Origin of the sequence: Snuella sedimenti (assembly GCF_016428595.1) — a bacterium.
Taxonomy (GTDB): domain Bacteria; phylum Bacteroidota; class Bacteroidia; order Flavobacteriales; family Flavobacteriaceae; genus Snuella; species Snuella sedimenti.
In genome coordinates this window covers 57,672-115,342 of sequence record NZ_JAELVQ010000009.1, presented here as the reverse complement: position 1 = coordinate 115,342, position 57,671 = coordinate 57,672, and the positions used below count along the sequence as shown (strand labels likewise).

Annotated in this window: 54 protein-coding genes (2 of these 54 cut by a window edge); 23 read left to right on the top strand and 31 right to left on the bottom strand. The window is 36.4% G+C overall.

All coding sequences use genetic code 11. The features are described 5' to 3' along the window. Both feoB and JF259_RS09075 read left to right on the top strand, forming a co-directional pair. A protein-coding gene (gene feoB, locus JF259_RS09080; protein WP_199115000.1) for a ferrous iron transport protein B crosses the window boundary here: on the top strand, positions 1 to 1,417 show its 3' portion. The gene continues 683 nt to the left of window position 1, outside the view; 1,417 of the gene's 2,100 nt are visible here — the last part of the coding sequence; its start codon lies off the left edge, out of view; the stop codon is at positions 1,415 to 1,417. A 52-nt stretch (positions 1,418 to 1,469) separates the two neighbouring features. Beyond that, positions 1,470 to 1,607, top strand: a complete 138-nt coding sequence (locus tag JF259_RS09075) for a FeoB-associated Cys-rich membrane protein (protein WP_199114999.1) — start codon at positions 1,470 to 1,472, stop codon at positions 1,605 to 1,607. Between the two features lie 10 nt (positions 1,608 to 1,617). Here the strand turns inward: JF259_RS09075 and JF259_RS09070 are convergent, their stop codons facing one another. After that, complete coding sequence (locus JF259_RS09070) at positions 1,618 to 2,271, bottom strand: metal-dependent transcriptional regulator (protein ID WP_199115028.1); 654 nt, start codon at positions 2,269 to 2,271, stop codon at positions 1,618 to 1,620. A 104-nt stretch (positions 2,272 to 2,375) separates the two neighbouring features. Between JF259_RS09070 and JF259_RS09065 the strand changes: the two genes are divergently transcribed. The 6 genes from JF259_RS09065 (at position 2,376) to JF259_RS09040 (ending at position 9,405) form a co-directional block, all read left to right on the top strand. Continuing rightward, positions 2,376 to 4,619: a TonB-dependent receptor gene (locus JF259_RS09065; RefSeq protein ID WP_199114998.1), complete on the top strand. Its 2,244-nt coding sequence runs from the start codon at positions 2,376 to 2,378 to the stop codon at positions 4,617 to 4,619. Between the two features lie 51 nt (positions 4,620 to 4,670). Continuing rightward, a complete protein-coding gene (locus JF259_RS09060; RefSeq protein WP_199114997.1) occupies positions 4,671 to 5,579 on the top strand; it encodes a metal ABC transporter solute-binding protein, Zn/Mn family in 909 nt (302 codons plus the stop codon). A 40-nt stretch (positions 5,580 to 5,619) separates the two neighbouring features. Continuing rightward, the gene (locus JF259_RS09055) at positions 5,620 to 6,357 is read left to right on the top strand and encodes a metal ABC transporter ATP-binding protein (protein WP_199114996.1); all 738 of its coding nucleotides are present in this window, start codon (positions 5,620 to 5,622) and stop codon (positions 6,355 to 6,357) included. Between the two features lie 99 nt (positions 6,358 to 6,456). After that, positions 6,457 to 7,584: a metal ABC transporter permease gene (locus tag JF259_RS09050; RefSeq protein ID WP_199115027.1), complete on the top strand. Its 1,128-nt coding sequence runs from the start codon at positions 6,457 to 6,459 to the stop codon at positions 7,582 to 7,584. Next, entirely contained in the window at positions 7,577 to 8,737 is a 1,161-nt protein-coding gene (locus JF259_RS09045) for a metal ABC transporter permease (RefSeq protein WP_199114995.1), read from the top strand. Before JF259_RS09050 ends, JF259_RS09045 begins: the two co-directional genes overlap by 8 nt. Before the next feature lie 308 nt (positions 8,738 to 9,045). After that, positions 9,046 to 9,405: a YraN family protein gene (locus JF259_RS09040; protein ID WP_199114994.1), complete on the top strand. Its 360-nt coding sequence runs from the start codon at positions 9,046 to 9,048 to the stop codon at positions 9,403 to 9,405. Positions 9,406 to 9,436: 31 nt separating this feature from the next. Here JF259_RS09040 and JF259_RS09035 read toward each other — a convergent pair whose 3' ends face one another. After that, the gene (locus JF259_RS09035; protein WP_199114993.1) at positions 9,437 to 10,771 is read right to left on the bottom strand and encodes a TlpA family protein disulfide reductase; all 1,335 of its coding nucleotides are present in this window, start codon (positions 10,769 to 10,771) and stop codon (positions 9,437 to 9,439) included. A 30-nt stretch (positions 10,772 to 10,801) separates the two neighbouring features. Beyond that, the gene (gene mfd / locus JF259_RS09030; RefSeq protein ID WP_199114992.1) at positions 10,802 to 14,152 is read right to left on the bottom strand and encodes a transcription-repair coupling factor; all 3,351 of its coding nucleotides are present in this window, start codon (positions 14,150 to 14,152) and stop codon (positions 10,802 to 10,804) included. Between the two features lie 234 nt (positions 14,153 to 14,386). Here mfd and JF259_RS09025 point away from each other — a divergent pair, with 234 nt between their 5' ends. Next, positions 14,387 to 14,818: a tellurite resistance TerB family protein gene (locus JF259_RS09025; protein ID WP_199114991.1), complete on the top strand. Its 432-nt coding sequence runs from the start codon at positions 14,387 to 14,389 to the stop codon at positions 14,816 to 14,818. 71 nt (positions 14,819 to 14,889) lie between these two features. On the opposite strand, the gene JF259_RS09020 is transcribed toward JF259_RS09025, so the two are convergent. The 6 genes from JF259_RS09020 to metG form a co-directional block, all read right to left on the bottom strand. Then, positions 14,890 to 15,735: a hypothetical protein gene (locus JF259_RS09020; protein WP_199114990.1), complete on the bottom strand. Its 846-nt coding sequence runs from the start codon at positions 15,733 to 15,735 to the stop codon at positions 14,890 to 14,892. A gap of 56 nt (positions 15,736 to 15,791) precedes the next feature. Continuing rightward, complete coding sequence (locus tag JF259_RS09015) at positions 15,792 to 17,918, bottom strand: Tex family protein (protein ID WP_199114989.1); 2,127 nt, start codon at positions 17,916 to 17,918, stop codon at positions 15,792 to 15,794. Positions 17,919 to 18,000: 82 nt separating this feature from the next. Beyond that, positions 18,001 to 18,705: an OmpA family protein gene (locus JF259_RS09010; RefSeq protein WP_199114988.1), complete on the bottom strand. Its 705-nt coding sequence runs from the start codon at positions 18,703 to 18,705 to the stop codon at positions 18,001 to 18,003. A 20-nt stretch (positions 18,706 to 18,725) separates the two neighbouring features. Continuing rightward, positions 18,726 to 19,196, bottom strand: coding sequence for a lipocalin family protein (locus tag JF259_RS09005; protein WP_199114987.1), 471 nt, complete (start codon positions 19,194 to 19,196; stop codon positions 18,726 to 18,728). A 389-nt stretch (positions 19,197 to 19,585) separates the two neighbouring features. Then, on the bottom strand, positions 19,586 to 20,104 hold the full coding sequence (locus JF259_RS09000) for a ferritin (protein WP_199114986.1): 519 nt from the start codon (positions 20,102 to 20,104) through the stop codon (positions 19,586 to 19,588). 284 nt (positions 20,105 to 20,388) lie between these two features. Further along, positions 20,389 to 22,455, bottom strand: coding sequence for a methionine--tRNA ligase (gene metG / locus JF259_RS08995; RefSeq protein ID WP_199114985.1), 2,067 nt, complete (start codon positions 22,453 to 22,455; stop codon positions 20,389 to 20,391). A gap of 258 nt (positions 22,456 to 22,713) precedes the next feature. Here metG and JF259_RS08990 point away from each other — a divergent pair, with 258 nt between their 5' ends. Next, the gene (locus JF259_RS08990) at positions 22,714 to 23,751 is read left to right on the top strand and encodes a S66 peptidase family protein (protein ID WP_233164184.1); all 1,038 of its coding nucleotides are present in this window, start codon (positions 22,714 to 22,716) and stop codon (positions 23,749 to 23,751) included. Between the two features lie 54 nt (positions 23,752 to 23,805). Beyond that, positions 23,806 to 24,066, top strand: a complete 261-nt coding sequence (locus JF259_RS08985) for a hypothetical protein (protein ID WP_199114984.1) — start codon at positions 23,806 to 23,808, stop codon at positions 24,064 to 24,066. Between the two features lie 102 nt (positions 24,067 to 24,168). Here the strand turns inward: JF259_RS08985 and JF259_RS08980 are convergent, their stop codons facing one another. The 3 genes from JF259_RS08980 to JF259_RS08970 form a co-directional block, all read right to left on the bottom strand. Next, on the bottom strand, positions 24,169 to 25,941 hold the full coding sequence (locus JF259_RS08980; protein ID WP_199114983.1) for an energy transducer TonB: 1,773 nt from the start codon (positions 25,939 to 25,941) through the stop codon (positions 24,169 to 24,171). Between the two features lie 11 nt (positions 25,942 to 25,952). Next, the gene (locus tag JF259_RS08975) at positions 25,953 to 26,495 is read right to left on the bottom strand and encodes an RNA polymerase sigma factor (protein WP_199114982.1); all 543 of its coding nucleotides are present in this window, start codon (positions 26,493 to 26,495) and stop codon (positions 25,953 to 25,955) included. 118 nt (positions 26,496 to 26,613) lie between these two features. Beyond that, positions 26,614 to 27,378, bottom strand: a complete 765-nt coding sequence (locus tag JF259_RS08970; RefSeq protein WP_199114981.1) for a TerB family tellurite resistance protein — start codon at positions 27,376 to 27,378, stop codon at positions 26,614 to 26,616. A 231-nt stretch (positions 27,379 to 27,609) separates the two neighbouring features. On the opposite strand from JF259_RS08970, the gene JF259_RS08965 reads away from it, so the two are divergent. The 4 genes from JF259_RS08965 to JF259_RS08950 all read left to right on the top strand — a co-directional run bounded on the left by JF259_RS08965 (position 27,610) and on the right by JF259_RS08950 (position 30,799). Further along, a complete protein-coding gene (locus JF259_RS08965; protein WP_199114980.1) occupies positions 27,610 to 28,020 on the top strand; it encodes a BrxA/BrxB family bacilliredoxin in 411 nt (136 codons plus the stop codon). A 301-nt stretch (positions 28,021 to 28,321) separates the two neighbouring features. Beyond that, a complete protein-coding gene (locus JF259_RS08960; RefSeq protein WP_199114979.1) occupies positions 28,322 to 29,059 on the top strand; it encodes a lysophospholipid acyltransferase family protein in 738 nt (245 codons plus the stop codon). A gap of 11 nt (positions 29,060 to 29,070) precedes the next feature. Next, complete coding sequence (locus JF259_RS08955; protein WP_199114978.1) at positions 29,071 to 30,075, top strand: acyl-ACP desaturase; 1,005 nt, start codon at positions 29,071 to 29,073, stop codon at positions 30,073 to 30,075. A 67-nt stretch (positions 30,076 to 30,142) separates the two neighbouring features. After that, positions 30,143 to 30,799, top strand: coding sequence for an HD domain-containing protein (locus tag JF259_RS08950; protein WP_199114977.1), 657 nt, complete (start codon positions 30,143 to 30,145; stop codon positions 30,797 to 30,799). Positions 30,800 to 30,934: 135 nt separating this feature from the next. Here JF259_RS08950 and JF259_RS08945 read toward each other — a convergent pair whose 3' ends face one another. The 6 genes from JF259_RS08945 to trhO all read right to left on the bottom strand — a co-directional run bounded on the left by JF259_RS08945 (position 30,935) and on the right by trhO (position 37,700). After that, complete coding sequence (locus JF259_RS08945) at positions 30,935 to 33,280, bottom strand: penicillin-binding protein 1A (protein WP_199114976.1); 2,346 nt, start codon at positions 33,278 to 33,280, stop codon at positions 30,935 to 30,937. Between the two features lie 69 nt (positions 33,281 to 33,349). Then, positions 33,350 to 33,841: a gliding motility lipoprotein GldH gene (locus JF259_RS08940; RefSeq protein ID WP_199114975.1), complete on the bottom strand. Its 492-nt coding sequence runs from the start codon at positions 33,839 to 33,841 to the stop codon at positions 33,350 to 33,352. Beyond that, positions 33,828 to 35,024: a PSP1 domain-containing protein gene (locus tag JF259_RS08935; RefSeq protein ID WP_199114974.1), complete on the bottom strand. Its 1,197-nt coding sequence runs from the start codon at positions 35,022 to 35,024 to the stop codon at positions 33,828 to 33,830. Before JF259_RS08935 ends, JF259_RS08940 begins: the two co-directional genes overlap by 14 nt. Positions 35,025 to 35,142: 118 nt before the next feature. Beyond that, positions 35,143 to 35,373 carry a ferredoxin gene (locus tag JF259_RS08930; protein WP_199114973.1) on the bottom strand — a complete coding sequence of 77 codons (231 nt, stop codon included), beginning with the start codon at positions 35,371 to 35,373 and terminating at the stop codon, positions 35,143 to 35,145. Beyond that, the gene (locus JF259_RS08925; RefSeq protein WP_199114972.1) at positions 35,373 to 36,617 is read right to left on the bottom strand and encodes a peptidase U32 family protein; all 1,245 of its coding nucleotides are present in this window, start codon (positions 36,615 to 36,617) and stop codon (positions 35,373 to 35,375) included. The genes JF259_RS08930 and JF259_RS08925 overlap by 1 nt, the downstream gene beginning before the upstream one ends. 9 nt (positions 36,618 to 36,626) lie before the next feature. Then, the gene (trhO, locus tag JF259_RS08920) at positions 36,627 to 37,700 is read right to left on the bottom strand and encodes an oxygen-dependent tRNA uridine(34) hydroxylase TrhO (protein ID WP_199114971.1); all 1,074 of its coding nucleotides are present in this window, start codon (positions 37,698 to 37,700) and stop codon (positions 36,627 to 36,629) included. 577 nt (positions 37,701 to 38,277) lie between these two features. Between trhO and recA the strand changes: the two genes are divergently transcribed. From recA to JF259_RS08900, 4 genes are all read left to right on the top strand, one after another. Continuing rightward, positions 38,278 to 39,279 (top strand): recombinase RecA, encoded by a 1,002-nt coding sequence (gene recA / locus JF259_RS08915; RefSeq protein ID WP_199114970.1) that lies wholly within the window; start codon positions 38,278 to 38,280, stop codon positions 39,277 to 39,279. A 119-nt stretch (positions 39,280 to 39,398) separates the two neighbouring features. Beyond that, positions 39,399 to 39,809 carry a hypothetical protein gene (locus JF259_RS08910; protein ID WP_199114969.1) on the top strand — a complete coding sequence of 137 codons (411 nt, stop codon included), beginning with the start codon at positions 39,399 to 39,401 and terminating at the stop codon, positions 39,807 to 39,809. Between the two features lie 38 nt (positions 39,810 to 39,847). Further along, positions 39,848 to 40,390, top strand: coding sequence for an RNA polymerase sigma factor (locus JF259_RS08905; protein ID WP_199114968.1), 543 nt, complete (start codon positions 39,848 to 39,850; stop codon positions 40,388 to 40,390). Further along, positions 40,390 to 41,850, top strand: coding sequence for a hypothetical protein (locus tag JF259_RS08900; RefSeq protein WP_199114967.1), 1,461 nt, complete (start codon positions 40,390 to 40,392; stop codon positions 41,848 to 41,850). The genes JF259_RS08905 and JF259_RS08900 overlap by 1 nt, the downstream gene beginning before the upstream one ends. Before the next feature lie 258 nt (positions 41,851 to 42,108). Here the strand turns inward: JF259_RS08900 and JF259_RS08895 are convergent, their stop codons facing one another. After that, the gene (locus JF259_RS08895) at positions 42,109 to 42,849 is read right to left on the bottom strand and encodes a lysophospholipid acyltransferase family protein (RefSeq protein WP_199114966.1); all 741 of its coding nucleotides are present in this window, start codon (positions 42,847 to 42,849) and stop codon (positions 42,109 to 42,111) included. Between the two features lie 65 nt (positions 42,850 to 42,914). Between JF259_RS08895 and JF259_RS08890 the strand changes: the two genes are divergently transcribed. Both JF259_RS08890 and trpS read left to right on the top strand, forming a co-directional pair. Beyond that, positions 42,915 to 43,157: a GlsB/YeaQ/YmgE family stress response membrane protein gene (locus JF259_RS08890; RefSeq protein ID WP_199114965.1), complete on the top strand. Its 243-nt coding sequence runs from the start codon at positions 42,915 to 42,917 to the stop codon at positions 43,155 to 43,157. 114 nt (positions 43,158 to 43,271) lie between these two features. Beyond that, positions 43,272 to 44,240 carry a tryptophan--tRNA ligase gene (gene trpS, locus JF259_RS08885; protein WP_199114964.1) on the top strand — a complete coding sequence of 323 codons (969 nt, stop codon included), beginning with the start codon at positions 43,272 to 43,274 and terminating at the stop codon, positions 44,238 to 44,240. Positions 44,241 to 44,251: 11 nt separating this feature from the next. Here trpS and dprA read toward each other — a convergent pair whose 3' ends face one another. Beyond that, positions 44,252 to 45,355, bottom strand: coding sequence for a DNA-processing protein DprA (gene dprA, locus JF259_RS08880; protein ID WP_199114963.1), 1,104 nt, complete (start codon positions 45,353 to 45,355; stop codon positions 44,252 to 44,254). Positions 45,356 to 45,458: 103 nt separating this feature from the next. Here dprA and JF259_RS08875 point away from each other — a divergent pair, with 103 nt between their 5' ends. Beyond that, positions 45,459 to 46,397, top strand: a complete 939-nt coding sequence (locus JF259_RS08875) for an HU domain-containing protein (RefSeq protein WP_199114962.1) — start codon at positions 45,459 to 45,461, stop codon at positions 46,395 to 46,397. Positions 46,398 to 46,480: 83 nt separating this feature from the next. Next, on the top strand, positions 46,481 to 46,990 hold the full coding sequence (locus tag JF259_RS08870; protein ID WP_199115025.1) for an acyl-CoA thioesterase: 510 nt from the start codon (positions 46,481 to 46,483) through the stop codon (positions 46,988 to 46,990). A 225-nt stretch (positions 46,991 to 47,215) separates the two neighbouring features. Here JF259_RS08870 and JF259_RS08865 read toward each other — a convergent pair whose 3' ends face one another. From JF259_RS08865 to JF259_RS08815, 11 genes are all read right to left on the bottom strand, one after another. After that, positions 47,216 to 48,445 (bottom strand): murein hydrolase activator EnvC family protein, encoded by a 1,230-nt coding sequence (locus tag JF259_RS08865; RefSeq protein WP_199114961.1) that lies wholly within the window; start codon positions 48,443 to 48,445, stop codon positions 47,216 to 47,218. Further along, on the bottom strand, positions 48,442 to 49,215 hold the full coding sequence (locus JF259_RS08860) for a DUF4292 domain-containing protein (protein ID WP_199114960.1): 774 nt from the start codon (positions 49,213 to 49,215) through the stop codon (positions 48,442 to 48,444). Before JF259_RS08860 ends, JF259_RS08865 begins: the two co-directional genes overlap by 4 nt. Then, positions 49,215 to 50,576: a tetratricopeptide repeat protein gene (locus JF259_RS08855; protein WP_199114959.1), complete on the bottom strand. Its 1,362-nt coding sequence runs from the start codon at positions 50,574 to 50,576 to the stop codon at positions 49,215 to 49,217. Before JF259_RS08855 ends, JF259_RS08860 begins: the two co-directional genes overlap by 1 nt. Positions 50,577 to 50,800: 224 nt before the next feature. Next, positions 50,801 to 51,820, bottom strand: a complete 1,020-nt coding sequence (locus JF259_RS08850; RefSeq protein ID WP_199114958.1) for a sugar nucleotidyltransferase — start codon at positions 51,818 to 51,820, stop codon at positions 50,801 to 50,803. Positions 51,821 to 51,930: 110 nt separating this feature from the next. Then, positions 51,931 to 52,365 carry a dUTP diphosphatase gene (gene dut / locus JF259_RS08845; RefSeq protein ID WP_199114957.1) on the bottom strand — a complete coding sequence of 145 codons (435 nt, stop codon included), beginning with the start codon at positions 52,363 to 52,365 and terminating at the stop codon, positions 51,931 to 51,933. Positions 52,366 to 52,405: 40 nt separating this feature from the next. Next, entirely contained in the window at positions 52,406 to 53,833 is a 1,428-nt protein-coding gene (locus tag JF259_RS08840) for an oligosaccharide flippase family protein (protein WP_199114956.1), read from the bottom strand. Between the two features lie 58 nt (positions 53,834 to 53,891). Beyond that, positions 53,892 to 54,392 (bottom strand): hypothetical protein, encoded by a 501-nt coding sequence (locus JF259_RS08835; protein WP_199114955.1) that lies wholly within the window; start codon positions 54,390 to 54,392, stop codon positions 53,892 to 53,894. A gap of 117 nt (positions 54,393 to 54,509) precedes the next feature. Beyond that, entirely contained in the window at positions 54,510 to 55,370 is an 861-nt protein-coding gene (atpG, locus tag JF259_RS08830; protein ID WP_199114954.1) for an ATP synthase F1 subunit gamma, read from the bottom strand. A gap of 87 nt (positions 55,371 to 55,457) precedes the next feature. Next, a complete protein-coding gene (gene atpA / locus JF259_RS08825) occupies positions 55,458 to 57,038 on the bottom strand; it encodes a F0F1 ATP synthase subunit alpha (protein ID WP_199114953.1) in 1,581 nt (526 codons plus the stop codon). A 6-nt stretch (positions 57,039 to 57,044) separates the two neighbouring features. Next, entirely contained in the window at positions 57,045 to 57,581 is a 537-nt protein-coding gene (atpH, locus tag JF259_RS08820) for an ATP synthase F1 subunit delta (RefSeq protein WP_199114952.1), read from the bottom strand. A gap of 6 nt (positions 57,582 to 57,587) precedes the next feature. Next, positions 57,588 to 57,671, bottom strand: partial view of a F0F1 ATP synthase subunit B gene (locus JF259_RS08815; protein WP_199114951.1) — the end only. It continues 417 nt past the right edge of the window; the window shows 84 of its 501 coding nt (coding positions 418-501); the start codon falls outside the window, past its right edge; the stop codon is at positions 57,588 to 57,590.

The window sequence follows — 57,671 nt, the reverse complement described above, 5'->3', positions numbered from 1 at the left end:
AAAGTCCAAAACCGACCTAAAACGCTTGCAACAAAAAGAAACAATTAAGCGCTATCAGTTTATTAACAATGTTCTTAAACAGGGACAGACCATTGATGCTTCGCAAGCTAAAGACTTGCGCACCAAACTAGATCGCGTTTTAACCCATAAAGTATGGGGCTACCTTATTTTCTTTGTTATTTTATTAACCATTTTTCAAGCTATTTATGATTGGTCCAGCGTCCCAATGGATTTTATCGATACTGCTTTTGCATCCCTTAGCGAATGGGCTAAAAGCCAATTACCCAATGGTGCATTTACCAATTTACTGGCAGAAGGAATTATACCTGGCCTTGGCGGTATTGTTATCTTTATACCGCAAATAGCCTTTCTATTCTTATTTATATCCGTTCTTGAAGAGAGCGGCTATATGAGTCGTGTTGTTTTTTTAATGGATCGGGTCATGCGCCGTTTTGGGCTAAGTGGAAAAAGCGTCGTACCCCTTATTTCAGGAACTGCCTGTGCTATTCCAGCTATTATGGCCACACGTAATATAGAAAGTTGGAAGGAACGCCTAATTACCATTTTGGTTACTCCGTTTACAACCTGCTCTGCACGCTTACCTGTTTACCTTATTATTATTTCTTTGGTTATCCCCGATGGGCGCTTTTTTGGCCTGGGCTACCAAGCACTTACGTTAATGCTTTTATACCTTATTGGTTTTGGCGCTGCTGTGTTTTCAGCCTACCTGCTCAACAAGATTCTTAAAATTAAAAGTAGAACGTTCTTTGTTGTAGAGATGCCCAACTACAAACTACCTCTTTTAAAAAATGTTGCATTAACAGTTGTTGAAAAAACAAAATCGTTTGTATATGGCGCAGGAAAGATCATTCTTGCCATCTCAATTATACTTTGGTTTTTGGCCTCTTACGGTCCAGGAGACAACTTTAACAATGCCGAAAATATTATTAAAACAGAATACGCTTCACAAAATATAACTGATGACGAGCTACAACAAAAAATAGCATCCCACAAACTAGAACATTCTTTTATAGGCCTAACAGGGCGCAGTATAGAACCTGCCATTAGACCTTTAGGCTACGATTGGAAAATAGGTATTGCCATTGTAAGCTCTTTTGCAGCTCGTGAAGTTTTTGTAGGAACACTAGCAACCATTTATAGTGTTGGAAGTGATGACGAAGCCACCATAAAAAACAGAATGGCCGCCGAAGTTAACCCTATTTTGGGAGGCCCTCTTTTCACGTTTGCCTCCGGCATTTCACTTTTATTATTCTATGCATTCGCCATGCAATGTATGAGTACATTAGCCATAGTGAAACGCGAAACCAACAGTTGGAAATGGCCTTTGTTACAGTTAGGGATTATGAGTAGCTTTGCTTATATAATTGCACTAATTGCATTTCAAATTTTAAAATAAATAGCACCCCTCTATAATTAAGGATTTATACTTATTTGCGACAAAAAAAACGATGAACACGATCATTCAAAACATACTCGTCTTTACAGCCTTAACCTTGGCTATCGTCTTTTTGGTTAAAAAATTCTTTTGGAAAAAACCTGCTCCTAAAAAATCATGCGGTGGTAACGATGGCTGTGGTTGTCATTAATGGCCTTCAATTACTGCTCCTTAATAAATAAGTTATTGGCAACAACTTGAGAAATATTAATGGTAGTTTCTCCTATTTGTATTACCATTGAATCATCAAAGGCTTCCTTAGACAATACAGTAATTTTAGAACCTAATGCAATATTATACTTATCTAAATATTTTAAAAATGCCGACGAAGTGTCTTTTACACCAACACAAATACCCTTTGCGTTTTCATCCAAATTAAACAACAATGTTTTATCGGTCTTTTTTATATCCCCCGATTTGTCCGGAATAGGATCCCCATGAGGGTCGTGTGTTGGATAATCAAGCAATTTATCTAATTCATTAATTAGCTTTTCGGATTTTATATGCTCTAATTGCTCGGCTATATCATGGACTTCATCCCACGAAAAATTTAGTTTTTCTACTAAAAACACCTCCCAAAGCCTATGCTTCCTAACTACATCTGCCGCTATTTTTTTTCCTTTTTGGGTTAACTTAACACCTTGGTAAGGCTTGTAATTAACATAACCTTTATCAGCCAATTTCTTAATCATATCAGTAACCGATGACGCTTTTGTCTCCAAAGCATCGGCAATACTATTAGTACTCGCGTTTACCGTTCCATATTTACCTAATTGATAGATAGCCTTTATATAATTTTCTTCAGTTAATGTAATCATAGCACCAAAATAATTAAACCACAAATATACTTTAATTATTAATTTAAATAAATTTTTAGATTAATCTAAATTTATATTTATATTTGCAAAAAAATAAATACATGAAATACTTAACACTTTTTTTAACCCTGTCATTATTTCAGGTAAATGCTCAAGAAATTTCAGGAAAGGTCTTTTCTGAAGGCGAACCCTTACCCTATGTAAATGTTTACCTAAAAGGGACTACAAAGGGAACCACTACCGATGAAGATGGCTATTATAAAATAACGTCTATCGAAGCAGGACAATACACTGTTGTCGCATCTTTTACCGGTTATAAAAACCAAAGCAAAGACGTTTTAATAGCCAATAACAACACAACGCTAAACTTTAATTTATACGAATCGGAACTATTAGATGAGGTTGTTGTCACTGGTACTTTAAAAGCAGTTTCCCGGTTGGAAAGCCCTGTTCCAGTAGAGGTTTATACCCCCGCATTTTTAAAGAAAAACCCAACGCCCAATATTTTTGAAGCATTACAGAATGTTAACGGGGTTAGACCACAAATTAACTGCAATGTTTGTAATACAGGTGACATTCACATTAACGGCCTTGAAGGTCCATACACATTGGTATTAATTGACGGTATGCCTATTGTAAGTGGGTTATCGACCGTTTATGGGCTATCTGGTATTCCCAACTCACTTATCGAGCAAATAGAAATAGTTAAAGGCCCAGCCTCTTCCCTTTATGGAAGCGAAGCTGTAGGAGGGCTTATAAACATTATTACCAAACTACCTGAAAACGCGCCTTTGGTATTTGCAGATACTTATACAACTGCCTGGGGCGAATACAATGCAGACGTTGGTTTTAAAGCGCAAGTTGGAAGCAAAACCAATTTGTTGTTTGGAGTTAATTACTTTAATTATAACAATCCAATAGACAATAACAACGATAACTTTACAGATTTAACACTTCAAAATCGTGTTTCTGTTTTTCAAAAATGGGATTTTAAGCGTAAAGCTAACAGGCTATTCTCTTTAGCTGGCCGCTTTTTTTATGAAGACCGATGGGGAGGCGAAATGCAATGGGATCCTACATATAGGGGAGGCGATGAAGTGTATGGCGAAAGTATTTATACAACGCGATTTGAACTTCTTGGCAAATACCAATTACCCATATCAGAGAAAATGTTATTTCAATTTTCCTATACCGATCACGACCAAAACTCGGTATACGGGAATACACCTTATTTAGCAGAACAGCGTATCGGCTTTGGTCAATTAACATGGGACAAACCCATGAAAAACCATGATATGCTATTTGGTATAGCAACACGCTATAACTTTTATAATGACAACACGCCTGCAACTGAAAAAGCAGATGCCATTGTTATTCCTTCATTTTTTGTACAAGATGAAATTGCATTTAACAAAAAACACAAGCTTTTACTAGGCGCTCGTTATGACTACGACAAAAGACATGGTAATATTTTCACACCAAGACTAGCGTACAAATTTAAACCCACCGAAAATGACATCTTTAGGCTGAATGCCGGAACAGGATTTAGGGTCGTAAATTTATTTACAGAGGAACACGCTGCCCTTACAGGCGCCAGAGATGTTATTATAGCAGAAGCTCTTAAACCTGAGCGCTCCTACAACGTCAACCTTAACTACCTAACAAAAATTTTCACCAAAAACGGCTTTATTATTGGTTTAGATGCTTCGGCATGGTATACACATTTTACTAATTTAATATTACCCGATTACGACACCAACCCTAACCAGATTATATATGACAATCTAGACGGAAAAGCCATAAGCAAAGGTCTTAGCCTAAATTTAGACGCTATGTTTGCAAATGGCATTAAACTACTTGTTGGAGCAACCGTTCAAGACGTATCGAAAACCGAACAAAACATTACCGAACGTCAAATGTTAACAGAAAGTTTTACAGGCACCTGGGCTGCTTCGTACAAAAATTACACCTACAATTTGACCATAGACTATACCGGAAATCTATACGGCCCCATGCGCCTTCCCCTCTTAGGCGACTTAGACCCCAGACTAGCGCACTCACCTTATTGGAGCATTCAAAATATACAATTTACCTACGATGGTATAAACAATTTTGAACTCTATGCCGGTGTAAAAAACTTACTCAATTGGACTCCCAACAGAGGAAACCCATTTATAATTGCAAGAGCTCATGATCCTTTTGATGAAAATGTTCAATTTGACAATAGCGGAAATGTAGTTGCAACACAGGACAACCCATACGCCCTAACTTTCGATCCATCGTATGTTTATGGACCAAACCAAGGTAGACGCTTATTTTTGGGATTGCGCTACACGCTTAAATGATTTTAATGTGCTTACTACTTTTATTATTAACTTCGCAAAAATTTTAACCGCGTGAAAAAGCTATTCTTTTTACTTATAATACCTGTTGTGTTTGGATGTAAAAACGAAAAAAAAAGTAATCAAAAACTTAATATCGTTACAACCACTACAATGATAACCGATTTGCTGACTAACATAGGCGGTAATCTCATTAACGTACAGGGCTTAATGGGTAGTGGCGTTGACCCCCATTTATACAAAGCGAGCGAAGGCGATGTAACAAAATTAGCCAATGCAGATATTATCTTTTATGGCGGTTTGCACCTAGAAGGAAAACTTGTAGAAGTTTTTGAAAAAATGGCACATCAAAATAAAAAAACCGTCGCCCTTTCTGATGCCTTAGATTCTGACACACTTATAGGTTCGGAATCCTTTCAAGGTAATTTCGACCCTCACATTTGGTTCGATATTAGTTATTGGAAGACCATTACCTCTTATGTAGTCAAAATACTCTCTGAAGCTAAACCAGAATACAAGCAAGCTTTTGAAACCAATGGTAAAAACTACATCGAAAAACTCACTACACTAGAGTCTGAAATAAACACCATTATAGAACAGCTTCCTAAAGAAAAGCGTATTTTAGTAACGGCACATGATGCCTTCAATTATTTTGGAAAAGCATACGGTTTCAATGTTGTTGGCCTACAAGGCATCTCAACAGCTACAGAAGCAGGCGTTCAGGATGTTCAAAAACTTGCTGCTTTTATTATTGAAAACAAAGTAAAAGCTATTTTTGTAGAAAGTTCTGTTCCTAAGAGAACCATCGAAGCACTAAAAGCTGCCGTAAATTCAAAAAACCACCATGTAGAAATTGGCGGCACTTTATATTCTGATGCTTTAGGAAGTGCTGGAACAGTTGAAGGAACTTATATTGGCATGTTTAAATACAATGTAAACACTATTGTAAATGCGCTAAAATAAAAACAGTCATAACAACTAGAGGTAAATCGTATATGACAAAATGAAAAACAAAATAGCTGTCCAAGTAGACGATTTAACCGTCGCTTATAATTACAAACCTGTGCTTTGGGACATTGACTTAGAAATCCCTGAAGGTGTTCTTATGGCTATTGTTGGGCCTAATGGCGCAGGTAAATCCACACTTATCAAGTCTATTCTAGGGATTTTAAAACCCATAGCCGGAAGTGTTGCTATTTATGGAAAGCCTTACGACAAGCAACGCTCTCTAGTTGCTTACGTACCACAGAAAGGCAGTGTAGACTGGGATTTCCCAACCACCGCCCTCGATGTGGTTATGATGGGCACCTACGGTAGCCTGGGCTGGATTAAACGCCCTGGACAAAAAGAAAAAAAAGCAGCCTTAGAAGCTCTTGAAAAAGTAGGCATGCTGTCGTTTAAAAACAGACAAATAAGTCAGTTATCCGGCGGACAGCAACAGCGTATTTTTTTAGCAAGGGCACTGGTACAAAATGCCTCTATATATTTTATGGACGAACCGTTTCAAGGTGTTGACGCCACAACAGAAATAGCCATTATCAATATTTTAAAAGAGCTTCGTAAAGCAGGAAAAACAGTAATTGTTGTACACCACGACCTTCAAACAGTTCCAGAATATTTTGATTGGGTAACCTTTTTAAATGTGAAAAAGATAGCTACTGGACCGGTTAAGGATATTTTTAACGACGATAACCTAACAAAAACTTATGGTATTAACTATAAAGTAGTAGTTAGCGACTAGTTGTTTAGTTGAAAAATGAATTATGGATGAACCAGAGTTTAAATTCGAAAACCTTAAAAGTTTTAAATTATATCGATCTAACCCTAAGTATTAATTACTATAGATTTTTTAGAATACATACAACTCGTCTTTACAGACTACACGCTTAGAACCATCACGCTCGGAACGGCTATTTTAGGTGCGGTTTGTGGTATGCTAGGGAGTTTTGCCGTATTGCGAAAACAGAGTCTTTTGGGCGATGCCATTTCACATGCTGCGCTACCGGGCATTGCTATTGCCTTCTTAATTACTGGAGCCAAAGACACCAACACCCTATTACTGGGGGCTTTAATTAGTGGACTTGTTGGCACCTTTTGGATTCAGGGCATTATTAGTAAAACCCATTTAAAATCCGATACCGCCTTGGGGCTTATCCTTTCCCTGTTTTTTGGATTTGGTATGTTACTATTAACATATATTCAAAAGCAGCCTAACGCAAATCAGGCTGGATTGGACAAATATTTATTCGGACAAGCGGCAACACTTGTTGAAAGCGATGTTTGGCTCATGAGCATAGTTACAGGCATTTGTCTTTTGGTATTGTTGCTTTTCTGGAAAGAGTTCAAGATTCTTTTGTTTGATGCAGATTACACAAAAACACTAGGATTTAATACGAAGTTTATAGACATTTTAATTACAACGTTTATTGTATTGGCTATTGTTTTAGGATTGCAAACTGTTGGGGTTGTACTTATGAGTGCCATGTTATTAGCTCCTGCCGCTGCTGCTCGGCAATGGACCAACAGTCTAAGTATGATGGTATTCCTGGCCGCTATATTTGGTGCCTTTTCGGGTGTGTTTGGAACCGCTATTAGCGCTAGCCAAAATAACCTGTCCACAGGCCCAGTTATTGTTATCGTTGCTGGTATTTTTGTACTGATTTCCTTTGTGTTTTCACCAGGAAGAGGCCTGCTCTTTAAACAAATACGGTTTATTAAAAACCGTCGCGATTTAAAACTACATAAAACCTTGGCATTTATGTACCATATCGCCAAAACGCATGAAGACATTTCACACCCACACACGATAAAGATTTTAAATAACTTTCAGGGCTACACAAAGGGAACACTTCAAAAGTTAGTAGACAAACGATATGTAAAACTGGAAAGCGGTAATTGGAGCCTAACTAACGAAGGCTATAAAACAGCAGCTAATTTATACAACCAACAATCCGAAAATAATGAGTAGCGCCCAATTGGAAATACAGCTGATTGCTAGTTTGGTTGCCATAGCCTGTGCCATTCCCGGAACCTTTTTGGTACTTCGTAAAATGGCCATGATAAGTGACGCTATTAGCCACTCCATCTTACCCGGTATTGTTATTGGCTTTTTCATTACGCAAGATCTAAATTCGCCCGTACTTATTCTTTTAGCTGCACTTACTGGAATTATTACAGTAGTGCTTGTAGAATACATACAAAAAACGGGGTTAGTAAAAGAAGACACCGCTATAGGTTTAGTATTCCCTGCACTATTTAGTATTGGCGTGATATTAATTGCAAAGAACGCCAACGATATTCATCTAGACGTCGATGCGGTTTTACTTGGAGAACTTGCCTTTGCTCCTTTCGACAGGCTCCTTGTTTCAGGAGTTGACCTCGGTCCAAAATCGTTGTGGATTATTGGAACCATTCTACTTATTACAATCACACTTTTAATAGCTTTCTTTAAAGAACTTAAAGTAAGCACCTTCGATGCCGGTCTGGCATCGGCTCTGGGATTTTCCCCTATGGTAATCCATTACGGCTTGATGACGGTTTCTTCTGTTACAACGGTTGGTGCTTTTGACGCCGTAGGCGCCATATTGGTTGTAGCATTAATGATCGCTCCCGCAGCGAGTGCCTACCTAATAACCAACAATTTAAAACGCATGTTAGCTTACGCTATTTGCTTTGGTGTAATCAGTGCTGTTTCAGGATATTGGCTCGCCCATTGGCTAGACGCTTCCATTGCTGGATCTATCACATCTGTTTTGGGGATCCTTTTTTTAACAATCTACTTATTTGCCCCCAATAAAGGCATCATAGCTATTCTATACCGGGAAAAACAACAACGCACTGAAGTATCATTACTTACATTTTTGTTGCATTTAAAAAATCATACCGATGAAACCGAACGCCATGTTAATCATCTTAACGAGCATATTAACTGGCAAAAAGTGCGCTCAAAGACGGTTTTGGATTTAGCGCTTAAAAACAATATGATTCGTATTGAAAACAAAATTGTTTCACTTACAGAAAAGGGCAACGATTTTACTACTCAGGCAATCGACTACATTATTACCAACGAAGACTCACAAATAGAAGGCATGAAAGACGACTTCTTTTTGTTTAGGGGGTAATAACATTCAAAACGAATCGTATTTGTAGCAAAAATACCACGATTTTTATTATATTGACCTTACCAAATATTAAAACGTCATTTAACGTGAATAATGGTTACGAATCCTAACGTATCTTCGATTGAAATTCTGGAAAAATTCAGTATCGAAAAGTACTTTTAGTGGGAATTTATGTCAGTTTGAGTGCCAAATCTGTGATTTGGTGTATCGAAAACAAATAAATTCCTTATCCATTATTCACGTTCATTTAATAATAGATTCTTCAGTTAGCCTTTGGTCTACTTTGGAATGAAACACAAAAGGCTTTCATGGCACAACATAACGAACTTGGTAAAAAAGGCGAACAACTGGCGGAAGATTTCTTATTGAAAAAAGGCTATGCTATTAAGGAACGGAACTACCGATTTGACAAAGCCGAGGTCGATATCATTGCTCAAATTAACGAAATACTAGCCATTGTTGAAGTTAAAACACGATCAACTATCGATTTCGGTAATCCACAAGATTTTGTAAAACCCAAACAAATCCAACGACTTGTTAAAGCTGTGGATGCCTATGTAATTAAGAACAATTTAAACGTAGATGTTCGGTTTGACATTATTGCTATTATAAAGAACGGAAACGGTTTTACTATCGAGCATCTAGAAAATGCTTTCTACCATTTTTAACTATTATTCCTATCCAAAACAATAACAAAACCTAATCTGCTTCAAAAAATTCCTTTAAAGCTTCAAAATCTTCGGGTTTTGCTATAATGACCTTGCTATCATTTAAAATGAAATAGGTTGGAGTGGCTGTAACATTATAACTATTACCAATAGGATTTTCCCATTTACCAGAGCCATAAACATGGATAAAATCTGGATAATTTTTAATAACTGAAGCCCATTCATTAGGTTCTTCTTCCAAAGCAACCGCAATCACTTTTACAGTATCTGGTTCTCTGTTTTTTACATACGCCTCCAATTGCGGTACTTGATCCAAACAGTGCGAGCACGTACTACTCCAAAATACCAATACGTAATTTTCTGCCCCCGTTAATTCACTCAATTTTTTTGTAGTCTTTTTGTTTTTACCATCCTCCACTTCAAAAGAAAAATCGGGCGCTGTACTCCCTATCGAAATATCCTTATACAATAGTAATGCATGCAATAATTCTTGATCGTTTAATAAAACCGCCAAATCCATTAAGTAGGTTTCTGCAATATAGTTGGCAACCGATTCTTCATTCAAATCGACCATTTGCTGCCATAATTCAACCAATAAACTTCTTTTAATCTCTGGATCTGTTTGTTCTATAACTTTACAAAAAACATCTATATTGCTTATATAATTCGCTGTTTCATCAAGCCCTTCAGTCGACATTCCAAACACATAATTTAACATACGTTCTATTAAAAAACTAGAGCTTTGGAGTACCTCATTATTAAAATCTACATGATCAAAATAATGCGTCTTCAAATTATCAGTATAGGTTGCTACATCTTCATATGCGTTTGGGATATAGGGCGTATTGGCCTTTATAAAATGCCAGGCGATCATTCCTTTTGTAACTGCTTCATAGTGCCCTTGCGTTTCTCTTTGCGTTTTAAAAATAGATATTAGAGCGAGTGTGTCTTTACTTTGTTCCCTATAAAACTTACCTATACTGTGCGTAATCATGGACATACTATTGGTATAAGACGCCAATGATTTATTTTCAACAGAGGATTGGAATTTTACCCCTATTTCCGAATTAAAAGTAAGTGCAATGTTTTCCTTACCATTATAAATCACATCAAAATTGTACTCTTCCTGCGGAATGGCGTAGACCACCCTATATATGCCTTTTATAGCCGTAGAATCCATTTTAAACTCAAAACTCCCATCGGGTCCTACTTTGGCATTAGCAACATAATTAGAGACTTGTGGCGTTACCTTGTACAACAAGGCTACTTTGTATTCTTCGGCTGGAGAAAACACCCCCTTTATAGTATATTGCCCTAAAAGAATACTTGGTAGTAATAACGCTAAAATTGCAGTAGATTTTAACATACTTTATATTTATAACTATGCGGACAATAATTAAGCCACAATAGGTTTTAATGTATTTAATGCTTGTTTTACCGATTTAACACCCTCAAAAGTAAGCAATAAACGCAAACCTTTGCGAGTCTGCTTCTCTTTCATTTTACAGGCCTTTGGATTGGATTGCACAAACTGCAGCACTTTTGAGAAATTTTTACTTTGATAAAAGCTACTTTGCTGATCGTTTATAAAATATCCCACAAACTTACCGTGTTTCATTAGAATTTTTTCAAAACCTATTTTAGTTCCCAACCACTTAATGCGAACACTATCTAGCAAATCCAATACCTGAATCGGCAATTCCCCAAATCGGTCTTTAAGTTCAACTTGAAACGCTTGTAATTCGTCTTCATTTTTTAAGTTATTAAGCTGCGTATAGAGGTTTAATCGTTCAGCAATATTATTTACGTAATCGTCTGGGAACAATAATTCAAAATCCGAATCGATGGTTATGTCTTTCACATAAACCTTGTCTTCATCGGCTTCTTGATACAGATCCTTAAACTCATTTTCTTTAAGCTCGTCAATAGCTTCATTTAATATTTTTTGATACGTATCGAACCCTATTTCATTGATAAACCCGCTTTGCTCACCTCCTAACAAGTCTCCAGCTCCACGTATTTCCAAGTCCTTCATTGCGATATTAAAACCACTACCAAGCTCTGTAAATTGTTCCAAAGCAGTCATACGCTTACGGGCTTCGTCGGTCATTGCCGAATATTCTGGTGTTATAAAATAGCAAAACGCCTTTTTATTACTACGCCCTACGCGTCCGCGCATTTGATGCAGGTCACTAAGTCCGAAGTTATTGGCATTATTAATAAAAATGGTATTTGCGTTAGGAACATCAAGCCCACTCTCCACAATTGTGGTACTTACCAACACATCGAAAGCACCATCCATAAAAGCCAACATAAGCTGTTCTAATTTTTTTCCTTCCATCTGGCCATGACCAATACCAATTTTAGCATCGGGAACCAACCGCTGAATCATCCCTGCAACTTCCTTGATATTCTCAATACGGTTATGGATAAAGAATATCTGACCGCCACGCTCTATTTCGTAACTCACGGCATCGCGAATGGTTTCTTCGTTAAAACGAATAACATGACTTTCAATAGGGTATCGGTTTGGTGGTGGTGTTGTGATTACCGACAAATCTCTTGCAGCCATCAAACTAAACTGAAGTGTTCTAGGAATTGGCGTTGCCGTTAAGGTCAACACATCTACATTGTCCTTTAAGGTCTTCAACTTCTCCTTTACCGCTACTCCAAATTTCTGCTCTTCGTCTACAATAAGCAGTCCTAAATCTTTAAACTTAACATTCTTATTAACAAGTTGATGGGTGCCAATAATGATATCTACATTACCCTTTTCCAAATTTTCTAACGTTTCCCGTTTTTCTTTGGCCGTTCTAAAACGATTAACATATTCTACTGTAACAGGAAAATCCTTTAAACGTGCAGAAAATGTCCTATAATGTTGGTAAGCTAAAATTGTGGTTGGCACTAACACTGCCACTTGCTTTCCATTATCAACAGCTTTAAAGGCCGCACGAATAGCGACCTCAGTTTTACCAAACCCTACATCACCACATACCAAGCGATCCATAGGGCGTTCGCTTTCCATATCGACTTTAATATCTGCTGTAGCAGTACTTTGATCGGGTGTATCTTCATAAATAAACGACGATTCCAACTCCAATTGCATGTAACTATCGGGGTTGTACTGGTATCCTTTTTGGGTCTTTCGCTTAGCGTATAATTTTATGAGATTAAAAGCGACATGTTTTACGCGTGCCTTTGTTTTTTGCTTTAATGTTTTCCAAGCATTGCTTCCTAGCTTATATACTTTTGGCGGCTTACCATCCTTACCGTTAAACTTGGTTATTTTATGTAGTGAATGTATGCTTAAATACAATACATCACGCTCTCCGTATACTAACTTTATAGCCTCTTGCTTTTTGCCTTCGACATCTATTTTTTGAAGACCTCCAAACCTGCCGATGCCATGATCGATATGCGTTACATAATCGCCAATATCTAAGTTTGTAAGCTCTTTTAATGTAATGGCCTGTTTTTTGGCATAGCCATTCTTAATATGAAATTTATGATACCTTTCAAAAATTTCATGATCCGTATAACAAACTATCTTGGCATCGTTATCGACAAACCCTTGGTGTAATGACAATACAAGGGTTTTGTAATGCACGTCTTCTTCTACATCTTCAAAAATATCGTGAAACCTTTTGGCTTGTTGTTCACTAACACAGGCTATATAGTTATCATACCCAGCATTAAACTTTGTATTTAAATCTTCAATTAATAAATTGAATTGTTTATTAAAGGCTGGTTGTGGTGTTGTGTTGAATGCAATGTCATAAGATGCCTCACCTACGGACGACATGACAGCGGAGCTACCAAACTCCATAATCGAAAAATCCAGCAATTGCTTTTTAAGCAACTCCGAATTACAGAACAATTCGTTAGGCTCGGCATGCTTAATATCGGGCGACAAGGTTTTAAAAGTCGCTTCGGCTTTAGCATAAAAATCATCTATCCTTGAAAAAAGCAACTCAGCGTTTTTAAGACATATTACTGTTTTAGCAGCGATATAATCTAAAAAACTTTGTCGGCGCTCTTCTAAAAGTTTGTTCGCAACATTGGGAATGATGTTAATCTTTTTTATCTGCTCTACAGACAACTGTGTCTCAACATCAAAAGTTCTAATACTATCCACCTCATCTCCAAAAAACTCAATTCGGTAAGGTTCATCGTTCGAAAAGGAAAACACATCTACAATACCACCGCGGACAGAGAAATCACCCGGTTCTGTCACAAAATCGACCCGTTTGAATTTATACTCAAATAATACTTCGTTAACAAAATCAATAGACAAGTTATCCCCAACACCAACTTTTAATGTGTTTCGCTCCAATTCTTTTCTAGTAACTACTTGCTCAAAAAGCGCATCGGGGTACGTGACAATAATAGCCGGCTTTTTACGTGAATTAATACGGTTTAAAACCTCGGCCCGTAACAAAACATTGGCATTATCTGTTTCCTCTATTTGATAGGGTCTCCGGTAACTACCTGGATAAAACAAAACATCCTTATCGTTACACAATCGCTCCAAATCGTTGAGATAAAAAGCCGCTTCTTCTTTATCATTAAAAACAATTAAAAAGGGTGTATTGGACGTTTTGAAAACATTTGAAATAACAAAAGAAAAAGACGACCCAACGAGGCCTTTAACATGTACTTTACTTCTAGAATTGGCAATAGCTGCCTCCAGTTTTTGCGTTTGCAAAAGCTGTGCATAAGTCTGGGAGAGAATGGTTTTACTCAACTATTTAAATTTGTAAGTCCTTGGCTTTTACACCTCATATATTTACGTGCAAATATAACCAAGAATTATAAATTATAGCCGTTTGAATTTATTGCATTTATCATGCAATGCTATTTGATTTTTTAGTATCTTTTAGTGCTAAATCAAAAGCAAAAAAGAAGGTCTAATTTATCCTACTTTCATTTTATTTTGTACAAAAAAAAATGTAGGTTTGCAGCATTAAAACAACAATATATGTCGATTTCAGATTTATTTGACAGTGGATTTAAAAAGCGTAACGAAGACCATTTTGCTGCTATCGTTCGTGTCGCCATGGATGATGGTGTAATCTCTGAAGAGGAAAAAGCCTTTTTAGACAGGTTAGCTCACAATTTAAATATTAGTGAGGGGGATTATAAACAAATTCTAAAAGATTACAAATCCCACCCAATTAATCCACCACATTCATACGATGTGCGTTTAGAGCGTCTTTATGATCTAGCTCGTATGGTATACGTAGACCACATTAAAGGTGATCATGAAGAAATTTTACTTACAAAAATAGCTGTAGGACTTGGTTTTACAACATCCAATGTAAAATATGTTATAGATAAGGCATTGACCTTGGTGAGTGAGGGCGCTACGCTCGATACCTTTACTGAAGAAATAAAAAACATGAATAGATAAGTCCAGATATTTCTGTGTATCGAAAGGGAGAACCAAATAGTTCTCCCTTTTTTATAAAATGTTCTGACAACTCATTTCTTATAAAATGGTGTCCGTTTGGCTAAATACTTTAATGTGATTTTATAGGCATCCTGTGTGTTCCAAAATGCTGTATGATCCTGACTAAAAATATTACTACCTCTATCATTATAAATATTCATTATCATAGACGTTGAGTAATTTTGAACCGTTGTTGAACTGGAACTACTTGAAGTCTTAATCTTATTATCATTAAAAATATTACCTATTAAATTTCCTTTTTTATCTACATGTGCTTTCTTATCACGCTTTGAGGTAATCGTGGCATTTGAACTACTAAAAGTATTCTGCTGTGTTTTTTCGACCGAAACCGTTCCCTGAATAACATATTCCACACCTAGTACATGACATATCTCTCCCATAGTAAAACCATCAATATTATTATTGGTTACACCTGCTTTTATCAACAATGCATTGGTTGTTCTTGGGTATTGGTATTTCAGTTCAACATTATGTTTGTTAAATACTGAAAAAGCCTCCTGCTGAATTCTATTAGATAATACTTCAGAGCCTTTACTTTCATCCTTTATATAAGCAAAAGGAAGAATTGCAACCCTATTGTGATGGTCCTCAATATTTACATCTTGTCCTTTCAAAGAACTTGTCTTATTAAAAAACTCAATCCTTCCAGAAGCAAATGTGATTTTTACAATATCGCTTTTTTTAACATTGTAATTTACGGATTCATTCTTATAAACAAACTTAACAGCGTCGTCATTAATTTCCTTAACGGTCCCTTCCATCTCTTCACCATTAGTCTTCAATATAATATCGCTATTTTGGGCAACCATCGAAAACGTCCCTAATACAATAAGAACAAAAAACAAAAAAGACCTCATCTTTTATAATTTAGAGTTTCACAAAACACCACAATTTACAAATATTTGATTACAAATCACTTATACAACTTTAACTGAATTCGTTTTCTTGGAATGTCTATATCTAAAACCTTCACAATTACTTGTTGGTGCAAACTCACGTGTTCGTTTACATCTTTTACAAAACTATCCGATAAATTAGACACATGGATTAGTCCGCTTTCCTTAATACCAACATCCACAAAACAACCAAAATTGGTTATATTATTCACAATCCCAGGTAGCAACTGCCCTTCCCGCAAATCGTTAATGGTCTTTATATTTTGATTGAAAGTAAACACTTTGGCCTGTTCACGAATATCCAATCCTGGCTTTTCGAGCTCTTTAATGATATCCTTAAGTGTTGGTAGGCCAATTGTATCTGTACAGTATTTTTCCAAATCTATCTTTTGAAGTTCTTTTGAGTTTCCAATAAGCTCCTGAATGTTTTTCCCCAAATCCTTAGCCATTTTAACAACAATTGAATAACTTTCAGGATGTACAGCCGAATCGTCTAGCGGATTTTCAGCATCCTTTATTCTTAAAAATGCAGCGCCTTGCTCAAATGCTTTCCCGCCTAGACGCGGTACCTTTTTAATATCTTTCCTAGAAGTAAACTTACCCTGCTCTTCACGGTAGTTCACTATATTTTCAGCAAGTTTAACACCGATACCAGACACATAACTTAACAAGGGTTTACTTGCCGTATTAATATTAACACCAACAGCATTTACACAACTTTCAACTACGGTATCCAGTTCCTTTTTAAGCTTTGCTTGATCAACGTCATGTTGATATTGCCCAACACCAATTGACTTAGCATCTATTTTAACCAATTCTGCCAAAGGGTCTTGTAAACGTCTTCCAATAGAAACCGAACCTCGTACCGTAACATCATAATTAGGAAATTCTTCCCGAGCTATTTTTGAAGCCGAATAAATACTGGCGCCTGCTTCACTAACCACAAATACCTGTATCTCATTTTTAAAACGCACTTTTCTAATAAGTGCTTCTGTTTCACGTGAGGCGGTCCCATTTCCAATAGCTATGGCTTCAATTTTATAAGCATCAGCCAATGAGCTTATCTTTTTCATTGCTCCTACAGCATCATTCTTTGGAGGGTGGGGATAAATCGTTTCGTTATATTTTAATTGTCCTTGCGCATCTAAACACACTATTTTACACCCTGTTCGATACCCTGGATCAATACCCATAACACGCTTTTCTCCTAGCGGAGCTCCCAACAACAACTGTTTTAAATTTTTAGCAAACACCGTAATAGCCGAAGCATCGGCTTTTTCTTTTGCAATTTGCAAAGCTTCATTACTTAAGGATGGCAACATTAAACGCTTGTATGCATTTTTAATGGCTATTTGTATTTGATTTGAGCACATGTTATTAGAACGTATTACTCTACTTTCTATACGTTCAAGTACACGTTCATCATCAATCTCGATCTTAACACGAATAACCCCTTCTTTTTCGGCTCTTAGAACGGCTAGTAATCGATGGGATGGCATACGGGTCAAGCTTTCGGACCAATCAAAATAATCCTTAAACTTTTGTGCTTGCTCATCATCAACTTTCGTTTTGATTACTTTAGTAGAAAGCATGGCAAAACGCTCTAACTGGTTACGAATATAATTTCTAATATCGGTACGTTCATTGATCCATTCAGAAATTATATGGCGAGCACCTTCTAAAGCCTCTTCCATTGTGCCTAGATCTCCTTTAACGTGCCTACTGGCAACACTTTCAAGATCGTTGGCATTTTGTGCCATAATAATTTTAGCCAAAGGCTCCAACCCCAAAGCCTTAGCCTTATCGGCTTTTGTTTTACGGCTTTTTTTATACGGCAGGTATAAGTCTTCCAAAATCGTTAGGTCTTCAGCACGCTTTACTTTTTGTTCCAGATCAGGAGTCAAAACGGCTTGTTCCTCTAAAACCTTTAAAATAGTCAACTTTCGTTTTTCTAGAGTTTCAAATTGTTCTTTAAACTTAACTATTTCACCAATTTGAACCTCGTCCAAATTACCGGTTCGTTCTTTTCGGTAACGCGCAATAAAAGGCACAGTACAGTCCTCATTTAACAATTCGATTGTATTTTTTACAGTATGGGTCGTTAACTGGGTTTGCGCTGTTATAAAGTGTATAATATCGGTCATTAAAATATGAAATTGTTTATAAAAAAAATCTCGTTTTCAAAATAACATTGAAAACGAGATGTACACAAATTTAATTTAGAATTTAATTGCCTGCTTCTACCTTAGCATCTTCAATCATTTTCTCATTTGGCAAGATAGCTATGTTAACACGCCTGTTCTTTGCACGTCCCTCTGCAGTAGCATTATCGTGCAAAGGTTGTGTTTCTCCAAACCAATTGGTGGTTAATCGTCCTTGGCCTATACCATTCTGTGTAAGATAATTTGTAACAGCATAAGCACGATTTTTAGAAAGCGTCATATTGTAATCTTCTGATCCAGTACTATCGGTATGTCCTACGACTAAAAGATTGGTGTCTGGATATTCCTTAAAAACACCTATAAGCTTATTTAGTGTTGCTTGCGAAGCCCCATTAATATTATACTTATTGGTATCGAAGTAGACACCGCTATTTTCATCGAAGGTTACAACAATACCATTATCAACCCGTTCAACTTGTGCTCCTGGAATTTCTTCTTCTATTTGTTGTGCCTGCTTGTCCATTTTCTTTCCAATAAGTACACCTGCGGTTCCTCCTACAACACCTCCAATAACAGCTCCCAATTCGCCATTACCGCCTTTACCAACATTATTCCCTATAATAGCACCTAAGACAGCTCCTCCTGTGGCACCTATAACACCCCCTTTTTGTGCATTGTTTGCATTCTGAATTGCTTTACAGTTAACAAAGCTCACTGCCAATAGGGTAGCAAAAAGTAATACTCCTATGTTTTTTAATAATTTTCTCATAGCATCTAATAATTATTGATTTAAATTTTTGTAAAGTTCATAGTAATTGTAAACGGTTTTCCATCAACAGATACGGTTTGTTGCCATTGCATAATTGTATCTGACAATGAGGCTAAGCGCAACCTAAAACCTTGATTGGTTTCCGACTTGTGCTTTTCATTGGTTGGCTTTAATAAGAAATCATAAAGCCCCGTTTGCGAGTCGATTTCCTGAATGGTAAAAATAAAGTTTCGGTCGCCCGTTTCACAACCTGAAGTATTGATAGTATAAATGCCTGTATTATTGTTAGGCACAAACTGCCATGTACTCCCCTCAAAGCATGCTTTAGAAACATCATTAAGTAACGTGACATTATATGTTCCTTTTTCACTATAACCAATTGAATTTAACGTCCAATTGCCTTTCATAACTTTTTTAGAATCCCTAACGGTTTTTGAGGCACCACAAGATACCAAGCACCCCACAATGAATAACATGAGTATTTGTTTCATAAATTTTATCATTTTTAGTTACAGTTAATATACGAAAAATAAGACGCTAAGGATTTTTTAACTCTTAAAAAAACAACATTTAAAACAGCTAAAAAATTATAACCAACAACTTTTATTGATTATGTAAACCTATACTAATTGGTGAAAATCTCTAAGCCACTTTTTTAAGCAAGTCGTAGCACGGGCACTTTTTACAGCGTTTGTTCTCGCCTTTTTTGAATTTCTTACAGCAACTACTCTTTACTTTCTTAGGAATTACGATTCCTTCCTTTTCAAGTTTTTTTACTGCTTTTTTTTGTTTCTTTTTGCCCAAGAGATTTTAATAAAAAAATTACTTTCGGGCAAAAATAGTTATTTTTATTAAATCTAAATAAGGTTAAGTGTTAAATTTATTCCGAACCATTTGTAGAGGCCGTATTTACTGTTAAGGTCTGGATGTCCCTGTCAAATAAGTACAAACCACCCTTGTCGTCTCCAATGAGGTTTATTTTATCTAAAATAGTACGCGCCATCGCTTCTTCTTCAATTTGTTCCGAAACGTACCACTGTAAAAAGTTATGCGTTGCATAATCCTTTTCCTGTAAGGAAACATGAACCAACTCATTAATGCTCTCCGAAACAAAGACTTCATGTTCAAAAAGCTTTTGAAACATTTCTTTAAACGATTTAAACATTACGTTAGGTGCTTTTAAAGCATAGATTTGAGCATGTCCTCCACGTTCGTTTACAAACTTAACCAACTTAAGCATATGATCACGCTCTTCATCGGATTGTTTGTACATAAAATTTGCAATGCCTTCAAGCCCTTTTATTTCAGCCCAGCACGCCATTGCAAGATATATTTGTGAAGACTCTGCTTCTATTTTTATTTGATTATTAAGTGCTGTTTCTATATTTTTTGATAACATAATATGGCTTTTTTGTAAAGTTACAGTTTTCTTTACTTTTCATACAAATCAATAGTATATTATTTATCAAAATTTCAAGAAATCGTTCGTCCTAATAAATGTAAATAAATCTAACTGTTTAGGTATTCCGTAAGACTCCAAAAGCGATTCATTCCCAACTTTTAGGATGGCATTAGTAGAAAACTCGGTAAATATTTTTTTCATGTAGCCTTAGTCTTCAAGCAATACATAACATTACAAAAAACATTATGCGTTGCTTCACCACAACCACAGAAACAAATTCACTAACTTATCTGCAAACCGTTTGCAACGGATGCATCATCTGGATTTACAAACACCAATTTGCCATCGGTGCTTTCAGTCATTAAAATCATACCTTCACTCTCTACACCACGAAGTGCTCTGGGTGCCAAGTTAACCAAAACAGTTACTTTTTTACCCACTACTTCTTCGGCTGTAAAGCTTTCGGCAATACCCGATACAATGGTACGCACATCAATTCCCGTATCGACCTTTAAAACAAGCAATTTTTTAGCCTTTGGCATTTTTTGAGCTTCCAGAATGGTTCCCACACGAATATCCAACTTTGTAAAATCGTCAAAAGTGATCGTCTCTTTTTGTGGTTCCACTATTTTATTGGCCGCTTCGTTAGCTTTTTTACTGGCTTCTAATTTATCCAATTGCTTTTGAATGGTCTCATCTTCAATTTTAGAGAACAACAATTCTGCTTTCCCTATTTGATGCCCTGAAGGCAATAATATGTCTTTAGATGAAATATCACCCCAAGTATTCTCTCCTAAACTCAAACCGATATTGAGGATATCTTTCAGCTTGTTTGATGTAAATGGTAAAAACGGCTCACTTAAAGTTGCTAGGGCAGATGCTATTTGAAGCGCCACATACATTATAGTTTGGGTACGAGTTTCGTCTATTTTTATTACTTTCCAAGGTTCTTCATCTGCAAGATACTTATTCCCAAGGCGTGCCAAGTTCATTAATTCTTGTCCAGCTTCCCTAAAGCGATAACGTTCAATAGAGCTTGAAATAACATCGGGGTAGGCTTTTACAGCCGCCAAGGTTTCTGCATCTACTTGTGACAACTCATCCGCAGCAGGCACAACACCTTTATAATATTTATTGGTCAACACCACCACACGATTGATAAAATTCCCAAAAACAGCAACCAATTCATTATTGTTTCTCGCTTGAAAGTCCTTCCATGTGAAATCATTATCCTTAGTTTCTGGAGCATTGGCCGTTAAAACGTAACGCAAAACATCTTGTTGACCCGGAAATTCTTCTAAATATTCGTGCAACCAAACCGCCCAATTTTTAGACGTAGAAAGCTTATTCCCCTCCAAATTTAAAAATTCATTGGCAGGCACATTATCAGGCAAAATATAACTCCCTTCTGCTTTTAGCATTGCTGGGAAAATAATACAATGGAATACAATATTATCTTTTCCTATAAAGTGCACCAACTTGGTATCTTTATCTTTCCAATACAGCTCCCAATCCTTACCTTCTCGGTCTGCCCATTCTTTAGTTGATGAGATATACCCAATAGGAGCATCAAACCAAACGTATAACACTTTACCTTCTCCCCCGGCAACCGGAACAGGTATCCCCCAGTCCAAATCACGCGTTACGGCGCGAGGTCGCAATCCATCATCAATCCATGATTTCACCTGACCATAAACATTAGGCTTCCAATCTTTTTTATGTCCTTTTAATATCCATTCCCTTAAAAAAGCCTCATGCTTGTCTAAAGGTAAAAACCAATGTTTGGTTTGCTTTAGGGTTGGCACATTCCCTGTTAACGCAGATTTCGGATTAATTAAATCAGTAGCGTTCAAACTTGTTCCACAGGTTTCACACTGATCGCCATAAGCCTCCTCATTGCCACACTTCGGACAAGTTCCCGTAACAAAACGATCGGCCAGAAACTGACTTGCCTGCTCGTCAAAAAGTTGCTCGGTAGTTTCTTCAATAAATTCTCCTTTATCGTATAATGTCTTAAAAAAATCGGAAGCTGTTTCATGATGAATTGGTGCCGATGTACGAGAGTAATTATCATAGGTAATCCCAAAATCTTCAAAAGATTTTTTAATAATAGCATGGTACTTATCTACTATATCCTGAGGGCTTACACCTTCCTTCTTAGCCTTAATGGTAATAGGCACTCCATGCTCGTCACTTCCTCCTATAAAAGCCACATCGTTCCCTGTTAACCTTAGGTAGCGCACATAAATATCTGCTGGCACATAAACACCTGCCAAATGACCAATATGGATAGGCCCATTGGTATAAGGCAATGCTGTAGTAATTGTATATCGTTTTGGTTTATTCATTTTTTACTTTATAATGTCAGGTCGAGCGCAGTCGAGACCTAAAAAACACCTCTCGACTGCGCTCGAGGAAACAAAATACGTCTAACTTAATTTGTTTAAAGCCGTAAAAGTACACATTTTGACAGCTAATTAGAAACGAGTATTTATAAATTTTAAACATCCCTTTTTTAACAGATGCTTTAAAAACTATCATTCGGAAACGAAGCGTTTACACACGTCTTTATTTTAATAATTATTAAATTTAAAAGTGTAAAAAAAATGTACATTTACATTATGTCTGGAAAACCACTAATAATAACCTTGATTTGTACTGTTTTTTTCTTCGGAATTAAAACCATTATAGGACAAAACACAGCATCACCAAAACACACAAACACTTTGATACAACCACCATATTTAGAAGCAGGAGATACCGTTGCCATTGTAGCGCCTTCAGGAATTTTAAAAAACCGCACTAAAGAAATTGAACAAGCCAAAAATTTACTGAAAAGTTGGGGGCTGCATCCTATTGTAGGAGAACATGTTTTTAACCAAGCTAACCATTTTGCGGGCACTGATGATGAGCGGTGTGAAGACCTACAAAAGGCCTTAGATGACCCTAACATAAGAGCTATTTGGTGTGCCAGAGGGGGTTATGGCACAGTTAGAATTTTAGATCGACTTAATTGGACAAAGTTTAAGGAAAACCCAAAATGGATTATTGGATATTCAGACATTACAGCCCTTCATAATCAAATTCACAATGAAGGCTTTGAAAGCTTACATGCTATAATGTGTACCAGTTTGCAAGATGATACCAGCACTATTAAAGAAAGCATTTCATCATTTAAAGCTGCCATTTTTGGCAAACCGTTGTCCTACACCTTAGAAGGATCAAAATATAACAGACAAGGGACAGCTTCTGCCTCCCTTGTTGGAGGCAACCTAACGATATTGCATACAATGCTGGGCTCTAACACCAGTATTGACACTTCTGGAAAAATTTTGTTTATTGAAGAAATTGGTGAATATAAATACCACATAGACCGGATGCTGCAAAGCTTAAAACGCGCCGGTTATTTCGACCAATGCAAAGGGGTGATTGTGGGCAACATGACCAAACTACGCAAGAACACAACGCTATGGGGAACAAGCATTGAACAATTAATTTTAGATGCGTTAGCCGATTACGATTTCCCTATTGCCTTCAATATGCCAGCCGGGCATGAAAAGGACAATCGTGCTTTGATTTTGGGGCGTACCGTCGATTTAACCGTAAATAACGGGCAGTCAACTATTTTTTTTAGGAATAACTAAAAAATGTATTATAATTGGGCACTAATTTAGTAATAACTATTAAAAAGTCTCCAAATGAAAAGAAAATTACAATTATTACCTTTAGCAATCGCGCTATTGCTTTCGGTTAAAGTTAGTGCTGACGATGTAACAAGAATAAACAACTTAGATTTAAACAATCCAGATGTACGTAAGTGCTTGATCGAAGCTTCTAAAAGTGAAGGTTGGGATTTAAAATCTGTTTATCTTAATTCTGAAGAAAAGCTAGTATACATCTTTTCCAAAGGAAAAAATGATAAAGTATACACTAGTGTACAAGCATTTCCTAGTAAATAATTACTTTACACCAAATAAAGTGCTATTTCATATTGTGTTTAACATGAAATAGCACTTTTATTCTTTAAACAAGCCCATTTGAATTTACAGTATCAACTTTTATCACCTGTTTAGTTTTCTCAACGCCTGTCTAAGCTCCTCAACCGTTACCTCCTTAAAATTAAAGTTTATATCTGGATTCTCTACTGTTGTTGTTTCTATAATATCCAAGAATAGCTTCCCGTTTTGTTTTTTAATAGCCACAAGGCTTACATCTTGGTTCTTAGCTACGGTTCCAAAATCAAAACTCCCATTTACCATAGACCCCGGCAAAATAGCATTTAAGGATTTGAATAACAGACTTACTTTTGCCCTGCCATTTCCATCCTTAACTTTAAACCTATAACGTATACTATTGGCACTTCCTTTAACAAACCGATCGCAGTTAATCCAACCCAATTGTGTAGTAGCCATAACATAGCTTATAGCAGTTCTTCCGCTAAGATTGTCGTTCCCTTTATCTTTCAGGCGCTTTTCGATATATGCCACAGTCACCGAATCAGTATTCAGTTTTCTGATTCTTCTTTCCGGAATAATTTGTGAACCTTCTGTTTCAAAAATAAATGGCAACGAATAGGGAACGGTAACAGGTTTGTCTCGCTGTTTGCCAGGCTGAAATTTTGGTAACAATCCCATTACCCTTTCAACTTCTTCTTCCAAGACCAGGTGATTTGCCCTAGATTGTACCGATTGCACACTCCCATTTTTATCTATTTTAAAAAGTATATTTATGCGTTGCCTACCCTGCAAACCAAATTCTTCAGCTATACCCGTATTAAAATTTTCCCGAACAAACTTTACAATGGCCTCACTTGTACAAGCCTTTTGTTGTAATCTATCACCTTCTTCACAGCCTGGGAAAACGGGAACTTGCTCCACAACTGCATAGGGAACCTCAATATTTTCTTCAACCTCAATATCCTCCACAATAATATCCTGTTCTTTTTGAAGCTCCCAATTTATATGTCCATCCTGCCATTCCCCAGAAAATAGTTGCATACCCGCTTTTTTATTTTGTGTAGGAAATGCTATTTCCATATTAGCATTCTTTTTTAATACCAATTTAGCATTAGCTTTTTTGGCTTCAATATATAACATACCTCCTGTCTCCAATAGTTTCCCCTTGGAAGTTGTAGATAAATTTGCCAAAAGCATATCTTCCAATTTATAAAATTCGGTAACCTCAAGATCAACCACACCTTTTATGGGAAGCCCCTGAGCATTAATAAATGAATTTGCCTTAATCGTTAATTTAGTACCTTCCTTACAAATTACCGTTGTATCCCGTTCGGTATTTATTGATATGCTTTGTGGCGTTCTTTGCAACGGTTTTAAAACCTCTTTAGTAGTTACTGTATTTTTAGCAGTTTCAATTTTTAAAGGTGCCTTCACCGCCTCTTTAACAGTTTCTTTCATAACTGGACTAGTCTCTATAACCAAAGTATCACTTACTTTCAGACTTGGCTCAACAGGTTTACCCTCAACTTTAAGCGTATCCAGCACCAAACTTTCGCGACTTTCCTTCGCCCTCTCATCATTAGGCTTCAAGGTTTTATTAAGAATTAGAACAGCAGTTACAACTACCATTATTAACACAAAAGCCCCCCCAATGTTCTTTATCCATTTGGTTTGTACACACAATTGTCGCGCTTTCATTATTTCCGCCTTTAACTGTACACGTTTTATCCCTTCTAAAAAACTAAGATGCTCATTGTAAAAGGTTTTAAATTCCGGATCTGTTTCCAAGCGCGCTTTAAAAGTTTTAGATTCACTTTCTGTAAGTGCCTTATTTAAATACGCTTCTATTGACTCAATATTTTTAATATGATTTTCCATGAAGTACCGAATTAAGATTGAATCATTTTTAAACGAGTTTTAAAGATCTCTTTTGCTTTTAGCAAACACTTGTACTTTTGGTTTTTTGCAATCTTTTCAGATTTAAATCCCATGCTTTTAGCAATGACTTTAAAAGACATCGCTTTGTTATAAAACAAATGTAAAAGCTGTTGACATCGCGCTCCTAATTCGAGAAATGCGTCCTCTGCAAGCCGATACTTTTTTTCTTCCAGAATACTATGAAAGTATTCTATCTCTGATTCGTTAAAATTATGAAGTTCCTGTTTGGAAAATTTCTTTTGGATATCCTTCCAAATAAATCGTGATACGGAATGTAAATAGGTGTAAAAGGAAGCCGTAAGTTTGAAATCTGATTTTTCAAGATTCCTATTGAGTATAATTAATGCTTCCTGAAACACATCGTACGCATCTTGCTTACTCCCTCCTTTTGAAACAACAAGTGTTTCAATTTTAGGATACAAACCATATAATTTACTAAATGCTTTTTCGCGCTGACCTTGCTTAAAAAGTTCTAAAATTTTTTGATCGTTCATTAAACCTGTTTATTACTTAATGGTCATTTCACGAAAAGGTCTCCTCTTATTTTTTGATAAATTTAAATTGTTTCATGCAATGATTAAAAATGTGATAGGCTTTCTTTTTTCAAACATTCTAAAACCCACGTTCCTTTTGTAGCTTCTCGTAAGCATCCTGTACCTGTCTAAATTTTTCTTCAGCCCCTTTTTGGTGCGCTTCCCCTAAGTGAACAACCTTATCGGGATGGTATTTCTTTGCCATTTTCCTATAAGCCTTTTTAATGTCGTCGTTCGTTGCACTTTTATCAATCTCCAAAATTTTATAGGCATTATCGGCATTTTCATAAAACATAGCCTTGATACTTTCGTAATCGACATGGCTTATCCCTAAATAACCGGCAATAGTATGAATCTGATTTAATTCACTATCGGTAACAAAACCATCGGCCTTGGCTATACCAAATAAAAAATGTAGTAACTGTAAACGCGATGCGTGCTGCATCATCTGTTTTATCTGTAAACACACCTGCCTCGTTGAAATATGCTGTTGCTTATTTATCTCCTTAAACAATCTAAATGCACGATTAGCACGTTCTTTCCCATACATACTAACAAACTGCTGACGTACAAAATCCAATTCACGTTGGTCTTGTTTGCCATCAGCCTTTATAACGACAGAAGCCAAAATAAGTAGGCTCACTTCAAAATCACCGGGTTGCGTTTGTGGCTGCCGTCTTTGCGTACCATAATCCACTCGACGCCTTTGACGTGTGGTGCTTTCAACATCCTTCCCGTTTGCAATAGCATCAACAACACTTCCTAAAGCCAAACCAACAATAGCACCAATAGGACCACCAAACGACCAGCCAATAGAGGCGCCTATCCATTTTGAAAAATTCATGTAAGTATCAATTTTATTAATCGTCAAACCTACATATAAATAAATTCTTTTAAAAGAAGAAATTATAATTAAGAGACTGATTAAATTTAACGATTGAATTCGATTAAACAAAAAAGCTTAAACAAGCTCTTCAAGTGAACATCATATTTGTTAGTTGATAGTATTACTTTTTTGTTACACAAATTGGTATCTTTGCAGTCTTAAACTGTTAATTATTAAAATTAAAGAAATATGTATCCAGCAGAATTAGTAAAACCAATGCGTGAAGATTTAACTCGTGTTGGCTTTGAAGAGTTACACACCCCCGAAGACGTTGACACTGCCTTGGCAAAAGAAGGCACAACTTTAGTAGTTGTAAATTCGGTTTGTGGCTGTGCAGCAGCAAATGCACGTCCGGGAGCACGACTAAGTTTAGAAAACACGAAACGCCCTGACCATATCGTTACTGTTTTTGCAGGTGTTGATAAAGACGCTGTTGCACAAGCAAGACAACATATGATTCCGTTCCCTCCAAGTTCACCGAGTATGGCTTTATTTAAAAATGGTGAATTGGTACACATGTTAGAACGCCATCATATTGAAGGCCGTCCAGCCGAATTAATTGCAGAAAACTTAATAGACGCTTATAACGAGCACTGCTAAAATTAAATAATGAAGTGGTTTAAACTTTTTGGATTGAAGCGAAAATTAATGGGTTTGTGACCAAATGAAGGCTTTTTTGAGTCGTATAGCAGGGCTACGTGACGATAAAAAAACAAAATATGGGCGCAAACTGGCAATCTTTTAGCCAATTTGTAAAAGTTCAAATCACTTCAATAGTTAAACACCTAAACCACACTTCTTTGTGTGGTTTTTTTTACACCAAAATCCATCAAACATTCATTGCTAAAATAACCATTGTCTACCTGTAGACTAAAACTAAGTTTTTACTTATTTTTGGAGCATGCAAAAAATATTATCGTACCCTCTTAGTTGTATCTATCATTTATGTTTTTTATTAACACTTATTATTTTCCACCCAATACAGTGGATTTGTTTTAATTTATTTGGCTATCAAGCACACAAAGTAAGTGTCGATATTTTACAATTTTTTTTAATGCGATGCGCCAACATTTTAGGCACACGATTTTCATACATCAACCCGCACAAAATTGACGAAAACAGACCTCTCATTATTGTTGCGAACCACCAAAGCTTGCACGATATCTATCCCCTAACATGGTTTATGCGCAAACACCACCCTAAATTTATAAGTAAAATAGAATTAGGAAAGGGCATTCCCAGTGTATCGTATAACTTACGTCATGGAGGCGCTGCATTAATAGACCGTAAAAATCCAAGGCAATCCCTACCTGCTCTAATGAAATTTGGAGAGTATCTTGAAAAAAACAAGCGATCCGGAGTTATTTTCCCAGAAGGCACCAGAAGTAAAAATGGGAAACCAAAGCCTTTTCAAACAAAAGGCTTGGAAATACTCTTCAAAAAAACGCCATCAGCCTTAATTGTTCCTGTAACAATAAACAACTCATGGAAAATGTTGAGATATGGGAAATTCCCAATGGGACTAGGCAATCACCTTAAATTTACCGTGCATAAACCCATAGAATTAGCTACCTTTGCAGATAAGCAGGAGCTTATTAATAGTATTGAAGAAACGATTACAAAACATATTGAATCATAAAAAAACAAAAAATGTCTTTAAAGAATAAGAGATTAGAGGTTATGCAGTTTTTGGAAAAAGACGTTGATGCTTTAATGCAAAAATATTTGATTCCTATAGATAGTATATGGCAACCTACAGATTTTTTGCCAAATTCTGAAACAACAGACCATAACTTCTTTGAAGAAATAAGAGAAATTAGAGAATTAGCGAAAGAGCTTCCATACGATTTTTGGGTTGTTTTAGTGGGCGACATGATTACCGAAGAAGCATTACCTACCTACGAATCTTGGCTTATGGATGTTGAAGGTGTTGATCAGGTAGACCGTGAAAATGAAAATGGTTGGGCTAAATGGGTTCGCCAATGGACGGCCGAAGAAAACAGGCATGGTGATGTGCTTAACAAATACCTTTACCTTTCTGGAAGGGTAAACATGAAAGAAATTGAAAAAACGACTCAGTACCTTATTGCCGATGGTTTTGACATCGGTACCGATAGAGATCCGTACAAAAACTTTGTATATACCAGTTTTCAAGAATTAGCAACCTATGTTTCCCATAATCGCGTTGCCAAAATTGCTAAACAAAAAGGAAATAAGCGCTTGTCAAAAATGTGTAAAATTATTTCGGGAGACGAAATGCGCCACCATAATGCCTATTCGGAGTTTGTAGAACGTATCTTTAAGGTGGATCCTAGTCAAATGATGATGGCATTTCACTATATGATGAAGAAAAAAATTACCATGCCAGCACATTTTTTAAGGGAATCGGGTGGCAAGATAAGTACTGCTTTTGAAGAGTTTTCTAACACAGCACAACGTATAGGCGTTTATACTTCTAACGATTATGTTGACATTCTTCAAAAACTAATAGACCGCTGGGAAATTGGCTCGATTACAGGATTAAATGATGAGGCCGAAAAAGCTAGGGATTACCTTATGAAACTCCCTTCTAGAATGTATCGTTTATCCGAACGCATGAAAATACCCGAAAACTCATATCAATTTAAATGGGTAGAACCAGCTATTGTTAAATAGAAGCCCCATTCCATTCAAATCAAAACCAATTCCTTTCCTTTGTGAGAGGAATTTTTATTTTTACACTATGCAAACTTCTACAGAAAAAATAAACCAAACCATTGCTTTTGTAAAAGAACAATTAACCCATGCTGAAGGGGGGCACGATTGGTTTCATATAGAACGTGTTTATAAGAATGCCTTGTTAATTGCCAAAAATGAAAACGTCGATGCTTTTATAGTTGCACTTGGTGCTTTACTGCATGATATTGCCGATAGTAAATTTCATAATGGAAATGAGAGTATCGGCCCTAGAATAGCACGCGATTTTTTAACAAAGCTTGAAATAAACTCAAGTTGCATCGACCACATCGTCCAGATTATAGAAAACATTTCTTTTAAAGGGGGCAACGAATCCCAAAAATTCCACTCTCCAGAACTGGATGTGGTACAGGATGCCGATCGCTTGGATGCCATTGGAGCTATTGGTATTGCACGTTGCTTTAACTATGGCGGCTTTAAAAACAGGGCTATTTACGATCCTTCTATTGAACCTAATCTTAACATGACCAAAGAAGAATACAAGGCATCTACAGCTCCAAGTATTAACCATTTTTATGAAAAACTTTTACGCTTAAAAGATAAAATGAATACGGCAACAGGAAAGCAAATTGCAACCGAACGACACAATTACATGCTTAAGTTTCTAGACCAGTTCTACAACGAATGGAATGGCAAGATATAAATTTGTACCATTTATAACTTAGAGACCGTTAAAATTACCTAATAAAGAATTTCTTAAAACGAACTATCTCCGAGGCAGAGCCTCAAGGAATTCTTTTCGATTAAAACAACAAATTTCAGGTAAACCTTGCGTTAATTAAAACTCCAAATCATCCGGCAAATCATCGCTCGAATTATCTATACTATTTTTGTCGGAAGCCTTAGAACAATCCACATTTATGGAAAGCTCAAGCGGTGCTTCAAAGTCTTCTTTGGAGATATTCAAAGTCTCATCGGCGTAACAGTTTTTCATATACACCCCCCATATTGGTAAGGCCATAGCTGCTCCCTGTCCATAGGTAATGGTTTTAAAATGAACCGATCTTTCTTCGGCCCCTACCCAAACACCGGTCACCAAATTGGGTACCATACCCATAAACCAACCATCACTCTGGTTTTGTGTAGTTCCTGTTTTTCCTGCTATAGGATTTGTAAATTCATAAGGGTAACCGGTAATTATTTCTCTGTAGTCCGCTCTGTAAGCATCTCTGCCTTTACCCCTTAAGCGCGCACCCGAACCATATTGTGTTACACCTTCTAAAAGCTTCACAGTCACATAAGCAGATTCGTCACTTAATACATCCCTTGTCTCCGGCTTAAATTGATATAGTACCGTTCCGTTTTTATCTTCAATGGCTGTTACCAATACAGGTTTTGTATAGACCCCTTTATTAGCAAAGGTAGCATAAGCTCCTACCATTTCATACACACTGAGTTCTGCTGTTCCCAATGCGATAGCCGGCACCGGCAGTATCTCAGACTCAACACCTAACTTTCTGGCCAGATCCACCACCGTTTGAGGTCCTACCTTATCCATTAACCGTGCTGTTACCGTATTTACCGAATTGGCCAGAGCATCCTTTAAAGTTCTAATTCCACCATATTTATCACCCTCATTTTTAGGACACCACTCTTCTGGATTGCCATACTTCCCTTTGTCTATACAGAAAGGCGTATCAGGTAATTCGTAGCAAGGTGATAAGTGTAACTGGTCTATAGCCGTTGCATAAACAAACGGCTTAAAAGTAGAACCAACCTGGCGTTTTCCCTGGCTTACCATATCGTATTGAAAATGCCTGTAATTAATACCGCCTACCCAGGCCTTTACATGGCCTGTTTGCGGCTCCATAGACATCATACCCGTTCTTAAAAACGACTTGTAATAACGCATGGAATCGATTGGTTTCATAATGGTATCTATCTCCGACGGTTTACCATCTTTCCACTCAAATACTGTCATCTTCACTGGTTTGTGAAACGATGCTTCAATTTCCTTCTCAGACATTCCTGCCTTTTTCAATATCCTCCAGCGCTCACCTTGCCGCATGGAACGCCTCATTAAGGTATCGATAGCTCCCGGTGTCAATTCTAAAAACGGAGCAGTAGGGTTTCGCTTCGGGGTATTTTGATTAAAAAACTCCGCTTGTAATCGCGGCATATGTTGCTGTACAGCGTCCTCGGCATACTGTTGCATACGTGAATCGATAGTGGTATACACTTTTAAACCATCATTGTACAAGTTCCACTTGCTACCATCGGGTTTTGGATTTTTCTTAATCCAATCTTTCATAAACGTTTTTAAATACTCCCTGAAGTAGGTAGCAATCCCCTCACGATGAGATTCCGGAGAATAATTCAGGTCTAAATCTGTTTGTTGTAAGGAGTCTTTAACCGCTTCATCTATATAACCGTATTTGGCCATTTGTGCCAATACTACATTACGTCGTTTAAGTGTTTCGTCAGGGCGTACTCTTGGATTGAAATAGGATGAATTTTTAAACATACCTACCAGCATGGCCGATTCCTTAAGCCCCAACTCTTTAGGCTCTTTACCAAAATAAATTCTAGAAGCACTACGGATACCATCGGCATTATTTAAAAAATCATAAATATTGAAGTATTGGGCGACAATCTCTTCTTTGGTATATTGACGCTCCAAACGAATGGCAATGATCCATTCCTTTGCTTTTTGTAATATGCGCTCTACAGTATTTTTAGATCCTTCGCCATGGAATAACTTTTTTGCCAACTGTTGCGATATGGTACTGGCTCCACCCCCGCTTCCCAGTGTTAAAACAGCCCTAATCGTTCCACGGGCATCAATCCCCGAATGCTCTTCAAAGCGAGCATCTTCGGTGGCAATGAGTGCATCCACTAAATGCTTTGGCAATTCACCGTAATCTACCGGTGTTCTATTATCGTCGAAATAAAATTTCCCTAGTGTTTTTCCATCTGAAGAAATAATTTCGGTAGCCAAGTTGGTTTTTGGGTTCTCTAAAACCGTATGATCGGGCATTTCTCCAAACACCCCCCATGAGGCCAATAGAAACAATAAGACTAAAGACAAAATCCCCACAGAAAATAGAATCCAAAACCAACGAATATACTTAGAAAAGTCTTGTGTTGCTGTTTCCTTTTTATTTTTTGTTCTTACTTTCGCCATTTAATTTAAATATTAAATACTTCTCGATACAATTCTGATAAAAAAAACCAGAATCACTCGAAGTGACATTTATTTGTTTAAAGGTTTTTCAATTCTAAAACCTACATCTGTAACGCCATCAAGGTTAATAACACCATTTACCTTTCCGTTTTCACGCATGGCGTGCTGGACATTGACCGTATATTCTCCAGCCTCATTAAATACCACCTGTTCTTTATACCAAAGTTTATTCTCCTTAACATCGGTATAACCTTCTCCCAATAACTTACCGCTTGGATCGGCCATTCTATATTCTAAAGTATCTTTTATTGTCTTACCATGCGGAAACACCATCTCTACGATTAAAAACAGGTTGTTGAATTTATAAGCATTGGTATTCCTTAAATTAACGAACAAATTATAAGCTTGTATGGAATCTGGAGGGCTTACCTTAAAACTTACGATGGAATCTTTATGCCATCCATTAGCAGAAACAGGTTTGTAAACATCAAAAACACGATTTGAGTCACACGAAACAAAAGAAATAATCAAAAAAAATACAAATACACTATTTCTTAACATTTTTGTTTCTTTGAGGTTTTCTTTTGTTGTTAGTATTCTTTTTGTTTTTATTATTCCTGTTCCTATTGTTTTTACGTTTTTTATTGCGTTTTGGACTATCGAAGCGTGTTAAACTATCTTGACCTACAACGTTTTCAAACTCAGCTTTAGTATCCTCCACTAGATCGGAGGCATATTCTTCAAGACTGGCAATGGGTTTGTTATTTTTATTAGCTTCAATAATTTCGTTAGCCTGAGCTGTAGTAATCTTATGCCAATGCATCCATTCACCTTCATAGGCATACCACATGTGACCTTTAAAAATGTCGGTTTTTTGGCAAACAGCAATCCCTTTTTCTGTTTTAAGCTTTATATCGGTTTTTGGAAAATCTTTTAAAGCATCAAGATAGCTGTCCAACTCATAATTTAAACAACATTTTAACTTACCACATTGTCCTGCTAATTTTTGTGGATTCAATGACAATTGCTGGTAACGTGCTGCCGAAGTACTCACCGAACGAAAATCGGTTAACCAAGTAGAACAACACAATTCACGACCGCAAGAGCCAATACCTCCCAGTCTAGAGGCCTCTTGACGAAACCCAACTTGTTTCATTTCAATACGCGTTCTAAACTCGCGTGCAAAAACTTTAATAAGCTCACGAAAATCCACACGCTCTTCGGCCGTATAGTAAAATGTCGCTTTACTGGCATCACCTTGAAATTCGATATCAGAAATCTTCATCTGCAATTTTAAATCAATCGCAAACTGGCGCGCACGTACTTTCATAGGTTCTTCCCTATCGCGTGCTTTTTGCCATATATCGATATCTTTCTGACTTGCCTTACGGTAAATTTTTAGTACATCGTCCCCTTCAAATGCAATACCTTTGCGTTTCATTTGAACACGTACTAACTCTCCCGTAAGGGTCACCATACCTATATCGTGCCCTGATTTTGCTTGTGTAGCAACAATATCGCCAATACTAAGCGTTAAATCTTCGGGGTTTTTATAATAATGCTTTCTTCCGTTTTTAAAACGAACTTCAACCCAGTTGAATGGTTTTTCACCATTAGGAAGTGACATATTAGCAAGCCAATCGAATACGGTTAACTTATTACAGCTATCGGTACCACAAGTACCATTGTTTCTACATCCTTTAGGTTGCCCGTCTTTTCCAGTTGAACAACTGTTACAAGCCATCTTTTTAATATATTGAATTCGTTAAGGCTCTAAAAAGCATTACGAATGAAGGTTAATAATAATTTTGCTTGGTAAAGATAAGATTTAAATACAGACTATTTTAATTGCTTAAAAAGAATTAAATCATCTTAACATCTATAATCTTTACCGGACATGCTTTTGAAGCATTTTCACAGGTTTCAAAACTCAAATCGTCATGTATCTTTAACGTATGAAATCCTTTCTTTTCCTTTGCATGTAAGAGCACGGATTTTCCATCTTTTTTTGACATTTGAAACTGTTCTGGCGCCAATTCTACACAGTAATTACACCCTATGCACTTGTTGCGTTGCAAGGTAACTATCACCATCAGGCTTCCACTTTATTTTCAACAATTTTATACAATTTATCGGAAGGTCTAATTCTAAAAGGCAAGGGTATTGTTACAGAATCTCCTTTGGTGCCTTTCTCTTTTTTCTCATCATTAACCAACATCTCGGCAACCTTAATTTCTTCGGCACCTGTTGTTTTTCCGGTTATCAAAATAGTATCACCAATTGCTACATCGTAAGCTTCTATTTTAAATTCACCAATGTTCGCTTTTGGAAAAAAGTGCACACCTTTGCCAATGTAAACTTTCTTTTGTGTAGCATGGGATCCCGAGCCTTTACTCCATTCTCCTAATTTTTGCCCCAAGTAATAACCACTCCAAAAACCTCTATTATATACTGTTTCAAGTGTTTGCATCCACGAAATCACTTCTTCTTTACTATAAGTGCCTACCTCAATACTATCTATAGCTTCTCGATAGCATTTAATAACCTTAGCAACATACTCTGGTGCTCGCCCCCGTCCTTCAATTTTTAAAACCTTTATACCGGCATCGACTACCTCATCTAAAAAATCAATGGTACATAAATCTTTAGGCGACATGATATACTCATTATCGAGCTCCATTTCAAAACCAGTTTCCTGATCGATTACAGTATATTTTTTTCTGCAATTTTGTTTACAGGCACCGCGATTAGCCGAAGAATTCTGTGAATGCAAACTCATATAGCACTTGCCCGAAACAGCCATACAAAGTGCCCCATGTCCAAAAATCTCAATTTCAACAAGACGCCCCGAAGGCCCTTTTATTTGTTCTTTCTCAATTTGTTCGGTAATCTTCTTTACTTGGCGCAAACTAAGTTCACGGCTTAAGACCATAGTATCGGCAAAGAGCGCATAAAACTTAACTGTTTCAATGTTCGTAATATTTATTTGAGTAGAAATATGCACTTCCATTCCTAGCTCACGCGCCATTGCTATTACTGCTTGATCCATCGCTATTACAGCAGTAATATTGGCTTCCTTAGCTTTTCTAATTAAGGTTTTAACAATCGATAAGTCATGATCGTAAACAATGGTGTTTAAGGTTAAATAGGTGCGGACATTTTTAGCTTTACAACGATCTGAAATCTCTTGAAGATCATCCAAAGTGAAATTAATGGAAGCCCTTGCCCGCATATTCAATTGCTCTACACCAAAATAAACCGAATCGGCTCCATTATCCAAGGCTGCCTGTAAGGATTCAAAGTTACCCGCAGGCGCCATCAACTCTATCTTTTGCATATCAATACGTTACTGTTTATTGGACATAAGAACCTCAAAAATATTTCTTAAATCTTTTTTATAAGGTAAATGGTCTGCTCTTCCTTTCTTAAATATGTCATTGCTATTCCCTTGTCCTTTTCTTAGAGCTTTTTGCTCTTCATACGGTAAGGCATGAATCTCTTTACAGGTAACAGAACAGCAATTGTTCATATCTTCCTTACAATCATCGCATTGAATAAAGAGTAAATGGCATGCATCGTTTGCACAATTGGTATGTACATCGGCTGGTTTCCCACATTGATGACATTGTGCAATGACATCGTCACTTATTTTTTCGGCACGACGTTCATCGAACACAAAATTCTTTCCAATAAATTTATTTTCTATATTTTGCTCGTTAACTTGACGTGTATACTCTATAATACCGCCTTCTAACTGGTATACATTTTTAAACCCTTTGTGTTTAAAATAAGCACTTGCCTTTTCACAGCGAATGCCTCCAGTACAATACATGACCAAGTTTTTGTCTTCCTTATGATCTCTTAAATCGTCCTCAATAATATCCAGGGACTCTCTAAACGTATCCACATCAGGTGTTATCGCATTTTTAAAATGCCCTATCTCACTTTCATAGTGGTTACGCATATCGACAAGAATTGTGTTCTCGTCTTCAATAAGTGCATTGAAATCATTAGCCCCAACGTGCACTCCTTTATTGGTAACATCAAAAGAATCATCGTTTAAACCGTCCGCAACAATTTTATTACGCACTTTCACCTTCAGTTTTAAAAAGGACATATTATCCTGCTCTACGGCAATGTTTAAGCGAACACCTTTTAAAAAATCTATGGTATCCAAATGGGTTTTAAACTCATTAAATCGGTCGGCTGGAAGCGATAATTGTGCATTTATTCCCTCTACTGCCACATAAATACGCCCTAAAACGTCTAACTGGTCCCATACGACAAACAGGTGATCTCTAAATTCATGAGGATTGGCAATCTTGGCGTACTGATAAAAAGAAAGCGTTAATCGATCTTTGCCTGCTTTCTCGATTAATTCTGCTCTTTCTTTAGCACTTAATTTATTGTACAGTTGCATGCTATACTAATATTTAAGGTTAAAAAATATTTTAAAGCCGCAAATTTACAATTTTTACTAGGAGCTAACAATTTATGAAACATAAAAATGCGCTTTAGCAAGTCTAAAGCGCATTAAATCTGACCTGTTTTCTGTTTTGAAATATTTTCATTTTAATCCCAAAAAACAAGCAGTCTAAAACTATTTTTAGGATAATTTTATCTGTTATGCTTATTGTTTTTTAGGGGTCAGGTGTGATGCCCAAATTATCATATCAGTTGGGTTTGCAACTTTTTGTTAATGGGCATTTCATAGCAAAAATTTTCCCTCTTTAACCACTAGATGCAAATTACACAAAAAGGTTGCGTCATAAATTGAACTCATTTAAACTTTTTAGATTGAAGTGAAAATCAGGCATTTTTTGCACATTTGAAAGCTTTTTTGAGTTGCATAGCCGAGCTACGGAAGGAGAAAAAGACAAAAAATGGGTAAAAAAGGGCAATTTTTTAGCCAATTGAAAAAGTTTAAATGAGTTCATTGTATTGTGACAACAATTATAGTATTTTAGCATGACTAAAATGAGATAAAAAAAAGATACATGAGTAGTGAAAAAGACGCTAAGTTAAAAGCACTTAAACTTACATTAGACAAACTAGATAAAGCTTACGGCAAAGGCACCGTAATGAAAATGGGTGACAGCGCCATTGTAGATGTAGAAGCGATCCCTTCAGGATCCTTGGGCTTAGATATTGCACTAGGTGTAGGCGGATACCCTCGCGGACGTGTTATTGAAATATACGGGCCGGAATCGTCAGGAAAAACAACCCTTACATTACATGCTATCGCAGAAGCCCAAAAGGCAGGTGGCATTGCTGCCTTTATAGATGCAGAACACGCTTTCGATAGGTTTTATGCAGAAAAGCTTGGTGTAGACATTGACAATCTAATTATCTCACAACCAGACAACGGTGAGCAAGCTCTAGAAATTGCCGATAACCTTATTCGCTCTGGCGCTATTGATATTGTTGTAATCGATTCGGTTGCTGCTCTTACTCCTAAAAGTGAAATTGAAGGGGAAATGGGAGACTCCAAAATGGGACTCCATGCGCGACTCATGTCTCAAGCACTAAGAAAACTTACTGCATCCATTAGCAAAACAAACTGTACGGTAATTTTCATTAACCAGTTACGTGAAAAGATTGGTGTTATGTTTGGAAATCCAGAAACTACTACAGGAGGTAATGCGTTGAAGTTTTACGCCTCGGTACGATTGGACATTAGAAGATCCACACAAATAAAAAGCAGTAATGGAGACGTATTAGGAAACAAAACCAGGGTTAAGGTTGTAAAAAACAAAGTAGCACCGCCATTTAAAGCAGCTGAATTTGACATTATGTATGGTGAAGGCGTCTCAAAAGTAGGCGAAATACTAGATATTGCGGTAGATTTGGAAGTTATCAAGAAAAGCGGTTCTTGGTTTAGCTACGACGACACCAAATTAGGACAAGGACGCGATGCTGTTAAAGCCATTATAAAAGACAATCCGGAACTGTTTGAAGAACTGGAAGAGAAAATAAAAGCGCTCTTAAAAACAGCTTAGAAAACATTAAAAAATCCCGATTCACATCGGGATTTTTTTTGTTTTAAACGCAACCTTTTTATTTTAAGTGCATCTACAAAGAAAAAAGCACATATAATTAAACTATTAAATTTATTTTTATGAAAAAGTTCCTTGTATTCTGCATGACACTCGTTCTCTTTAGCGCATGTAGTATAGACGATGATGGTACAAATTACGATTTAGAAGTTTTGCCAATAGAAAGTGTAGACATTCCTGACGAATTTGCACTTGGCGAAACCTACCCTATTACTATCACCTATTTAAAACCATCAACCTGTCACGCTTTTAAAGAGTTTTACTACTTAAAAGACAATAACGAACGTACTGTAGCAGCAATAAACTATGTATTTGAAAAAGATAATTGTGAAGTATTGGAAAATGAACTTGTAGAAGCTACCTTTAACTTTGTAGTTACCAGCAATGGCTCCTACATATTTAAATTTTGGCAAGGTGAAGACGAAAACAACGAAGATCAATACTTGATTATTGAAGTTCCTGTTACTTCATAACACCCACTAGTTTTAAAACTAATTAATATGCGTTTAATTTGAGTTTAAAGCAGCTCATAGAAGATTGTAAAGCCAACAATACTAAAGCACAAGGGGAATTATACAAACTCTTTTCGAGTAAGCTATTCTCTGTTTGCTTAAAGTATTCGAGAAACTATGCCGAAGCCGAAGATAATCTTCAAGATGCATTTTTAACAATTTTCGATAAAATTAAACAATATAAGAACAAAGGGTCTTTTGAAGGCTGGCTAAAGCGAATAGCCATTAATACAGCACTGCAACGCTACAGAAGTGAAAAAGTTTTTAATATTACAAACGAAAACACGATTGAAGATAATGAAATAGAAATTGACGAGGACTCCTATTCTATAGACTATCTTCTAAAAATCATTCAAGAACTTCCAGATCGTTACAGGTTGGTTTTTAACCTATATGTACTTGATGGTTATTCGCATAACGACATAGCAGGAATGCTTAATATTAATGTTGGTACTTCAAAATCTAATTTGGCCCGTGCCAGACAGATTTTGAAAAAAACGATTGAAAATCACAAAGCAACACAACGCATACAATCATTATAATGGGAGACAAAAAACATATAGACCGCTTATTCCAGGAACGCTTTAAGGACTTTGAAGTGGCACCAAGCGATGCTGTTTGGAAACATATTGAAGCCCGACTGGACAAAAAAAAGAAAAAACGACGCATTATTATCCCAATATGGTGGCGTTACGCAGGTGTTGCCGCTTTACTATTACTACTGCTAACCGTTGGCATGATTTATTTTAACCAGGATAATACTATTCCTGAAAACCAGGTTGTCAACACAGAGAAAACGCCTTCTCCAAACAATGAAAACACAAGTACCCCTAACGGCTTTAATAATCAAGAAGGTATTGTTACCAACTCAGATAATTCAGAAAACATATCAGATGAAGAAGGAAAAGGGGAAACGCCATTACAGCCTTCCAATAACATACCCCCTTTGAGCGAATCGGCAATAGCAGAAACAACTTCTCCTAATAATAAAAACAGTGATGAGCCATCCAATAAAGTCTTAAACACCAAAAGCAAAACCGCCATTGCTAACTATTTAAAAGAAGACCAGTCCAAGGACACGGATCCTTTAATCACTATAGATAAAGCCAAAGACCTTTTTAACAAGCAATCACAAGACATCACCGACATTGTATCTTCCGAAAAAACAGAAGACAATAAAACTAATAACAATGCAAAACAAAATCCGCTTACTATAGAAGACGCCTTAGAAGGAACCAAAGACATTATTGAAAAAGAAGGGCGCTTAAACAGATGGCGCATTATTCCTAATGCTGCTCCTGTTTATTTTAGCAGTTTAGGTGAGGGATCCTCCATAGACCCACAATTTAACAACAACTCTAAAAGTGGTGAACTCAATATGAGTTATGGCATTACGGCTAGCTATGCTATTAACCGGAAACTGAGCATTAGATCGGGTATTAACAAAGTAAACCTAGGCTACAACACCAACAACATTGTTGTAATACAAACAATAGGAATAAATGCAAATAGCAAACTACTACAAAATGTAGCAATAGCTCCTAGCAACAATATAAACAGTGCTCCTGAAGCCGACATGTCATTTATTAGCAACGAAAGCCTTAGTGCCAGTAAGCGACCCGAAACGCTTACAGAAACATCCAACACATCCATAAACCAAGCTCTTGGATTTATTGAAGTGCCCCTAGAAATCGAATATGCACTTTTAAATAAAAAATTAGGCGTTAACATCATTGGAGGCTTTAGCTCATTCTTTTTAAGTAATAACAAAATATATACTGAAACTGAAGGTTCTAGAAGCCTTTTAGGAGAAGCCACCAACTTAAATAAAGTAAGTTACAGTGCTAATTTAGGACTAGGACTAAACTATAAAATTTCTAAAAGAATAGACTTAGGCTTAGAACCTATGTTTAAATATCAAATCAACACGTTTAACAATACTTCCGGAAATTTCAAGCCCTATTTTATTGGGGTTTACACCGGATTCGCCATTAAATTTTAGGTTTTTGGTTAGATCTGAATGATATTGGTTTTCTTTAAGCTTGGAAATCAATATCGAAAAACTGCTCCTCCCCAGAGCAGTTTTTTTTGTACAAAGGGAAGTCTTAATTTAATGTGAGTTTCGACGTAATTCAACCGGTATTCAAAAACTTATTTTTGATACTATTTTTCTTCGAAAAATCACTCAAATTGACAGTTTTTGAATGAAAATCCTGTTGGATTGAATCGTATTCCGAAGGAGTATTGTATCGAAATTACATTAATTTACACCTAAAACTTTCAATTGATTCAATATGACACTTCTTGCCTTATTGTTTAAATCTTTAGTGTCTTTAACACCCAAGGTATCGGTAAGTAAAAATTTATGAATCTTAACACGCATCCTACCTGGCCCTCCACTAAAAAATGTATACGAAAAGCGTTTTTTATTATCGGCAAAAGTTAATGGAACAACAGGTATTTTATGGTTAATCGCTAGTCTAAAGGCACCATCCTTAAATGCATCCAAAAGAATGTGCGCTTCGGGTACGCCGCCTTCTGGAAAAATACAAATACTTAACCCTGATTTCAATCGGCGTTGTGCTCTTAAAAAAACAGCTTGTCCACTTCTAGCAGAGTTTCTATCAACCAAAATACAGGTGCGCTTGTAAAAAAACCCAAATAGCGGAAGCTTTGCCAATTCTTTCTTTCCAACAAAAACAAACGGATTTTTAACCACCGCTAGCATAAGCATAATGTCGATCATAGAGGTATGATTGGCTATAAACATATAGCTCTTATTCAATTCGGGAGTTTGTTCTTTATAAATTCTATACCTAAAGCCCATACCAAACAGGATAATCTTTGCCCATATTCGAGCTAGCCTAAAAAAGAATGGATACCATGCCTCCCTTAAAATTGAAATTAACAGCAGTGGAGACATCGCAATAATTGGTATTATAACAAGCACATAAAACCAAAAACGATACAATATCCAAAATAGATATTTAAACACATTCATATCTAGCAAAAATAGTATTAATAAATTGATTATATTTAAGGAATACGAACATAAAATTATCGACTATGAGTTTACTTTATGCATTATTAATAGGTGCTATTGCCGGTTGGCTTGCTGGAAAATTAATGAAAGGTGGCGGATTTGGCGTCATTTTCAATATTGTACTTGGTATTATTGGGGGCATTGTAGGAAACTGGGCTTTCAACACCCTAGACATCTCTTTATCGAGTGGGGTAATTGGTGATATTATAACAGGAGCCATTGGAGCCATAATTATTCTATTTATTGCTGGGCTTTTAAAAAAATAAGAGCGCTTCAACACATTAGCGGTTCTTAAAGAACCACTTTTTTATATTCTGAAGTATCCCTACATTTGCCCTTTGTTTAACTTTATAAAAGACTTCTGTTTTAGGAAGAAATAAATGGCAAGAATACTTACAGGTATACAAAGTACAGGAACTCCTCATTTGGGCAATATTTTAGGTGCAATTATTCCAGCAATTGAAATGGCCAACGACCCTAAAAACGATTCCTATCTATTCATAGCAAATCTGCATACATTAACCCAAATTAAAGATGCTGCGTTATTACGTACAAACACCTATTCGACAGCCGCCACTTGGCTAGCTTTTGGATTGGATGTAGAAAAAACTGTTTTTTACAGGCAAAGCGATGTGCCCCAGGTAACGGAATTGTCATGGTATCTAAGCTGTTTCTTTCCTTACCAACGTTTAACTTTAGCCCACAGCTTTAAGGACAAATCAGATCGATTAGAAGATGTAAATTCTGGTTTATTCTTCTATCCCATGTTAATGGCTGCCGATATTCTATTGTACGATGCCGAAATTATCCCTGTTGGAAAAGACCAGTTACAACACATTGAAATGACACGTGATGTGGCTTCGCGTTTTCATACTAAAATGGGCGACACCTTTATATTACCAGAAGGAAAAACTCAAGAAAACATCATGCTTATTCCCGGTACTGATGGTGAAAAAATGAGCAAAAGCAGGGACAATACCATCAATATATTTTTGAATGACAAAAAATTACGCAAACAAATTATGTCTATTCAAACCGATAGTACGCCTTTAGAGGCTCCCAAAGACTGGTCAACATGCAACTGCTTCGCCATTTATAAATTATTAGCCAACGATGCGCAGATTGAAACCATGAAGGCTAATTACGAAAACGGTGGTTATGGGTATGGCCATGCCAAGCAAGCCTTATTTGAATTGATTGTAGATGTCTTTTCGGAGCAACGGGAGCGCTACAATTACTACATGGACAACTTAAACGAAATTGATAAAGCTTTAGCTATCGGAGCTAAAAAAGCACGGTTAGTTGCTAATGATGTTTTAAACCGTGTAAGAGAAAAGGTTGGATATTAAAAGACTGTTTGTTAAACAAGCTCAAATAATTTACCCGGTAACGGGCGAACAACCCCTTTAAGCTCCATGTTTAATAACATACTGGCCACTTTATAAATTGGCATATTACAATTTACAGCAATAACATCTAACAGTTGTTTATTATGCTCTTTAAGATAGTTATAAATAACTTTCTCATCGGCTTCCAACTCAACAAACAATTGTTTTTGAACGACCTGCTTATTGGGTTCTTCTAATTGCCAATTTAAAATATAGGGTACGTCTAAAGGATTAGACAACATATGTGCCTTTTGGTATTTTATTAAGTTATTGCAACCTAGGCTTTGTGTGTCTGTAGTACGCCCTGGTACTGCAAAGACATCCCGGTTGTACGAATTGGCAATATCAGCTGTTACTAAACTCCCTCCTTTTTCGGCCGATTCTATTACAATAGTTGCTTCACTCAAACCGGCTATAACCCTATTTCGCTTCAAGAAATTATTCCTATCAAAAGTAGCACTACTCCAAAAATCGGTAAAAAACCCACCGTTATTTTCAATAGCTGCCACATACTTCTTATGCACTTTAGGGTAAATTTGATTTAACCCATGTGCCAAACAGCCTATTGTTTGCAAATTATGCTTTAATGCTGCTTTATGCGCCGTAATATCCGTTCCATAAGCAAGTCCCGAAACAATTATTGGGTTATATGGTGTGAGTGCCTCGACCAAAGCTTCGCAAAAAGCAATACCATGAGTTGTTATTTTTCGAGTTCCCACAATACTAATAATGGGCTGATGGTTTATATTAATCTGCCCCGATTGAAATAACAGAATAGGGCCATCAATACAATGTTTTAATTTACCCGGGTAATTGGCATCCTTAAAATAGGAACACGTAATATTATTGGATTCCATAAAATGAATTTCAGCTTCAGCCGCTACTAAATGATCCTTTTCATTTAAATCATTCAACATAATGGAGCCAATACCATCGATTTTAAGCAAATTTTGTTTCTTTTCCTTAAAAACAGCCTCGGCCGAGCCACAATTCGTAATCAATTTCTTAGCTGTTATGTCGCCAATTTTTGGGACATGCTGCAGGGCCAGAGTATAAAGCAAATCATTTTCAGACATGTATTCATTTGATTTTGAAGTTACAATAAAAGAATTTTTAAAGTGTTAATAAATATTTTGAGGTTAATTTTACCTGAAAGCAAAAATTTTTAACTTTGTTTACATGCAACTAGAAACCTACATCAGCGATTTATTATACAGATATGAATGTGTTACAGTTCCTGAATTTGGAGCTTTTTTAACACAACGTGTTCCTGCTTCTATAAACGAAACTACAAATGCTTTTTATCCACCTAAAAAAATGGTGTCGTTTAATGAACAGATCCAAAAAAGCGATGGTCTATTGACCCATTACATTGCCGATATAGAAAAAATCTCTTTTGAAGCCGCAGCCGGAAAAATTCAAAAGCGCATAAAAGCGATCAAATCTAGTTTGATGCAGGGTGAAACGGTATCTTTTAAAAATATAGGAGATATTACATTAAACAGTGAAGGCAAAATTTTGTTTGAACCGACTTATCATCTTAATTATTTAACAGATGCATTTGGTCTCTCCCAGTTTGTTTCTCCAACGGTAACCCGTGAAGTTTATAAGGAAACTGCCGAAACAATTGAAAACGTAATACCTATTGCTGTTACACCCGAAAAACGTAAAAACAGATCGTATTTGAAATACGCTGCTGTAGCTGTAATTGCCCTCTCCCTTGGGGGTTTTGCTGCATCCAACTTTTACGTTAACAAAATTGAACAACATAATCAAATAGCTCAGGAAACAGCGGAACAACAGCTTGACACAAAAATACAACAGGCTACTTTTAATTTAAATCCGCTCCCTGCTATTACTGTTAACCTTACTAAACAATCTGGCAACTATCATATTATTGCTGGGGCCTTTAGAGTTGAAGATAATTCGAATAAAATGGTTCAACAACTCAGAAAGCAAGGGTATCCAAATGCGAGAACAATTGGTATGAACAAATCTGGTTTGTACGAAGTAGTTTATGCCAGTTATGAAAATGGAAAAGACGCCTTAAAAGCCATTCGAAACATTAGAACAAACCATAACAAGGATGCTTGGTTATCGGTTAAAAAACTAAACTAGTTTTTTGCGAATTCGTCAATATTTTACTTCTTTAATCCTAAAATCGTTTTAACTTTGCGGCATCATTAAAAAAACCACAAATGATGCAAGCAAAAACGCCTGAACAATCCAAGACGATCCTTACTGATATGGTTTTACCCGGTGAAACCAATCCGTTAAACAATTTATTTGGAGGAGAGTTATTAGCCCGTATGGATCGTGCGGCAAGTATTGCTGCCAGAAGACACTCAAGACGTATTGTGGTAACAGCTTCGGTAAACCATGTTGCATTCAACAGAGCCGTTCCCTTAGGAAGTGTGGTTACTGTTGAAGCCAAAGTATCCCGAGCTTTCAACACCTCTATGGAAGTCTTTATAGATGTATGGATCGAGGATCGTGAATCTGGCGAAAAAACGAAGGCTAATGAAGCTATTTATACCTTTGTAGCTGTCGACGAAACCGGAAGACCTATTGCAGTTCCAGAAGTACTTCCTGAAACGAAACTAGAAAAAGAGCGCTTTGCAGCCGCCTTACGTCGTAAGCAATTAAGTTTGCTGCTTGCCGGAAAAATAAAACCAAATGATGCTACCGAACTAAAGGCACTGTTTGAATAATACTAATTCAGATCCGTTAGAACATCCCTAATTTAACGTTAATAATGAATAAGGAATTTATGTCTGTTTGAGTGCCAAATCTGTGATTTGGTGTATCGAAAACAAATAAATTTCCCACTAAAAGTACTTCTCGATACTAAATTCTTTCAGAATTTCACTCGAAGAGACATTAGGACTCTTAAACATTATTCAAGTTAATTTATAATGATCCTGATAAAAAGGTGATTACATTTTATAAATCCACGAAGCTGGATTTTCCGTTCTTGTTTCTTTAAAAATGCTAAAATTAAGGGTTGTCTCTCCACTGGAAGGATTCGTAAAGACCTCACCTATTTCCTGCTTTGTAGAAATTTTATCGCCTTTTTTTACGTAAACCCTCCCCAAATTCTTATAGGCTGTAAAGTAATTTCCATGGCGAACCATAACAATGATGTTTCCATTTTTAATGGCAACTATTTTGGTTACCTCTCCATTAAAAATAGCCCTTACCTTTGCATTTCTCTCAGTTGCTATTCGAACCCCGTTGCTGTTTATAGTCAAGCTCTTATTTAAGGGATGCGGTTGTTTACCATACCCCAACTTAACAAAACCTTTCTCTACTGGCCAGGGCAATTTTCCTTTATTTGCTGTAAAATTGGATGCCAATATTTTCTCTTCGGCTGTTAAAGCAAAGGTTGCCGAGCTAGTAGCTTTTCCTGCACGTTTATTGGAACTGGCAATAGCTTCTTTTATAATACGGTCTATTTGGGCATCTATCCTATCGGCTTCACGTTGTTTATTCTTAATCTGGGAAGCATATAACGAAATATTTTTTCTAACGGCTTTCATTATTGTTTCATGCTGTTTACGCTCAGTTTCCAAAGCCTTTTGATGCTCCCGATTATCAGCTATCAACTTCTTTTTATCTTCTTGCTGTTTTAGCAAATCAACATTAACCTGTTGTAATTCTCTTGTTTTAGCCTTTATGGTTTCCCCTTGTTGCTTTTGATGATCGGAATACTGCTTAATATATTGTAAACGCTTATATGCCTGCTTAAAATCGTTTGAAGACAACAAAAACATAATCTTACTTTGTTGATTTTTGCTTTTATACGATTTAACGATCATTGCCGCATAATCTTCCTTTAATTGTTTTAATTCGTCTCGTAATGCTGTAATTCGTTTTTGGTTAGCACCAATCTCTCTTGTTAACAAGTTAGCCTGTTGATTGGTAACTTTAATTAAATTATCTAATACGCGTATCTTATAATTAAGATCTTCTATCAAGGATAATTCCGATTTCTCTTTCGACTTGTTCTCGGTTCGTAGCTCATTAATTTTTTGGATTTCTCGACGCAATTCCTGTCTACGCGTCTCCAAAGCTTTTTGCTTGTTGTTTTGAGCAGGAGCAATGGTACTACACAGCAAGAAAGCCAACAAAAAAATAGATTTACTTATGCTATTGGTTTTTATCATTCAAATGCGATTTCCTTATATCCAGACGGTATTTTAAACGGGAACCTAAGATCTACATCCAATGCCGCACCCTTATATTCTAAGTTAATAATTAGCTCTTCATTTGCTTCAACGGCAATAACTTTAATACGTTGCGGCAAGGTTTGTTTTGCAACCTTTTGATAATCTAAATAATCGATTTGTAAATACCTAAACTTTTGGGGTTGGTATAGTTGCTGCGACTTAATTTTAAAATACGAGGGTTCAAGGAACAAAAACAATTCAAAAACAGCACGTTGTTGCTTAGGCTGTAAAACGTAGGTATTGTTGTCGACCGACACCTTGTAAGTCTCATCTTTTAAATGGTACAGAGCTTCTCCCAAAAGTAAATTCTGTACTTTTTCAAAATCTAATTCTGTTCCCAACAACTTACTTAAATAGCTATAGTCTCCTTCAAAATAGGTGTTATCGAGTTTATTATAAAAACTTACCTTATCAGGTGTTATCAGGGCTTTAACAAATGATATTGGAGAAGACATCAATAAGATTTTTTTGTCTTTCTCTATACGCATATTAACGGTATACCCTTTTTCTTTATCACCATCTTGAACATCTACTTTAACACGTGCTGCCAAGGTTTTAAAACGGGGTGTCTGCTTTAAATTCTCTTTAATTAATTGTTTGGCCGATAATTTAAGGTTTGCTTCTCCAGATCTGACCGTTCTGGCCGATTTGCAATTAAAAACCAGTAACAGCAATAGGATTGTAATGGAGCGTCTATAAGTATACATTAATTCGAAGATTCTAATTGTTTTGCTTTATCATCATAAAACTTTGCTTTGGCAGCATTATTTAACTGGCCATAGGCCTTACTTAACTGATTATAAAAATCGGCTTCCATTTTGGGGCTATCAATAATATAATCAAGTCCTATTTCTAAAACTTCCACAGCCTTTTTAGGCTGTTGTAAGTTATTTAAAGTCACGCCGTTTATTAGGTAAAGAATAGGTTGCGAAGGATACTTTTCGAGTGCTTTACTACTCCTTGCTTCTGCAAATGCATCTTTCTTCAAATCGACATATAGCAACAATACATTGCGTAAAACATCAAAATTATCATTATCTAACTTTAACGCTTGCTCATAATACTCAAGTCCTTTTTCTTTATTGTTCTTTGTTAGATAATATTGGGCAACTTCAACAAGTGTTTTGGCATTGTTTAAATCTCCCATTAATAGGGTTGCTTCAACCAAATCGGCTTCATGCTCTGGGTGATTCCCCACAAATTTAACAAAATCTGATAAGACCTTAAGCTTCGCTTCTGGCTTAATCTGTGCGCTTCTAATAACTATTTTCATAGAGGCTATAGCCTTTTGTGTGTCAGCATCATCCAGATAAAACTTATACAGAGCCAAATGCACCAATTGTGAATTCGGATTTACTTTTAATAATTCTTTTGCTGTTTCAAAAGCTTTCTCTTTATCGTTATTCTCACTATATCTAAAAATAAGGTTCAAATAATTGGATTCTTTATCTGGATTGTTTTCAACACGAGCTTCCAAATTTTTTATTTGATCCTTTTTACGTCCTGTTGCCTCATATACTTGGTTACGCATCCTATCCCTCTCTATTGAAATACCAAACTCTGCATCAAGCGCATCTAACAGTTCCAATGCATCCTTATACTTTTTGGTTCTAACATATAAAGCAGCTAGGTCTTCTTTGTAATCGGGATGGTATTTAACCAACTGTTTAACCGTTTTTATGGCTTTGTCGTATTCATTCTGTTGGGCATAAAACCCATAAAGCTCATCCAAAAACCATTCGTTGTCAGGTTCTTTACTTACCGCTTTCTTTAGGGCATCTTCGGCCGCTCCAAAATTTTTAAGCTTATTATAGTTTTTTCCAAGCTCGAAATATAACACAGGGACATTTTTATCCAATTCAACACATTTTAAAAGTGCTTCAACAGAGCGATCGTAATTCTCAATCCCTTTCTGTTTTAATGCTTCAAAAAAGAGTTCTTGGAATTGATCCTCTACATTACCTAAATCGTCATCAGGCTTTTTATTAAAATCTACCTGGGCGTAATGATGCATAGGAAACAATAAACTCCCCAAAAGAAATAGTATTATGTATATATTACGTTTCATCTGTTAATATTTATTGTTTTTAAGTGGTCAGATGCAATGCCTAAATTATCATATATTCACGTGTTCTTATTTTGAAAATAGGAGTTCGTGAATCTTCGATTTCGGTTGGGTTTGCAACTTTTTGTTAATGGCATTTCATAAAAACACCTTTTGCCTTTAATCTAGACTATAAGTAATACAATATGCATTCCAAACGTTATGCGATTCCTGTCTGTGTTTATAAGCTACTCCAAAACGGCATAATCACCTATACTAATGGCTTTAAAATTACCATCGAATGACACATAGTTCCCAATCATTGCTTCATCTAAGTTAGCATTTTTAATGATTGTATGTGTTTGTATCAAACTATTCTTGATAGTAGCATTTTCAATAAAACTATTATTACCAATAGACACGTAAGGTCCAACAGTTGTGTTTTTAAGAACAACATTCTCACCGATAAAACACGGCTCTATAACCTTAGAATTATCTAATTTCACTGAAGGAGCTACCAATTGTTCTTCGCCATCAGCTTTTAAAAACCCTAGCATCTTACCATTGGTTTCAATAGTTATCGCCTTATTACCACAGTCCATCCATTCGTCAACCGTACCAGTCTTAAAAACGTTTCCATCGGCCATCATACGCTTAATTCCGTCATTTATTTGGTATTCTCCACCATTCATAACGTTTTCTTCCAAAACTTCTTGTAATTTATCCTTTAAAACACTTACATCTTTAAAGTAATAAATACCGATTACTGCTTGATTGCTAACAAAATCTTGAGGTTTCTCCACCAATTCAACAATTTCTTCATTAGCATTTAATTTTACAACGCCATAGGCTTCTGGGTTGTCAACTTGTTTCGTCCAAATAACGCTATCTGCATTTGGGTCTAAATCGAATTTTGCTCTAATTAATGTATCGGCATAAGCAATTACAGCGGGTCCGGACAGTGAGGGCTTGGCACACATAATAGCATGGCCTGTCCCTAAAGGCTGGTCCTGACGGTAAATGGAGGCTTTAGCTCCTAAACCTTCTGCTAAATCTTGCAAGCTTGAGACAACATCGTCTCCAAACCAAGCAGGGTCGCCAAGTACAAATGCTATTTCTTCTATAGGCTGTTTTAAAACCTTGGCTATATCCTTTACCAAGCGATGCACAATAGGCTGACCAGCAACTGGGATTAAAGGTTTTGGTATTGTTAAACTATGGGGCCTTAATCGTGACCCGCGTCCTGCCATTGGTACTATTATTTTCATCTTTTTAAGCTAATTTTTTGTTGATTATTGATTTGCTCTAGCCACTCTAATTCACAAATGTTTTCTTTTTATATTCTGAAAATCAAAAATCGTCAATCGTAATTCTTTAATCACTTTGTTCCTGTACTCCCAAAACCACCTGCTCCACGAGATGTTTGAGAAAGTTCTTCAACCTCAATCCACTCGGCACGCTCGTGTTTCGCAATTACTAATTGCGCAATACGTTCACCATTTTCTATAGTAAAGTCATCGTTAGAAAGGTTTATCAGTATCACGCCAATTTCTCCTCTATAATCGGCATCTACAGTACCGGGAGCATTTAACACCGTAATTCCTTTTTTGGCTGCCAATCCACTTCGTGGTCTTACCTGAGCCTCGTAACCTATAGGTAACTCTATAAACAGGCCCGTTCCAACAATACTCCTTTCCAAGGGCTTTAATGTCCGAGCCTCTGATAACTTGGCACGTAGATCCATTCCGGCCGAAGCAATCGTTTCATAATTGGGCAATTCGTGATTGGATGTATTTATTATTTTAATTTGCATATGTTTTATTTTTAAATGACCTTCTAAGCCTAATATGGCATTATAATCTTGTTAACAGCCGTTTTAATTCGTTTTTTTCTAACACATAAATAATAGCCAAAAATACTAAAAGTAAAGCTGTATTTATATAATAGTTTGCATTTGTGTTAAGCGCTAGAACCGATAAAATAATGGCTAAAACTAAATAACTTACTATACTTTTGAGGTTATAGGGAACTTCGTAATGTTTTTGTCCCAAATAATAAGATAAGACCATCATGGTTCCATAGGCCAGTAATGTAGCCCAAGCAGCCGCAATAAACCCTATTTTTTCGATCATAATGACATTAAAGAGAATTGTAATAATGGCTCCTACCAACGACAGATACATACCGTAACGCGTTTTATCGGTTAGCTTATACCAAATGGCCAAATTGAAATAAATACCCAAGCACAAATTAGCGAACAGCACTATAGGCACAATATTTATAGCCACCCAATAACTCTCATCCCTAACGATTAGGGACTTAAAAATATCCAGATAAGCAATAATAAAAACAAGCATGAAACTCCCTAATATTACAAAGTATTTCATGATAATAGCATAGGTCTCTTTTGCATTTTTCTCCTTAGCGTGATTAAAAAAGAACGGCTCTGCCCCCAATCTGAACGCCTGAATGAAAATAGTCATAAAAACAGCTATTTTATAACATCCACTATAAGCTCCATTAATATCCTTACCCAACACAGTTGGCAGTAACCACTTATCAAAATTTTCGTTAATAACATAGGCCAGACCAGCCACCATGATTGGCAGGCCATAATTTAGCAACTGCTTAAAAATGACTTTACTAAATTGCAGCTTAACCTTAAAAAAATAGGGCGTTAACATTAAAAAGGTAACCACACTGGCTGCAAAATTGGCTACAAATATATATTTTACCAAGTCGTCCCCATCGTAATAGGAAGCTTTTATAGCAAACTTTGGAATAGCCCATAAGAAGAAAAAATTCAACAAGACATAAATAAAAATATTACTCAATTTTATAGCTGTGAACTTAATAGGTTTTCCTGTAGCCCTTAAATATGCAAAAGGTATAACAACAATAGCATCTAAAACCAACACGCCTATTAACAAATTAAAATAACTTTCTTTTAAGTTTACCAATTCCGCCAATTCTACACTAAACGATAAAACAACTATTAAAAAAAAGATCGTTGTTACCATTAAACTAATTAAAGCTGTAGAAAACACTTTGCTTTTTTCTTCACTCTTACTGAAAAACCTAAAAAAGGCTGTTTCCATGCCATAGGTTAACAGCACATTAAAAAAAGCTGCATAAACGTAAAATGTGGTATTATCAGAATAACTAGCTGTTCCCAAAGTATCTGTATGTAATGGGACCAAAACAAAATTCATTAGTCTTGGCAAAACAGTTGCTAGCCCGTATATAATGGTATCCTTAAAGAAGGTCTTTAATGTACTCAAGTAGTATTTGTTTATATGGCTAAAAATACGTTTTTAGCTAACGTAAACCAAAGATAAGTTATTGCTTCTTAGTACGAGAACCTCGATATATTTGCACTTCTTTTTCGGCAATGCCCTCGATTTTAAAGTAATGCGTTTTGTTGCCATACTTGTAACTTACTATACAGGTATTATCCTTTAGCTCAAAAGGCATCTTTTTTGGGCGTACCGGTGCTTTATTACCATATTCGGCATAGGGCTTATTACTCATAATTATATCCTGCTCCTGATTCAGGGAAGTTTTAAATCGCCCCACAAACAGTGATTCATCCACAAATTCCAACTTGGCTTGTTTTCCTCTAAAAAAGACACTATCTAGTATAATATCCTTAGGGTTCGATAACACTGGAATATATAAATTACCTCCTTTACCGCCACTTTTCACTCCAGATATCCAAGGCTCATAATATACATCACCTATCGCCATAGGCATCCTATCTTGAAGTTTCTGAGCACTTATACAGCTGAACACTGCCAGTATAATTAAAGATGAAAACGATATATTTTTTATTGCAACCATTTCGAACTATATAAAGATACAGTTTCAAAATTGATGCCATAAAAAAAGCCCCACTTAAAGTGAGGCTTGATAATTTATAGTGAAAATCCCTTTTTTGAATGTTCTTAGAACAGCAATCTAATTATTTAAAGCTTCTGCTCCACCAACAATCTCAAGGATCTCGTTAGTAATAGCTGCTTGACGCGCTTTGTTGTAAGTCAATTTTAACTGATCTCTTAATTCGGTTGCATTATCGGTTGCTTTATGCATTGCTGTCATACGGGCACCGTGTTCACTTGCGAAAGAATCTCTTATCGCCTTATACAATTGCGTTTTTAAAGACTTTGGTATTAATTGCTCAACGATTTCTACTTTAGTAGGTTCAAAAATATAATCGAGATTAACATTTGCATCGGCTTCAACCTGTACAATTGGTAAAAACTGTTCTGTTATTACTTCTTGTGTTGCGGCATTTTTAAATTTGTTATATACAACTTCAATTTTATCGAAATCGCCTGCTACAAACTTATCCATTAATAACTGGGCTATTTCAGAGACATTATCGAAAGTCAAATCATCGAATACCTCACTTTTATTTGCAATGACAATATTTTTCTTAGCAAAGGCATCGTTGGTTTTTTTACCTATTGCAACCACCTGTACATTTTTACCAGCATAAACATTGTCGATTAAATGTTGTGTTTGCTTAATAATGTTAGAATTAAAAGCGCCACATAAGCCCCTGTTAGAGGTAATGGGAACAATTAGAACATTCTTTACATCTCGTTGGGTTGAAAAAACACTGCCTGAGTCTGCATCTAAAGTCGCACTTAAACTTTGTAAAAGCTCGGTTAACTTATTTGCATAAGGACGCATTGCGGTAATAGCATCTTGTGCCTTCTTTAACTTAGCAGCCGATACCATTTTCATGGCACTGGTTATCTGCATGGTTGAAGACACCGATGATATTCTGTTACGTATTTCTTTTAGATTAGCCATAATCTCCTTTTGTCATTCCGCATTTGATGCGAAATCTATTTTAATTGAACTCCAAATATGAGATTCCTGCCTTCGCAGGAATGACAATTATGCTTTATACTTTGCCGATAAATCCTTAGCTACAGCTACTAATGTATCTGTAACTTCGTCTGTTAACTTACCAGACTTTAAAGTATCTAAAGTATCTCTATGTTTAGCATTTAAGAATTCTATATAATCTCTTTCAAATTCTTTAACTTTCTCTACAGGAACATCTTTTAACAAGTTTTTTGATCCAGCATAAATAATTGCAATCTGATCTTCAACTGTAAACGGATCGTTTTGAGCTTGTTTTAAGATCTCAACGTTACGTTTACCTTTCTCGATCACGTTTAAAGTTGCGGCATCCAAGTCTGAACCAAACTTAGCAAACGCTTCTAGTTCACGGAATTGTGCCTGGTCTAACTTTAACGTACCAGCTACTTTCTTCATGGATTTAATCTGCGCATTACCACCAACACGTGATACTGAAATACCTACGTTAATCGCTGGACGTACACCTGAGTTAAATAAATCGGACTCCAAGAATATCTGTCCATCGGTAATCGAAATTACGTTTGTTGGGATATATGCCGATACGTCACCAGCCTGCGTTTCAATAATTGGTAATGCTGTTAAAGAGCCTCCTCCTTTAACGATTGGTTTTAATACATCAGGAAGATCGTTCATATCCTTAGCAATAGAATCATCATTGATTACCTTCGCAGAACGCTCTAATAAACGAGAGTGCAAGTAGAAAACGTCTCCTGGATAGGCCTCACGTCCTGGTGGACGACGTAATAACAAGGATACCTCACGGTAAGCTACTGCCTGCTTGGATAAGTCATCATAGATAATTAAAGCCGGACGGCCAGTATCTCTAAAATACTCACCAATAGCAGCTCCTGCAAAGGGAGCATAAACTTGCATTGGTGCAGGATCTGATGCGTTTGCAGCCACAATAGTGGTATACGCTAACGCTCCTTTTTCCTCTAATGTTTTTGCAATTAAAGCAACAGTAGACGCTTTTTGTCCTATAGCTACATATATACAATATACAGGCTCACCTGCATCATAAAATTCTTTTTGATTTAAGATGGTATCAATACAAACTGTTGTTTTACCAGTCTGACGGTCTCCAATCACCAACTCACGTTGTCCACGCCCAACAGGAATCATGGCATCTATAGATTTAATACCTGTTTGTAATGGCTCGGTTACGGGCTCACGATAAATAACTCCTGGTGCTTTACGCTCTAAAGGCATTTGGAAAGTCTCACCAGCGATAGCCCCTTTACCATCAATTGGATTACCAAGCGTATCTACAACACGTCCAACAATACCCTCTCCAACATTAATAGAGGCAATTTTACCTGTACGTTTTACTGTAGAACCTTCACTTACCCCTATGGAAGCACCTAATAATACGATACCAACATTATCTTCTTCAAGGTTAAGTACAATCCCTTCTAAACCGCCATCGAATTCTACCAATTCTCCGTATTGCGCATTAGAAAGTCCATAAGCACGTACAATACCATCTCCAACAGTTAATACTGTTCCTACCTCGTCTAGCGAAGCCGACGCTTCGAAACCTGCAAGTTGTTGTTTTAAGATTGCTGATACTTCAGCTGGTTTTACTTCTGCCATCTTATTTTAATTTAATGTAAATTCTCTTTTTAATTTGTTAAGTTTGTTAGAAACACTCGCATCATATTGCTTGTCGCCAACTCTTAAGATGAACCCTCCTAAAATGGTTTCATCTACAATACTTTGAAGCTCAACAGTTTTATCTGTAAGCGTTTTTACTTTAGCAAGTACTTTGGCTTCTAAATCTTTGGTCAAAGGAAAGGCTGTTGTAACTTGTGCTATCTCTTTTCCATTTAGCGTATCGTATAAATCACTATACTTGATTGCTATATCATTTAGAATACTTATACGCTTGTTTGTTATTAGCAAATCAAACAAACCTGTACTAATTGCATTAAGGTTAGGAAAAACAGCTAATAACGCTGCTTTTTTAGCTTCTACCTTAATCACAGAATTATTAAGCATATCGCTTAATTCTTGGCTTTCTGCAATAGTAGTGGCCATTAACTTCATATCGTTGTTCACAGCATCAGCCTGGTTTTGGGCATTGGCCAAACTTAGGACTGCTTTAGCATAACGTACTGCTGCTCTTGCTCCTGCCATTTTTACTTAGTTTAAAGTTGTTTCAGCCAACATAGACTCTACTAAATCAACTTGCTTGTCTTTATTAGATAACTCCTCACGAATTACTTT

Coding starts and splice junctions, on each gene's coding strand:
- JF259_RS09055 (WP_199114996.1), top strand. CDS start 5,620: ATGAAAAACAAAATAGCTGTCCAAGTAGACGATTTAACCGTCGCTTAT.
- trhO (WP_199114971.1), bottom strand. CDS start 37,700: ATGCAACTGTACAATAAATTAAGTGCTAAAGAAAGAGCAGAATTAATC.
- JF259_RS08950 (WP_199114977.1), top strand. CDS start 30,143: ATGCAAACTTCTACAGAAAAAATAAACCAAACCATTGCTTTTGTAAAA.
- JF259_RS08965 (WP_199114980.1), top strand. CDS start 27,610: ATGTATCCAGCAGAATTAGTAAAACCAATGCGTGAAGATTTAACTCGT.
- JF259_RS09005 (WP_199114987.1), bottom strand. CDS start 19,196: ATGAAACAAATACTCATGTTATTCATTGTGGGGTGCTTGGTATCTTGT.
- JF259_RS08910 (WP_199114969.1), top strand. CDS start 39,399: ATGAAAAAGTTCCTTGTATTCTGCATGACACTCGTTCTCTTTAGCGCA.
- metG (WP_199114985.1), bottom strand. CDS start 22,455: ATGAATAAACCAAAACGATATACAATTACTACAGCATTGCCTTATACC.
- JF259_RS08940 (WP_199114975.1), bottom strand. CDS start 33,841: ATGTTAAGAAATAGTGTATTTGTATTTTTTTTGATTATTTCTTTTGTT.
- JF259_RS08935 (WP_199114974.1), bottom strand. CDS start 35,024: ATGGCTTGTAACAGTTGTTCAACTGGAAAAGACGGGCAACCTAAAGGA.
- JF259_RS08850 (WP_199114958.1), bottom strand. CDS start 51,820: ATGAAAATAATAGTACCAATGGCAGGACGCGGGTCACGATTAAGGCCC.
- JF259_RS08860 (WP_199114960.1), bottom strand. CDS start 49,215: ATGTATACTTATAGACGCTCCATTACAATCCTATTGCTGTTACTGGTT.
- JF259_RS08835 (WP_199114955.1), bottom strand. CDS start 54,392: ATGGTTGCAATAAAAAATATATCGTTTTCATCTTTAATTATACTGGCA.
- JF259_RS08855 (WP_199114959.1), bottom strand. CDS start 50,576: ATGAAACGTAATATATACATAATACTATTTCTTTTGGGGAGTTTATTG.
- JF259_RS08930 (WP_199114973.1), bottom strand. CDS start 35,373: ATGGTGATAGTTACCTTGCAACGCAACAAGTGCATAGGGTGTAATTAC.
- atpA (WP_199114953.1), bottom strand. CDS start 57,038: ATGGCAGAAGTAAAACCAGCTGAAGTATCAGCAATCTTAAAACAACAA.
- JF259_RS09065 (WP_199114998.1), top strand. CDS start 2,376: ATGAAATACTTAACACTTTTTTTAACCCTGTCATTATTTCAGGTAAAT.
- JF259_RS09045 (WP_199114995.1), top strand. CDS start 7,577: ATGAGTAGCGCCCAATTGGAAATACAGCTGATTGCTAGTTTGGTTGCC.
- JF259_RS08875 (WP_199114962.1), top strand. CDS start 45,459: ATGCAACTAGAAACCTACATCAGCGATTTATTATACAGATATGAATGT.
- atpG (WP_199114954.1), bottom strand. CDS start 55,370: ATGGCTAATCTAAAAGAAATACGTAACAGAATATCATCGGTGTCTTCA.
- JF259_RS08945 (WP_199114976.1), bottom strand. CDS start 33,280: ATGGCGAAAGTAAGAACAAAAAATAAAAAGGAAACAGCAACACAAGAC.
- JF259_RS08990 (WP_233164184.1), top strand. CDS start 22,714: ATGTACATTTACATTATGTCTGGAAAACCACTAATAATAACCTTGATT.
- JF259_RS09010 (WP_199114988.1), bottom strand. CDS start 18,705: ATGAGAAAATTATTAAAAAACATAGGAGTATTACTTTTTGCTACCCTA.
- JF259_RS08970 (WP_199114981.1), bottom strand. CDS start 27,378: ATGAATTTTTCAAAATGGATAGGCGCCTCTATTGGCTGGTCGTTTGGT.
- JF259_RS09015 (WP_199114989.1), bottom strand. CDS start 17,918: ATGACCGATATTATACACTTTATAACAGCGCAAACCCAGTTAACGACC.
- JF259_RS08895 (WP_199114966.1), bottom strand. CDS start 42,849: ATGAATGTGTTTAAATATCTATTTTGGATATTGTATCGTTTTTGGTTT.
- trpS (WP_199114964.1), top strand. CDS start 43,272: ATGGCAAGAATACTTACAGGTATACAAAGTACAGGAACTCCTCATTTG.
- atpH (WP_199114952.1), bottom strand. CDS start 57,581: ATGGCAGGAGCAAGAGCAGCAGTACGTTATGCTAAAGCAGTCCTAAGT.
- JF259_RS08975 (WP_199114982.1), bottom strand. CDS start 26,495: ATGAACGATCAAAAAATTTTAGAACTTTTTAAGCAAGGTCAGCGCGAA.
- JF259_RS08925 (WP_199114972.1), bottom strand. CDS start 36,617: ATGCAAAAGATAGAGTTGATGGCGCCTGCGGGTAACTTTGAATCCTTA.
- JF259_RS08870 (WP_199115025.1), top strand. CDS start 46,481: ATGCAAGCAAAAACGCCTGAACAATCCAAGACGATCCTTACTGATATG.
- dprA (WP_199114963.1), bottom strand. CDS start 45,355: ATGTCTGAAAATGATTTGCTTTATACTCTGGCCCTGCAGCATGTCCCA.
- JF259_RS08985 (WP_199114984.1), top strand. CDS start 23,806: ATGAAAAGAAAATTACAATTATTACCTTTAGCAATCGCGCTATTGCTT.
- JF259_RS09075 (WP_199114999.1), top strand. CDS start 1,470: ATGAACACGATCATTCAAAACATACTCGTCTTTACAGCCTTAACCTTG.
- JF259_RS08890 (WP_199114965.1), top strand. CDS start 42,915: ATGAGTTTACTTTATGCATTATTAATAGGTGCTATTGCCGGTTGGCTT.
- JF259_RS09020 (WP_199114990.1), bottom strand. CDS start 15,735: ATGAGGTCTTTTTTGTTTTTTGTTCTTATTGTATTAGGGACGTTTTCG.
- JF259_RS09035 (WP_199114993.1), bottom strand. CDS start 10,771: ATGTTAAAATCTACTGCAATTTTAGCGTTATTACTACCAAGTATTCTT.
- JF259_RS08955 (WP_199114978.1), top strand. CDS start 29,071: ATGTCTTTAAAGAATAAGAGATTAGAGGTTATGCAGTTTTTGGAAAAA.
- dut (WP_199114957.1), bottom strand. CDS start 52,365: ATGCAAATTAAAATAATAAATACATCCAATCACGAATTGCCCAATTAT.
- JF259_RS09000 (WP_199114986.1), bottom strand. CDS start 20,104: ATGTTATCAAAAAATATAGAAACAGCACTTAATAATCAAATAAAAATA.
- JF259_RS08980 (WP_199114983.1), bottom strand. CDS start 25,941: ATGGAAAATCATATTAAAAATATTGAGTCAATAGAAGCGTATTTAAAT.
- JF259_RS09040 (WP_199114994.1), top strand. CDS start 9,046: ATGGCACAACATAACGAACTTGGTAAAAAAGGCGAACAACTGGCGGAA.
- recA (WP_199114970.1), top strand. CDS start 38,278: ATGAGTAGTGAAAAAGACGCTAAGTTAAAAGCACTTAAACTTACATTA.
- JF259_RS09025 (WP_199114991.1), top strand. CDS start 14,387: ATGTCGATTTCAGATTTATTTGACAGTGGATTTAAAAAGCGTAACGAA.
- JF259_RS08900 (WP_199114967.1), top strand. CDS start 40,390: ATGGGAGACAAAAAACATATAGACCGCTTATTCCAGGAACGCTTTAAG.
- JF259_RS08960 (WP_199114979.1), top strand. CDS start 28,322: ATGCAAAAAATATTATCGTACCCTCTTAGTTGTATCTATCATTTATGT.
- JF259_RS08865 (WP_199114961.1), bottom strand. CDS start 48,445: ATGATAAAAACCAATAGCATAAGTAAATCTATTTTTTTGTTGGCTTTC.